50 protein-coding genes (1 of these 50 cut by a window edge) are annotated in these 57,671 nt (G+C 60.4%); 26 read left to right on the top strand and 24 right to left on the bottom strand.

The features are described 5' to 3' along the window. Positions 1-455 carry the beginning of a P1 family peptidase gene (locus tag ACJ8M3_RS22400; protein WP_089197531.1) on the bottom strand. 727 nt of this gene lie to the left of the window's left edge, so only the first 455 of its 1,182 coding nucleotides appear in the window; its start codon is at positions 453-455; its stop codon lies beyond the left edge, outside the window. Then, on the bottom strand, positions 448-963 hold the full coding sequence (locus tag ACJ8M3_RS22395) for a GNAT family N-acetyltransferase (protein WP_033651759.1): 516 nt from the start codon (positions 961-963) through the stop codon (positions 448-450). The genes ACJ8M3_RS22400 and ACJ8M3_RS22395 overlap by 8 nt, the downstream gene beginning before the upstream one ends. Positions 964-1,353: 390 nt before the next feature. On the opposite strand from ACJ8M3_RS22395, the gene ACJ8M3_RS22390 reads away from it, so the two are divergent. The 4 genes from ACJ8M3_RS22390 (at position 1,354) to gntK (ending at position 5,619) form a co-directional block, all read left to right on the top strand. Beyond that, positions 1,354-2,049 (top strand): pirin family protein, encoded by a 696-nt coding sequence (locus ACJ8M3_RS22390; protein WP_004930835.1) that lies wholly within the window; start codon positions 1,354-1,356, stop codon positions 2,047-2,049. Positions 2,050-2,339: 290 nt separating this feature from the next. Next, a complete protein-coding gene (gntR, locus tag ACJ8M3_RS22385) occupies positions 2,340-3,335 on the top strand; it encodes a gluconate operon transcriptional repressor GntR (RefSeq protein ID WP_089197530.1) in 996 nt (331 codons plus the stop codon). A 340-nt stretch (positions 3,336-3,675) separates the two neighbouring features. After that, the gene (gene gntT / locus ACJ8M3_RS22380; protein WP_004930830.1) at positions 3,676-4,992 is read left to right on the top strand and encodes a gluconate transporter; all 1,317 of its coding nucleotides are present in this window, start codon (positions 3,676-3,678) and stop codon (positions 4,990-4,992) included. A 99-nt stretch (positions 4,993-5,091) separates the two neighbouring features. Next, the gene (gene gntK, locus ACJ8M3_RS22375; protein WP_033631893.1) at positions 5,092-5,619 is read left to right on the top strand and encodes a gluconokinase; all 528 of its coding nucleotides are present in this window, start codon (positions 5,092-5,094) and stop codon (positions 5,617-5,619) included. A 30-nt stretch (positions 5,620-5,649) separates the two neighbouring features. Here gntK and ACJ8M3_RS22370 read toward each other — a convergent pair whose 3' ends face one another. Then, on the bottom strand, positions 5,650-6,243 hold the full coding sequence (locus tag ACJ8M3_RS22370) for a YhgN family NAAT transporter (RefSeq protein ID WP_025159894.1): 594 nt from the start codon (positions 6,241-6,243) through the stop codon (positions 5,650-5,652). A 192-nt stretch (positions 6,244-6,435) separates the two neighbouring features. Here ACJ8M3_RS22370 and asd point away from each other — a divergent pair, with 192 nt between their 5' ends. The 8 genes from asd to glgP all read left to right on the top strand — a co-directional run bounded on the left by asd (position 6,436) and on the right by glgP (position 18,913). Beyond that, positions 6,436-7,539 carry an aspartate-semialdehyde dehydrogenase gene (gene asd, locus ACJ8M3_RS22365; RefSeq protein ID WP_016930397.1) on the top strand — a complete coding sequence of 368 codons (1,104 nt, stop codon included), beginning with the start codon at positions 6,436-6,438 and terminating at the stop codon, positions 7,537-7,539. Positions 7,540-7,920: 381 nt separating this feature from the next. Beyond that, the gene (locus tag ACJ8M3_RS22360) at positions 7,921-8,526 is read left to right on the top strand and encodes an RNase A-like domain-containing protein (protein WP_232096335.1); all 606 of its coding nucleotides are present in this window, start codon (positions 7,921-7,923) and stop codon (positions 8,524-8,526) included. Positions 8,527-8,534: 8 nt separating this feature from the next. Then, positions 8,535-8,825, top strand: a complete 291-nt coding sequence (locus ACJ8M3_RS22355) for a contact-dependent growth inhibition system immunity protein (RefSeq protein WP_033645311.1) — start codon at positions 8,535-8,537, stop codon at positions 8,823-8,825. A gap of 475 nt (positions 8,826-9,300) precedes the next feature. Then, complete coding sequence (gene glgB / locus ACJ8M3_RS22350) at positions 9,301-11,487, top strand: 1,4-alpha-glucan branching enzyme (RefSeq protein ID WP_033645310.1); 2,187 nt, start codon at positions 9,301-9,303, stop codon at positions 11,485-11,487. Further along, on the top strand, positions 11,484-13,466 hold the full coding sequence (gene glgX / locus ACJ8M3_RS22345) for a glycogen debranching protein GlgX (protein ID WP_033645309.1): 1,983 nt from the start codon (positions 11,484-11,486) through the stop codon (positions 13,464-13,466). Before glgB ends, glgX begins: the two co-directional genes overlap by 4 nt. A gap of 15 nt (positions 13,467-13,481) precedes the next feature. After that, the gene (glgC, locus tag ACJ8M3_RS22340) at positions 13,482-14,759 is read left to right on the top strand and encodes a glucose-1-phosphate adenylyltransferase (protein WP_004930810.1); all 1,278 of its coding nucleotides are present in this window, start codon (positions 13,482-13,484) and stop codon (positions 14,757-14,759) included. Positions 14,760-14,894: 135 nt separating this feature from the next. Further along, entirely contained in the window at positions 14,895-16,325 is a 1,431-nt protein-coding gene (gene glgA, locus ACJ8M3_RS22335; RefSeq protein WP_033645308.1) for a glycogen synthase GlgA, read from the top strand. Between the two features lie 140 nt (positions 16,326-16,465). After that, positions 16,466-18,913 carry a glycogen phosphorylase gene (gene glgP / locus ACJ8M3_RS22330; RefSeq protein WP_033645307.1) on the top strand — a complete coding sequence of 816 codons (2,448 nt, stop codon included), beginning with the start codon at positions 16,466-16,468 and terminating at the stop codon, positions 18,911-18,913. Between the two features lie 58 nt (positions 18,914-18,971). Here glgP and glpD read toward each other — a convergent pair whose 3' ends face one another. The 6 genes from glpD to ulaG form a co-directional block, all read right to left on the bottom strand. After that, on the bottom strand, positions 18,972-20,480 hold the full coding sequence (gene glpD / locus ACJ8M3_RS22325) for a glycerol-3-phosphate dehydrogenase (protein ID WP_004930801.1): 1,509 nt from the start codon (positions 20,478-20,480) through the stop codon (positions 18,972-18,974). A 245-nt stretch (positions 20,481-20,725) separates the two neighbouring features. Further along, complete coding sequence (locus ACJ8M3_RS22320) at positions 20,726-21,484, bottom strand: DeoR/GlpR family transcriptional regulator (protein ID WP_004930797.1); 759 nt, start codon at positions 21,482-21,484, stop codon at positions 20,726-20,728. Positions 21,485-21,534: 50 nt separating this feature from the next. Continuing rightward, positions 21,535-22,371 (bottom strand): rhomboid family intramembrane serine protease GlpG, encoded by an 837-nt coding sequence (glpG, locus tag ACJ8M3_RS22315; RefSeq protein ID WP_442514744.1) that lies wholly within the window; start codon positions 22,369-22,371, stop codon positions 21,535-21,537. Between the two features lie 171 nt (positions 22,372-22,542). Next, positions 22,543-22,869, bottom strand: a complete 327-nt coding sequence (gene glpE, locus ACJ8M3_RS22310) for a thiosulfate sulfurtransferase GlpE (protein ID WP_004930790.1) — start codon at positions 22,867-22,869, stop codon at positions 22,543-22,545. An 84-nt stretch (positions 22,870-22,953) separates the two neighbouring features. Next, positions 22,954-23,709 (bottom strand): HTH-type transcriptional regulator UlaR, encoded by a 756-nt coding sequence (gene ulaR, locus ACJ8M3_RS22305; RefSeq protein WP_033651753.1) that lies wholly within the window; start codon positions 23,707-23,709, stop codon positions 22,954-22,956. Positions 23,710-23,820: 111 nt separating this feature from the next. Beyond that, on the bottom strand, positions 23,821-24,885 hold the full coding sequence (ulaG, locus tag ACJ8M3_RS22300; protein WP_033645303.1) for an L-ascorbate 6-phosphate lactonase: 1,065 nt from the start codon (positions 24,883-24,885) through the stop codon (positions 23,821-23,823). A 354-nt stretch (positions 24,886-25,239) separates the two neighbouring features. On the opposite strand from ulaG, the gene ulaA reads away from it, so the two are divergent. From ulaA to ACJ8M3_RS22270, 6 genes are read left to right on the top strand one after another with little or no spacing between them, the layout of a single operon-like run. Continuing rightward, complete coding sequence (gene ulaA / locus ACJ8M3_RS22295) at positions 25,240-26,637, top strand: PTS ascorbate transporter subunit IIC (RefSeq protein WP_033645302.1); 1,398 nt, start codon at positions 25,240-25,242, stop codon at positions 26,635-26,637. A gap of 14 nt (positions 26,638-26,651) precedes the next feature. Next, positions 26,652-26,960, top strand: coding sequence for a PTS ascorbate transporter subunit IIB (gene ulaB, locus ACJ8M3_RS22290; RefSeq protein WP_033645301.1), 309 nt, complete (start codon positions 26,652-26,654; stop codon positions 26,958-26,960). 10 nt (positions 26,961-26,970) lie between these two features. Next, on the top strand, positions 26,971-27,441 hold the full coding sequence (gene ulaC / locus ACJ8M3_RS22285) for a PTS ascorbate transporter subunit IIA (protein WP_060660163.1): 471 nt from the start codon (positions 26,971-26,973) through the stop codon (positions 27,439-27,441). 12 nt (positions 27,442-27,453) lie between these two features. After that, complete coding sequence (locus ACJ8M3_RS22280; protein ID WP_033645299.1) at positions 27,454-28,110, top strand: 3-keto-L-gulonate-6-phosphate decarboxylase UlaD; 657 nt, start codon at positions 27,454-27,456, stop codon at positions 28,108-28,110. A 9-nt stretch (positions 28,111-28,119) separates the two neighbouring features. Then, positions 28,120-28,974, top strand: a complete 855-nt coding sequence (locus ACJ8M3_RS22275) for an L-ribulose-5-phosphate 3-epimerase (RefSeq protein WP_033645298.1) — start codon at positions 28,120-28,122, stop codon at positions 28,972-28,974. Positions 28,975-28,978: 4 nt separating this feature from the next. Continuing rightward, entirely contained in the window at positions 28,979-29,665 is a 687-nt protein-coding gene (locus tag ACJ8M3_RS22270; protein WP_033651798.1) for an L-ribulose-5-phosphate 4-epimerase, read from the top strand. A 3-nt stretch (positions 29,666-29,668) separates the two neighbouring features. On the opposite strand, the gene malT is transcribed toward ACJ8M3_RS22270, so the two are convergent. Continuing rightward, on the bottom strand, positions 29,669-32,383 hold the full coding sequence (malT, locus tag ACJ8M3_RS22265) for an HTH-type transcriptional regulator MalT (RefSeq protein WP_089197529.1): 2,715 nt from the start codon (positions 32,381-32,383) through the stop codon (positions 29,669-29,671). A gap of 460 nt (positions 32,384-32,843) precedes the next feature. On the opposite strand from malT, the gene malP reads away from it, so the two are divergent. Continuing rightward, positions 32,844-35,249: a maltodextrin phosphorylase gene (malP, locus tag ACJ8M3_RS22260; RefSeq protein WP_442514743.1), complete on the top strand. Its 2,406-nt coding sequence runs from the start codon at positions 32,844-32,846 to the stop codon at positions 35,247-35,249. Positions 35,250-35,258: 9 nt separating this feature from the next. Continuing rightward, the gene (gene malQ, locus ACJ8M3_RS22255; protein ID WP_147838455.1) at positions 35,259-37,352 is read left to right on the top strand and encodes a 4-alpha-glucanotransferase; all 2,094 of its coding nucleotides are present in this window, start codon (positions 35,259-35,261) and stop codon (positions 37,350-37,352) included. A 184-nt stretch (positions 37,353-37,536) separates the two neighbouring features. Here malQ and nfuA read toward each other — a convergent pair whose 3' ends face one another. Together nfuA and gntX are read right to left on the bottom strand one after the other, a co-directional pair. Beyond that, positions 37,537-38,112, bottom strand: a complete 576-nt coding sequence (gene nfuA, locus ACJ8M3_RS22250) for a Fe-S biogenesis protein NfuA (RefSeq protein ID WP_004930777.1) — start codon at positions 38,110-38,112, stop codon at positions 37,537-37,539. A gap of 58 nt (positions 38,113-38,170) precedes the next feature. Then, the gene (gntX, locus tag ACJ8M3_RS22245; protein ID WP_069100680.1) at positions 38,171-38,854 is read right to left on the bottom strand and encodes a DNA utilization protein GntX; all 684 of its coding nucleotides are present in this window, start codon (positions 38,852-38,854) and stop codon (positions 38,171-38,173) included. A gap of 40 nt (positions 38,855-38,894) precedes the next feature. Between gntX and bioH the strand changes: the two genes are divergently transcribed. Then, complete coding sequence (gene bioH / locus ACJ8M3_RS22240) at positions 38,895-39,665, top strand: pimeloyl-ACP methyl ester esterase BioH (RefSeq protein ID WP_042785508.1); 771 nt, start codon at positions 38,895-38,897, stop codon at positions 39,663-39,665. 270 nt (positions 39,666-39,935) lie between these two features. Then, positions 39,936-40,220, top strand: coding sequence for a YdgH/BhsA/McbA-like domain containing protein (locus ACJ8M3_RS22235; protein ID WP_004930765.1), 285 nt, complete (start codon positions 39,936-39,938; stop codon positions 40,218-40,220). A gap of 43 nt (positions 40,221-40,263) precedes the next feature. Here ACJ8M3_RS22235 and ACJ8M3_RS22230 read toward each other — a convergent pair whose 3' ends face one another. The 5 genes from ACJ8M3_RS22230 to greB form a co-directional block, all read right to left on the bottom strand. After that, entirely contained in the window at positions 40,264-40,503 is a 240-nt protein-coding gene (locus ACJ8M3_RS22230) for a FeoC-like transcriptional regulator (protein WP_004930758.1), read from the bottom strand. After that, positions 40,503-42,818 carry a Fe(2+) transporter permease subunit FeoB gene (feoB, locus tag ACJ8M3_RS22225; RefSeq protein WP_033645292.1) on the bottom strand — a complete coding sequence of 772 codons (2,316 nt, stop codon included), beginning with the start codon at positions 42,816-42,818 and terminating at the stop codon, positions 40,503-40,505. Before feoB ends, ACJ8M3_RS22230 begins: the two co-directional genes overlap by 1 nt. A gap of 72 nt (positions 42,819-42,890) precedes the next feature. After that, positions 42,891-43,115, bottom strand: a complete 225-nt coding sequence (gene feoA / locus ACJ8M3_RS22220) for a ferrous iron transporter A (protein ID WP_033645291.1) — start codon at positions 43,113-43,115, stop codon at positions 42,891-42,893. A 604-nt stretch (positions 43,116-43,719) separates the two neighbouring features. After that, positions 43,720-46,050, bottom strand: a complete 2,331-nt coding sequence (locus tag ACJ8M3_RS22215) for a Tex family protein (RefSeq protein ID WP_042785504.1) — start codon at positions 46,048-46,050, stop codon at positions 43,720-43,722. Between the two features lie 157 nt (positions 46,051-46,207). After that, positions 46,208-46,681 carry a transcription elongation factor GreB gene (greB, locus tag ACJ8M3_RS22210; RefSeq protein WP_033645289.1) on the bottom strand — a complete coding sequence of 158 codons (474 nt, stop codon included), beginning with the start codon at positions 46,679-46,681 and terminating at the stop codon, positions 46,208-46,210. Between the two features lie 230 nt (positions 46,682-46,911). Here greB and cbpA point away from each other — a divergent pair, with 230 nt between their 5' ends. The 4 genes from cbpA to envZ all read left to right on the top strand — a co-directional run bounded on the left by cbpA (position 46,912) and on the right by envZ (position 50,528). Next, positions 46,912-47,874 (top strand): curved DNA-binding protein, encoded by a 963-nt coding sequence (gene cbpA, locus ACJ8M3_RS22205; RefSeq protein WP_033645288.1) that lies wholly within the window; start codon positions 46,912-46,914, stop codon positions 47,872-47,874. Between the two features lie 5 nt (positions 47,875-47,879). Next, positions 47,880-48,185, top strand: a complete 306-nt coding sequence (locus tag ACJ8M3_RS22200; RefSeq protein WP_004930739.1) for a chaperone modulator CbpM — start codon at positions 47,880-47,882, stop codon at positions 48,183-48,185. Between the two features lie 256 nt (positions 48,186-48,441). Then, on the top strand, positions 48,442-49,161 hold the full coding sequence (gene ompR / locus ACJ8M3_RS22195) for an osmolarity response regulator transcription factor OmpR (protein WP_004709363.1): 720 nt from the start codon (positions 48,442-48,444) through the stop codon (positions 49,159-49,161). After that, entirely contained in the window at positions 49,158-50,528 is a 1,371-nt protein-coding gene (gene envZ / locus ACJ8M3_RS22190; protein WP_033645286.1) for a two-component system sensor histidine kinase EnvZ, read from the top strand. Before ompR ends, envZ begins: the two co-directional genes overlap by 4 nt. A gap of 32 nt (positions 50,529-50,560) precedes the next feature. On the opposite strand, the gene ACJ8M3_RS22185 is transcribed toward envZ, so the two are convergent. The 7 genes from ACJ8M3_RS22185 to ACJ8M3_RS22155 form a co-directional block, all read right to left on the bottom strand. Next, positions 50,561-51,040: a type II toxin-antitoxin system VapC family toxin gene (locus ACJ8M3_RS22185; protein ID WP_170853419.1), complete on the bottom strand. Its 480-nt coding sequence runs from the start codon at positions 51,038-51,040 to the stop codon at positions 50,561-50,563. Continuing rightward, positions 51,037-51,300: a FitA-like ribbon-helix-helix domain-containing protein gene (locus ACJ8M3_RS22180; protein WP_004930730.1), complete on the bottom strand. Its 264-nt coding sequence runs from the start codon at positions 51,298-51,300 to the stop codon at positions 51,037-51,039. Before ACJ8M3_RS22180 ends, ACJ8M3_RS22185 begins: the two co-directional genes overlap by 4 nt. Positions 51,301-51,426: 126 nt before the next feature. Further along, positions 51,427-53,046 carry a phosphoenolpyruvate carboxykinase (ATP) gene (pckA, locus tag ACJ8M3_RS22175; protein WP_015379308.1) on the bottom strand — a complete coding sequence of 540 codons (1,620 nt, stop codon included), beginning with the start codon at positions 53,044-53,046 and terminating at the stop codon, positions 51,427-51,429. A gap of 194 nt (positions 53,047-53,240) precedes the next feature. Continuing rightward, positions 53,241-54,119, bottom strand: a complete 879-nt coding sequence (gene hslO / locus ACJ8M3_RS22170) for an Hsp33 family molecular chaperone HslO (RefSeq protein ID WP_033645284.1) — start codon at positions 54,117-54,119, stop codon at positions 53,241-53,243. Positions 54,120-54,144: 25 nt separating this feature from the next. Further along, a complete protein-coding gene (gene hslR, locus ACJ8M3_RS22165; RefSeq protein ID WP_033645283.1) occupies positions 54,145-54,552 on the bottom strand; it encodes a ribosome-associated heat shock protein Hsp15 in 408 nt (135 codons plus the stop codon). Continuing rightward, positions 54,549-55,229 carry a GMP/IMP nucleotidase gene (gene yrfG / locus ACJ8M3_RS22160; RefSeq protein ID WP_025304546.1) on the bottom strand — a complete coding sequence of 227 codons (681 nt, stop codon included), beginning with the start codon at positions 55,227-55,229 and terminating at the stop codon, positions 54,549-54,551. Before yrfG ends, hslR begins: the two co-directional genes overlap by 4 nt. A gap of 98 nt (positions 55,230-55,327) precedes the next feature. After that, positions 55,328-57,463 (bottom strand): intracellular growth attenuator family protein, encoded by a 2,136-nt coding sequence (locus tag ACJ8M3_RS22155; protein ID WP_033651741.1) that lies wholly within the window; start codon positions 57,461-57,463, stop codon positions 55,328-55,330. Positions 57,464-57,671: the final 208 nt, after the last annotated feature.

Genomic DNA, 57,671 nt, shown 5'->3' with positions numbered 1-57,671 from the left:
GCTGGGCGCAGCGCGTAGCCTCGGCCCTGTTGCCCCAGCCAGGCCGCGACGCCGTCCGCCGCCGCCAGGCCGTAAACTGAACCGCCGCTGAACGTCAGCGCATCGATGGTTTGCACCAGATTGTCTTCGCCCAAGGCGTCGGTTTCCCGGGTGGCGGGGCCGCCGCCGCGCACGTCCACGGCGGCCATCGCCGGGCTGTCCGGCAGGATCACCGTCGCGCCGGTGCGCACCCGGCTGTCTTGCGCCACGCCGACCTTCAGGCCCGGCACATCGGTAATCAGGTTGCGGGCGCCAGGGCGCCCGGTGGCGGAAGTTGGCATAGCGGCACCTAATGGGGTGAGGGGAGAGAACATGCCGGCGGCGGCCGTCAAGCCGGCCAGCGCTTGTAAAAAGGTTCGGCGGTTGATGTTAAGGGGCCGGCGCAGCGGCCCCTGCGGGGGGATGAGATCACGCATCTGCGCGTGGCTGCCCGGAGCGCAGACGCGCCATATGGTAGGCATCGACCAGCACGCCGTCGCGCATGGCATAGGCGCGGCTGGTGCCCTCTATCTCAAAGCCGAATTTGCGGTACAGCGCGATGGCCGCCGGGTTATCGGTGAACACCGTCAGTTCGATGCGCTCGATGGCCGCCCAGTTGTCGCACAGATCGAGCATCGCCTGCATCAGGCGGCTGCCGACGCCTTTACCGTGGTAGCGCGGATCGACGCCGATGCCGAAGGTGGCGACGTGGCGGCGGCGAACGCGCTGATTCAGCATCACAACCAACTGGCCGGCAAGCTGCCCGTCGATGATGGCGGCCAGGTTATGCGTGCCCGGTTCGGGATTGGCGAGGCGCTTCTGCCAGGACTCGACGGACGGTAGCGGGAGCTGCAGCGTATCGCGGTAGACGGGCGTCTGAGAATAAAGATGATGCAGGGCCTGCGCATCCGTTGTTTCCACGTGGCGTATCACGATCTCGCTCATTTCGCTGCTCCTGTCGCTTACCGGTTGAATAACCTCTGAATTTATCCGTTTACTGCCTTGAGTCAATATTATTTAAACGGGTCAAAAAAAACGCTTTACAGGTGCGAATGATAATGATTATTATTGCGATGCGTTCCGGGGAGGGCATCAACCCTTGATACTCTCGCTGCGAAGGCACGACATTGCTCACATTGCTTCCAGTGTTTACTTAGCCAGCTCGGGTGCTGGCTTTTTTTTTTGCCATTTTTCAGCCGCTTCCGCCTTCAACAAATCCGCTGCCCATCCGCCGTTTCATTTCATCGAAATTTTTGAACAGAGGCATGAGTTTTTTACGCTTTCTTATTCTGCTGGCAGGACTAGACTGTAAAAAAACATTGAGGAGAGTTGAATATGATTTATGTACGTAAAGCGGAAGACCGCGGCCACGCCAATCATGGCTGGCTGGATAGCTGGCACACCTTCTCATTTGCCGATTACTACGATCCGAACTTTATGGGGTTCTCGGCGCTGCGGGTGATCAACGAAGATGTGATCGACGCAGGGCAGGGGTTCGGTACTCACCCGCATAAAGACATGGAAATCCTGACCTACGTGCTGAGCGGCACGGTGGAACACCAGGACAGCATGGGCAACAAGGAGCAGATCCAGGCCGGTGAATTCCAGATCATGAGTGCGGGCACCGGCGTGCGTCACTCCGAGTACAACGCCAATCAGGATCGTCCGTTGCACCTGTACCAGATTTGGATCATCCCGGATCAGGTCGGGCTGGAGCCGCGCTACGAACAGCGCATGTTCGACGCGCCGCAGGGCCGTCAGCTGGTGCTGTCGCCGGATGCGCGTGACGGCTCGCTGAAGGTGTTCCAGGATATGACGCTGTCGCGTTGGGCGCTGAATAAAGGCGAGCAGGGGGAATGCCCGATCGCCGCCGGCCGTCGCGTTTGGATCCAGGTGGTGCGCGGTAAGGTCTCGGTCAACGGCCAGACCGCCGGCATCAGCGACGCGTTCGCGGTGTGGGATGAATCTGCGTTGACGATTCAGGCCGACGAAGAGAGCGAAATCCTGCTGTTCGATCTGCCGCCGGTGTGATTAAGCGGTAAATATCAAGGGCTCACGGTGTGAGCCCTTGAGGTTAACGACAAGCCTGATGACGTTGCCCGACTGAAAGCCGGCAGCATATAAAAACAAGGAAAATCAATTTATTGATTTTCGGCTGACAATCACAAAGGGGAAAAACCACGCTTTTTCCCCTTTGTCTGCGTATGAAGGGCTCACGGTGTGAGACCTTTTTGCGTTGGCCGTCGCATAACCGACAATATCGGCCCGCCGTTTTTTTTGCTAAAATGACTGCCCATTCACGGTTAGTCAGTTCATTGATAATGAAGAAAAAACGGCCGGTACTCCAGGATGTGGCGGACAAGGTGGGCGTGACCAAGATGACGGTGAGCCGTTATCTGCGCAATCCCGACCAGGTTTCCGCCGCCCTGCAGCAAAAAATCGCCGTCGCGCTGGATGAGCTGGGCTACATCCCCAACCGCGCGCCGGACATCCTCTCCAACGCCACCAGCCGGGCGATTGGCGTGCTGTTGCCGTCGTTGACCAACCAGGTGTTCGCCGAAGTGCTGCGCGGCATCGAAAGCGTGACCGACGCGCACAACTACCAGACCATGCTGGCGCACTATGGCTACCTGCCGGAGCGTGAAGAAGAGCGTCTGACCTCGCTGCTGTCTTACAATATCGACGGCCTGATCCTGTCTGAGCGCCATCACACGCCGCGCACCCTGAAAATGATCGAGGTGGCGGGCATTCCGGTGGTAGAGCTGATGGACTGCGTCTCGCCGTGCATCGATCTGGCGGTGGGCTTCAACAACTTCGAGGCGGCGCGCCAGATGACCCAGCAGATCATCGCGCACGGCCACCGTCACGTGGTCTATTTCGGCGCCCGCCAGGATGAACGTACCCTCATCAAGCAGCAGGGGTATGAGCAGGCGATGCGTGAATCCGGTCTGGAGCCGCACAGCATCATGACCGCGCGATCTTCCTCCTATTCCGCCGGCGGTGAACTGCTGCGCGTGGCGCAGCGCGACTATCCGCAGATCGACAGTATCTTCTGCACCAACGATGACCTGGCGATCGGCGCGGCCTTCGAGTGCCAGCGGCAGGGGCTGTCGATCCCGCAGGATATGGCGATCGCCGGCTTCCACGGCCATGACATCGGCCAGGTGATGGTGCCGAAGCTGGCCAGCGTGCTGACGCCGCGTGAACGCATGGGGCAGATCGGCGCCGAGCGCTTGCTGGCCCGGCTGCGCGGCGAAACGGTGTGCCCGCGCATGGTGGACGTCGGTTTCACCGTGATCCCCGGCGGCAGTATCTGAGCCATTTTAACGTTCTGTTTTAACACCCTTTCTTTTTGCAGCGCGCCCTGAGGCGCGCGGGTTATCCCGCCTGTAAGCCCGCCGCTCGTTGCCGACATAAGTTTGATCTCTGTCCCAGAACGCGAATTTTAGCCGCTTACCCGGTTCCGAGGCTTATGTTGTTACCGGTATCATGATACCGGTAACAACGAGTGGGCGGTCATCTTGCTGCAAGACTGAACCTCTGAATCAACAACACCTACAGCTCTTCTTAAACACCGGGAAAGAGCCTAAAAATAAAACAACCGCACGCTTTACGCCTATCGTAAAGAGAGTCGCGATAAAAGGTTGGAGAAAAACTATGCCATTAGTGATTGTTGCAGGCGGCGTAGCGCTGCTGCTGCTGCTGATGATCCGCTTCAAGCTGAACGGCTTTATCTCTCTGGTTCTGGTTGCTCTGGCGGTCGGGATTGCACAGGGGATGCCGGTCGATAAGGTCATCGGCTCCATCAAGGCCGGCGTGGGCGGCACGCTGGGCAGCCTGGCGCTGATCATGGGCTTCGGCGCCATGCTCGGCAAGCTGCTGGCGGACTGCGGCGGCGCACAGCGCATCGCCACCACGCTGATCGACAAGTTCGGCAGAAAACACATTCAATGGGCGGTGGTGCTGACCGGTTTCACCGTCGGCTTCGCGCTGTTCTACGAAGTGGGCTTCGTGCTGTTGCTGCCGCTGGTGTTCACCATCGCCGCCTCCGCGCGCATTCCGCTGCTGTACGTCGGCGTGCCGATGGCCGCTGCGCTGTCGGTGACTCACGGCTTCCTGCCGCCGCACCCGGGCCCGACCGCTATCGCCACCATCTTCCATGCCGACATGGGTAAAACCCTGTTGTACGGCACGCTGCTGGCGATCCCGACGGTGATCCTGGCCGGCCCGGTCTATGCCCGCTTCCTGAAAGGCATCGACAAGCCGGTGCCGGAAGGCCTGTACAACCCGAAAACCTTTACCGACGCGGAGATGCCGAGCTTTGGCGTCAGCGTCGCCACGTCGCTGGTGCCGGTGATCCTGATGGCGCTGCGCGCGGTCGCTGAAATGGTGCTGCCGAAGGGCCACAGCCTGCTGCGCTTCGCCGAGTTCTTCGGCGACCCGGTGATGGCGACCCTGATCGCCGTGCTGATCGCTATCTTCACCTTCGGCCTGAACCGCGGCCGCACCATGGATGAAGTGATGGGCACCATCACCGATTCGATTAAAATCATCGCCATGATGCTGTTGATCATCGGCGGCGGCGGCGCCTTCAAGCAGGTGCTGGTGGACAGCGGCGTCGAGAAGTACATCGCCGGTCTGATGGAAGGCAGCAACGTTTCGCCGATCCTGATGGCCTGGTCGATCGCCGCCGCGCTGCGTCTGGCGCTGGGGTCCGCCACCGTGGCGGCAATCACCGCCGGCGGCATCGTGGCGCCGCTGATCGCCACCACCGGCGTCAGCCCTGAGCTGATGGTGATTGCGGTCGGTTCCGGCAGCGTTATCTTCTCGCACGTTAACGATCCGGGCTTCTGGCTGTTCAAGGAGTATTTCAACCTGAGCATCATGGAAACCATCAAATCCTGGTCGGTGCTGGAAACCATCATCTCGGTGTGCGGCCTGGTGGGCTGCCTGCTGCTGGCGACGGTTGTATAATCGTTATCCGACGCCCTGCGGGGCGTCGGCGTTCCAGAATATCTTTATCAGTTGGGACGCATTTGGCGCTCGCGCCAGTTCCCATAAGGGCATGACACAATGAGTAATCCGCAGAATCACGTATTTATCCTGATGGGCGTATCCGGCAGCGGCAAATCCGCCGTGGCCAGCGCCGTCGCCCACGAGGCCGAGGCTGCCATGCTGGACGGCGATTACCTGCATCCGCGCGCCAACATCAACAAAATGGCTGCCGGGCACGCGCTGGACGACAACGATCGCGCCCCGTGGCTGGCGGCCTTGAATGACGCCATCTTCGCCATGCAACGCACCAATCCCGTGTCGCTGCTGGTCTGCTCGGCGCTGAAAAAAAGCTATCGCGACCGCCTGCGCGAAGGGAATAGCAACCTGCATTTCCTCTACCTGAAAGGCGACAAAGCGGTGATCGAGGAGCGCCTGAAGCAGCGCAAAGGTCATTTCTTCAAACCGCAGATGCTGGTTTCGCAGTTCGCCACGCTGGAAGAGCCGGGCGAGCAGGAGCCGGATGTGCAAGCGATCGACATCAACCAGCCGCTGGACGGCGTGGTCGCCGATACGCTCGCCTATATTCGCCGCGTTACCGCCCGCTGAGCGCGGGCCGTTGTCGGCGCCGCCAGGCGCCTACAGCTTCATGTAAGCCCGCACGCCGTCCAGGAACATCTGGGTCGACAGCATCACCAGAATCAGCCCCATCAACCGCTCCAGCGCGCTGACGCCTTTGCTGCCCAGCAGGCGCAGGAACAGGTTCGACATCAGCAAAATGGCCGCAGAGAGGCCCCAGGCGATCAACAGCGCCGCCACCAGATGGGGCAGCTGATGTGGATACTGGTGCGACAGCAGCATCAATGCAGCCAGAATCGACGGCCCGGCCACCAGCGGGATCGCCAGCGGCACCAGGAACGGCTCCTCGCCGGCGGACAGCCCGGAGCTGTTTCCTTCCTGCGAGGGGAAAATCATCTTGATGGCGATCAGAAACAGGATGATGCCGCCGGAAATGGAGACGGTTTCGGTGCGCAGGTTGAGGAACGCCAGAATTTTCTCGCCGGCGAACAGGAAGATCAGCATCAGCAGCAGGGCGATCAGCAGCTCGCGAATCAACACCACGCGGCGGCGGCGCGGTTCCAGGTGCTTGAGCACCGACATGAAAATCGGCAGGTTGCCCAGCGGATCCATAATTAAAAACAGCAATACCGTAGCGGAAATCATCTCTGTCATGGTGACCTCGTGATCGGGAAAACGCCTCGGCCTTTTCGGCCGCGTCCTTGCCTATAAGAAGGATTGCTGAGAAATCCCCAGCCATCGAATAAATTCACTTTGCGCCCGCGCCGACATTTTGTAAGGTGAGGAGATATTGCACACAACTCGTTATCACCTAATAAGCCCTTATCCGGGCGGGACACAGATATCATGAAAAACGTTGGTTTCATCGGTTGGCGCGGAATGGTCGGCTCAGTTCTCATGCAACGCATGACGGAAGAGCGCGATTTCGACGCCATTCGCCCGGTCTTTTTCTCCACCTCGCAGCACGGTTCTGCCGCGCCGGCCTTCGGCGGCCAGCAGGGCACGCTGCAGGATGCCTATGACATCGACGCCCTGAGCGCGCTCGATATCATTATTACCTGTCAGGGCGGCGATTATACCAACGAAGTGTATCCTAAGCTGCGCGCCAGCGGTTGGCAGGGTTACTGGATCGACGCGGCCTCGTCGCTGCGCATGCAGGATGACGCCATCATCATACTGGATCCGGTCAACCACGCGGTGATTCAGCAGGGCCTGGACAAAGGCATCAAAACCTTCGTCGGCGGCAACTGCACCGTCAGCCTGATGCTGATGTCCCTCGGCGGCCTGTTCGCCAACGATCTGGTTGAGTGGGCGTCGGTTGCCACCTACCAGGCGGCCTCCGGCGGCGGCGCTCGCCACATGCGCGAACTGCTGACCCAAATGGGCATGCTGCACGCCGATGTGGCGAAAGAGCTGCAGGATCCGGCCTCCGCCATTCTGGATATCGAACGCAAGGTGACCGAAGCCACGCGTAGCGGCAAACTGCCGACCGACAACTTCGGCGTGCCGCTGGCCGGCAGCCTGATCCCGTGGATCGACAAGCAGCTCGACAACGGCCAGAGCCGCGAAGAGTGGAAAGGCCAGGCGGAGACCAACAAGATCCTCAACACCGGCAGCGTGATCCCGGTCGATGGCCTGTGCGTGCGCGTGGGCGCGCTGCGCTGCCACAGCCAGGCGTTCACCCTGAAGCTGAAAAAAGACGTGTCGCTGCCGGAAATCGAGCAGATGCTGGCGACGCACAACGACTGGGTGCGCGTGATCCCGAACGACCGCGAGCTGACCATGCGCGAACTGACGCCTGCGGCGGTGACCGGCACGCTGAATACGCCGGTCGGCCGTCTGCGCAAGCTGAATATGGGGCCGGAGTACCTGTCGGCGTTCACCGTGGGCGACCAACTGCTGTGGGGCGCGGCCGAGCCGCTGCGCCGCATGCTGCGCATCCTGCTGTAAACCCGCTCGCCAGTTCATCTGTTGTATTTCAAAGCCCGCTTATTGCGGGCTTTTTCATATGAGCGGAGTCATGTCGGTATGGTCTGAATGTGGTTACAAGTTAATCTTCCCTGTGATATTTATAAGCGCATTGGCAACATAGCGCAGGTATAGGGATATGATTTCCAACGAAGGATTGCAGGTCGCGCTTTCACCCGTGCAGCTAGCGGCCGTGATGTCGGATAGCACGGTCACAGAAGGGGAAACCTGGGGTAATCGGCTCATGGGGGGCTGGGTTTAGCGGGGGGAGTCGTCGAACTTCTTGGGGCTGGGGTGATGTGCTATGCGCCTGACCCAACATTGTTAACCAAAGTGGGATGCGTGGTCGTTGGCACTCATAGCATGGATAGCATAAAAACCGCATCAAATCAGATCATTACCGGCCGATCATTGACTACAGACACTTATAAGTCGGCGGTTTTGCTGGCTCAGAGTCTGGGGGCCGACGAAGATATGGCTTACAACGTCGGTTTAACGGTAGATATTGCCGTTCCTTTGGTGTTTGCAACCGCTTTAGGCGCTGTACGCGTGGCTTCCGTTCGGGTGGGGCAATTAAAATTGCTTGAACACGAGTCTATAGCCGGTGCAAAAGGAGGTGGGCACACTATTGCTAAGCATGTTGCTAAAAGTTCAGAAGAGCTGCTGGAGCGCTTGGCAAAGAGTCCTGGTTTACAGTCAGCCTCGACATTTACAGATTTACGTACTGCTGAAGACGCGATTAGTCGGGCGTTGAAAGTGAATAACGCGCTTATTAAGCGCTGGGCGCAACAGCCTACTTCGGCCAACGTGCTTGAACTCACGCATAAGGTGGGTAAAGCGGTTGGTTTTGGCTACAGGCAAGGAAGCACAATTCAATTAACGTCCAACAGCGTGCGGGTTGTCTTGCTAAAGAAAATTTACAACGGTAAGCCGTATTACATTTTAACCGCTTACCCCATTATCAGATAAGGGACCCTATGGGCTTTTCAGTCGCTAATCTCGGTACACTTGTGCGTGTTTTTTTTGGGCAAGATTATGATTTATTTGGAGAGTCTGTAGAAGAGATCCTGGCCTCTTATCGGGAGACGGAAAATACCGCGACAGTGAGAAAAACCGTCGATGAAGCACGAGCGTTGCTGGCGCAATATCCTGAGGAACAACAGCTTGAACTTGCTGTTGCTGAACTTGCTGATGGGGAGTTTGCACCAGCGCCATGGGGATACACGGCGCGATCGTTTCTTGAGAAGGTGATCTCTGCTTTGGAATAGGCGATACCTGCTGCTTCTGTACTTTGTTGTAAACCCGCACTTCCTGGGGGCTGAGCGCTTTCAGCCCCCTAACGCCTTATTTTCCGCTTTTTTGTTCGCTGCGCGCCGCGTCGGGCAGCGTTATCGCAAGTCTCGTTTCATTGGGCTGTACCCCGCATCTCTTCTCGTCGGCCGCCACATGCAGATGCCGTCAGGCTGGCAGTTTTCTTAATGAAGAATTTTCCTCACCAATGCCGAGCAGTTTTTAACAGACATTGGCTATGCTTAACGCAGGGGTGAACACTTTTTCACCATGACTGAAATATTTCAAAAAATAAGCATAAAGAGCGAAATTCAGGTCGGCAGAGTAAAGATTGGTCAATAACCGACCGCAATCACGCTTTAGAGTCCGAATGCATTGCATGATGACCAAAACGGCCAAGGAATAACCAACAAGCCGTGCTTAGATCATGCTGTTAATCTAAGGAAGAAGACTATGCCTGTACTTCCCGATCGTGACGTGATTGATCAGATCATCTCCGGCCATTACGCCGATCCCTTTGCTCTGCTTGGCATGCATGCGACCGATAACGGTCTGCAAGTGCGCGCGCTGCTGCCGGACGCCGGCGCAGTCTGGCTGGTGGAACAGCAAACCGGCCGGCGACTGGTGCAGCTGAACTGCGACGATCCGCGCGGTTTCTTCAGCGCCGTGGTGCCGCGGCGAAAAAATCCTTTCCGCTATCAGCTGCAGGTCAGCTGGCGCGATCATCAACAGATCGTCGACGATCCCTACCGGTTCGGCCCGCTGCTGCAGGATATCGACAGTTGGTTATTGGCCGAAGGCACGCATCTGCGCCCCTATGAACGGCTGGGCGCTCACCTCGTCACGCTGGATGGCGTCGACGGCGTCAGCTTTGCGGTCTGGGCGCCCAACGCGCAGCGCGTCTCGGTGGTGGGGGAATTCAACTTCTGGGACGGCCGCCGCCACCCGATGCGTCTGCGGCGTGAGAACGGCATCTGGGAGCTGTTCTTGCCCGGCGTGCGGGCCGGGCAGCTGTACAAATATGAAATCGTCGATTGCTATGGCAATACCCAACTGAAAGCCGATCCTTACGCCTTTGAGGCGCAGATGCGCCCGGATACCGCCTCGCTGGTGGCGCCGCTGCCGGAGGTGGTGCCGTCGACGCCGGCGCGCCGCCGCGCCAACGATTTTGACCAGCCGATCGCCATTTACGAGGTGCATCTCGGCTCATGGCGCCGCCACACCGATAACCACTTTTGGCTCAGCTACGGTGAACTGGCGGTGCAGCTGATCGACTATGTGAAGGACATGGGATTCACCCATATCGAGCTGCTGCCGGTCAACGAGCACCCGTTCGACGGCAGCTGGGGCTACCAGCCGCTGGGGCTGTATGCGCCGACCCGGCGCTTCGGCACGCCGGCCGACTTCAGGGCGTTTGTGGCGGCGGCGCATGAGGCGGGCATCAACGTGATCCTCGACTGGGTGCCGGGGCACTTCCCCAGCGACGCCTACGGCCTGGCGAATTTCGATGGCACTGCGCTGTACGAATACGCCGATCCGCGCGAGGGCTACCATCAGGACTGGAATACGCTGATTTACAACTACGGTCGCCACGAGGTGCGCAACTACCTGGCGGGCAACGCGCTGTATTGGCTGGAGCGCTTCGGCATCGACGCGCTGCGGGTGGATGCGGTGGCGTCGATGATCTATCGCGACTACAGCCGCGCCGACGGCGAGTGGGTGCCGAATTACTACGGCGGCAACGAGAATCTGGAGGCCATCGCCTTCCTGCGTTATACCAACCAGACTATCGGCCAGGCGCAGCCGGGCGCGGTGACGCTGGCGGAGGAATCCACCGACTATCCCGGCGTCACCCTGCCGCCGGACGCCAACGGCCTTGGGTTCCACTACAAATGGAACCTCGGCTGGATGCACGACACGCTCAATTACATGAAGTGCGATCCGGTGCACCGCAAGTATCACCACAACCAGATGACCTTCGGCATGCTGTACGCCTATACCGAGAACTTCGTGTTGCCTATCTCGCACGATGAAGTGGTGCACGGCAAAAAATCGGTCCTCGACCGTATGCCGGGCGACGCCTGGCAGAAATTCGCCAACCTGCGCGCCTATTACGGCTTTATGTGGGCGCATCCGGGCAAGAAGCTGCTGTTTATGGGCTGCGAATTCGCACAGGGGCGCGAGTGGAATTTCGATACCAGCCTCGACTGGCATTTATTGGAAGGGTTGGATAACTGGCATAACGGCGTGCAGCGGCTGGTGCGCGATCTGAACCACTGCTACCGGCAGCAGGCGCCGCTGTACGAGCGCGACTACCGGCCTGACGGCTTCGAGTGGCTGGTGGTCGACGATCACGACAACTCGGTGTTCGCGTTCGCGCGCTACGATTCGCAGGGCAATGAGCTGATCGCCATCAGCAACTTTACCCCGGTGCCGCGCTACCGCTACCGCATCGGCCTCTCGCGCGCCGGTGACTACCGCGAGATCCTCAATACCGATTCGCACCACTATCACGGCAGCAACGCCGGCAATCAGGGGCGGGTCTCTTCCGAAGCGGTCGGCAGCCACGGCCGCGACTTCTCCATCTGCGTAACGCTGCCGCCGCTGGCGACCATTTATCTGCTGCGGGAGGCGCCATGACGGAGCTGACGGCCGGCCTCGCCGCGCCGCTGGGCGCGCATTACGACGGCGAAGGCATCAACTTTACCCTGTACTCGGCGCACGCCGAGCGGGTGGAGCTGTGCCTGTTCGACGGCCAGCAGCGCGAAGTGCGCCTGCCGCTGCCGGCGCGCAGCGGCGATATCTGGCATGGCTACTTACCGGGCGGCAGGCCGGGGCAACGTTACGGTTACCGGGTCTACGGCCCGTTTGACCCGGCGAACGGACAGCGTTTCAACCCCAACAAACTGGCGCTCGATCCGGCCGCGCGCGCGGTGGAAGGGCCGGTGGCGGATCACCCGCACCTGCACGGCGGTTACGAGCAGCCGGACCCGCACGACAGCGCGGAGCTGATGCCGAAGTGCGTGGTGGTGGACGAACAGTATGACTGGCAGGACGATCGCCCGCCTGCCACGCCCTGGGGACAGACGGTGATTTACGAAGCGCACGTGCGCGGCCTGACGCTGCTGCACCCGCAGATCCCGCCGGCGCTGCGCGGCAGCTTCGCCGCATTGGGGCACCCGGCGATGATCGCCCACTTCAAACGCCTCGGCATCACCGCGCTGGAACTGCTGCCGGTGCAGCAACATACCTCCGAACCGCGCCTGCAGCGGCTGGGGCTGATCAACTATTGGGGCTATAACGTGCTGGCGCCCTATGCGCCGGACAACCGCTACGCCAGCCTGAGCACCGATGCCACGCCGCTGAACGAATTCCGCGATGCGGTCAAGGCGCTGCACAAAGCCGGCATCGAGGTGATCCTCGACGTGGTGTTCAACCACAGCGCCGAGCTGGATATGGACGGGCCGATGCTGTCGCTGAGCGGCATCGATAACCTGAGCTACTACTGGCTGACGCCCGAAGGGGACTATGTCAACGACACCGGCTGCGGCAACACGCTGCGGTTGGATCAGCCGCAGGGCGTGGCCTGGGTGATGGATTGCCTGCGTTTTTGGGTGCGGGAGTGCCACGTCGACGGCTTCCGTTTCGATCTGGGCAGCGTGCTCGGCCGCACGCCGGGGTTCGATCGCGATGCGCCGCTGTTCCAGGCGATGCTGGCGGACGATGTGCTGTCGCGCTGCAAGCTGATCGCCGAACCCTGGGACATTGGCCCCGGCGGCTATCAGGTAGGGGCGTTTCCTGGCCGCTTCGCCGAATGGAACGATCATTACCGCGATGACATGCGTCGTTTCTGGCTGCAGAGCGGCGTATCGCTCGGCCAGTTCGCCCGGCGTTTTGCCGCTTCCAGCGATCTGTATAACCAGCGCGGGCGAGCGCCTTACGCCACCGTCAATATGCTGACCGCCCATGACGGTTTTACCCTGCAGGACGTGGTCAGCTTCAATGAGAAACACAATCAGCCCAACGGCGAGGGCAACCGCGACGGCAGCGATCGCAATTTCAGCAACAACCACGGCGTCGAAGGCCTGGTCGCCGACGACGCCATTGTGCAACGCCGCAGGGCCAGCCAACGGGCGATGCTCGCCACGCTGTTGCTGTCCCAGGGAACGCCGATGCTGCTGGCCGGCGATGAACAGGGACACAGCCAGCAGGGAAACAACAATGCCTATTGTCAGGACAACGCCACCACCTGGCTCGATTGGGCCACGGCGGACGACGCGCTGACCGATTACGTCGCGGCGCTGATCGCGCTGCGACGCCAGATCCCCGCGCTGCAGCAGGACCGCTGGTGGCAGCAGGACGACGGCAGCGTGCAGTGGCTGAACGCGCAAGGGCAGGCGCTCGACGCGCAGCAGTGGGAGCAGGGCGAGCCGCTCATGCAGATCCTGCTGTCGCAGCGCTGGCTGCTGCTGATCAACGCCACGCCGCAAACGACGGAGATGAGGTTGCCGGAAGGCGATTGGCAGGTTGTCGCCCCGTTCACTCAGGAAGACTCACGGGCGGTATTGCCCGCCTGGCACCAGGCCGCGCGCTCGCTTTGCGTACTGGTACGGAAATAATAAAAGGAGTCCGCTATGGTTAGGTTTGAAAATAAAGACCCCCTGATGTTGGCGCGCCAGCTGCCGATTAAATCCGTAGCGCTGATCCTGGCCGGCGGCCGCGGTTCACGTCTGAAAGATTTGACCTCCACCCGCGCCAAGCCCGCCGTCCACTTTGGCGGCAAATTCCGCATCATCGACTTCGCCTTGTCGAACTGCCTGAACTCCGGCATCCGCCGCATCGGCGTGATCACCCAATACCAGTCGCACACGCTGGTGCAGCACATTCAGCGCGGCTGGTCGTTCCTCAACGAGGAGATGAATGAGTTCGTCGATCTGCTACCAGCCCAGCAGCGCCTCAGCACCGAGCATTGGTACAAGGGTACCGCCGACGCGGTGTACCAGAACCTGGATATCATCCGCCGCTACGAGGCCGAATACGTGGTGATCCTGGCGGGCGATCACATCTACAAGATGGATTATTCGCGCATGCTGATCGACCACGTCGAGAAGGGCGCTCAGTGCACCGTGGCTTGCCTGCCGGTGCCGCGCAGCGAAGCCGGCGAATTCGGCGTGATGAAGGTGGATGAAAGCGACCGCATCATCGAGTTTCTGGAAAAGCCCGCCGATCCGCCGGCGATGCCGGGCAACCCGGATATGTCGCTGGCCAGCATGGGCATCTATATTTTTAATGCCGCCTACCTGTTCCAACTGCTGGAAGAGGATATGTCGACCCCCGGCTCCAGCCACGATTTCGGCAAGGATCTGATCCCGAAAATCACCGCGCAGCAGGCGGCGTGGGCGCATCCGTTTACCTTGTCCTGCGTGACGTCCAACCCCGACTTGCCGCCTTACTGGCGCGACGTGGGCACGCTGGACGCTTACTGGCGCGCCAATCTCGATCTGGCGTCGGTGACGCCGGAGCTGGACATGTACGACCGCGCCTGGCCGATCCGCACCCACATGGAACCGCTGCCGCCGGCCAAGTTCGTGCAGGATCGCTCCGGTAGTCATGGCATGACCATGAATTCGCTGGTGTCCGGCGGTTGCATCGTCTCGGGCTCGGTGGTGGTGCATTCGGTGCTGTTCCCGCGCGTGCGAGTGAACTCGTTTTGCACCATCGACTCTACCGTATTGTTGCCGGACGTGAACGTCGGCCGTTCCTGCCGCCTGCGGCGCTGCATCATCGACCGCGCCTGCCATATTCCGGAGGGCATGGTGATCGGGGAAAACGCCGATGAGGACAGCAAGCGTTTCTATCGCTCGGAAGGCGGCATCGTGCTGGTGACGCGCGAAATGTTGTCAAAATTGTGAGTTAACGTGGGGGGCAGAACGATAGCCTGCCGCCCGATGAACGGTTCGATGGCTTGCGCAACGCGGCACACATAACAGCGGCAAGCCTGCTTTATTTCTTATCCAGAGGCCTTCGGCCGACTTTCAGGAGTGATAATGCAGGTCTTACACGTATGTTCTGAAATGTTCCCCCTGCTGAAAACGGGCGGACTCGCAGACGTGGTTGGCGCGCTGCCGGCGGCGCAAATCGCCGAAGGCGCCGATGTTCGGGTACTATTGCCCGCTTTCCCTGACGTACGCAACGGCATACCCGACACCGTGCTGGTGGCGGAGATAGACTCGTTCGCCGGCCGTGTCGGCCTGCGTTACGGCACCTACCATGGCGTGGGCATTTACCTGATCGATGCGCCCTGGCTGTATGACCGGCCGGGCAGCCCATACCACGATCAGTCCATGTACGCCTACCCCGACAACCACCGGCGCTTTGCGCTGCTGGGCTGGATGGCCTGCGAGCTGGCCAAGGGGCTGGATCGCTACTGGCGCCCGCAGCTGGTGCATGCCCACGACTGGCATGCCGGCCTGAGCTGCGCCTATCTGGCCGCCAACGGTCACCCGGCGCGTTCGGTGTTCACCGTGCACAACCTGGCCTATCAGGGCCTGTTCTCCGCCCATCACGTGACCGAGCTGTGGCTGCCGGCGTCGTTTTACGATGTCTATGGCCTGGAGTTCTACGGCCAGATGTCGTTCCTCAAGGCCGGGCTGTTTTATGCCGACCACGTGACCGCCGTCAGCCCGACCTATGCGCGCGAGATCACCCGGCCGGAGTTTGGCTACGGCATGGAGGGGCTGCTGCAGGAGCGGCAGCGGCAAGGCAGGTTGAGCGGCATCCTCAACGGCGTGGACGACAAGATTTGGGATCCGGCCCACGACCCGCGGCTGAGCGCCCGCTACGACGCCGACGATCTGAAAAGCAAGGTCAAAAACAAGCTGCATCTGCAAAAGGCCATGGGGCTGAAGGTGGACGAATCGCTGCCGGTGTTCGCGGTGGTGAGCCGATTGACCAGCCAGAAAGGCCTCGATCTGGTGCTGCAGGCGCTGCCCGAATTGCTGGCGCAGGGCGGGCAGTTGGCGCTGCTGGGCGCCGGCGACGCGGTGCTGCAGCAGGCGTTTCTGGCCGCCGCCGCCGACTACCCTGAGCAGGTCGGCGTGCAGATTGGTTATCACGAATCCTTCTCCCACCGCATCATCGGCGGCGCCGACGTCATTCTGGTGCCGAGCCGCTTCGAGCCCTGCGGCCTGACGCAGCTCTACGGCCTGAAATACGGCACGCTGCCGCTGGTGCGCCGCACCGGCGGACTGGCGGACACGGTCGTGGACTGCGCGCTGGAGAACCTGGCCGACGGCACCGCCAGCGGATTCGTGTTCGACGATTGCGACGCTGTCGCGCTGGGCAACGCCATCCGCCGCGCCATGGTGCTGTGGAGCCGGCCGAAACACTGGCGCCACGTTCAGCGCCACGCCATGAGCGTGGACTTCGGCTGGCCGGTGGCGGCGAAAGAGTATTTATCGCTTTATCAACGCTTGTAGCCCGCGATTCGCGTCGCGGGTTGACGCGCGGCGGGCAACCGTAAGGGTAGATTGTCGGGGCGCAGCGTACCGCGCCCATGTTCAGCGGGGCCAGCTATTCCGCGGCGGATGGCTGGGCTCCCCATTAGGGATTAAAAGCCATGACTTCACCGTTTAGTTACACCTCACCTACGGTCAGTGTGGAAGCGCTGAAACATTCCATTGCCTATAAGCTGATGTTTATCGTCGGCAAGGATCCGGCGATCGCCAACCGCCACGACTGGCTCAACGCCGTCCTGTTCGCGGTGCGCGATCGCATGGTGGAGCGCTGGCTGCGCTCCAACCGCGCCCAGCTGTCTCAAGACGTGCGGCAGGTGTATTACCTGTCGATGGAGTTTCTGATCGGCCGCACGTTGTCGAACGCGCTGCTGTCGATGGGCATTTATCAGGACATCGACAACGCGTTGAACGAGATGGGGCTGAACCTGGCGGAGCTGCTGGAGGAAGAGAACGACCCCGGGCTCGGCAACGGCGGTCTGGGCCGGCTGGCGGCCTGCTTCCTCGACTCGCTGGCGACGCTGGCGCTGCCGGGGCGCGGCTACGGCATTCGCTATGAGTACGGCATGTTCAAGCAGAACATCGTCAACGGCCAACAGATGGAATCGCCGGACTACTGGCTGGAGTACGGCAATCCGTGGGAGTTTCCGCGCCATAACACCCGCTACAAGGTGCGCTTCGGCGGCCGCGTGCAGCAGGAGGGGGCCAAGGCCCGCTGGCTGGAGACCGAAGAAATCGTGGCCATCGCCTACGATCAGGTGATCCCCGGTTTCGACACCGACGCCACCAACACGCTGCGGTTGTGGGGCGCGCAGGCCAGTAACGAGATCAACCTCGGCAAGTTCAATCAGGGCGATTACTTCGCGGCGGTGGAAGATAAAAACCATTCTGAGAACGTGTCGCGCGTGCTCTATCCGGACGATTCGACCTCCTCCGGGCGTGAATTGCGCTTGCGACAAGAGTATTTCCTGGTGTCGGCCACGGTACAGGATATTCTCAATCGCCATTGGCTGATGCACAAAACCTTCGACAACCTGGCGGACAAGATCGCCATTCACCTCAACGACACTCACCCGGTGTTGTCGATTCCGGAGCTGATGCACCGGCTGATCGACGAGCACAAGTTCAAGTGGCTCGACGCCTGGGAAGTGGTGGAGCAGGTATTCTCCTACACTAACCACACGCTGATGAGTGAGGCGCTGGAGACCTGGCCGGTGGACATGCTCGGCCGCATCCTGCCGCGCCATCTGCAGCTGATTTTCGAGATCAACGATCACTTCCTCAAAATGGTGCAGGAGGTGGCGCCGGGCGACAACGATCTGCTGGCGCGGGTCTCGATCATCGACGAAACCAACGGCCGTCGGGTGCGCATGGCGTGGCTGGCGGTGGTGGCCAGCCACAAGGTCAACGGCGTTTCCGCTCTGCATTCCGAACTAATGGTGCAGTCGCTGTTCGCCGACTTCGCCCGGCTGTTCCCGACTCGTTTCTGCAACAAAACCAACGGGGTGACGCCGCGTCGTTGGCTGGCGCTGGCCAACCCGCCGTTGGCGGCGGTGTTGGACGACTGCATCGGCCAAACCTGGCGCACCGATCTCAGCCAGCTGAGCGAGATCAAGGCCAACATCGATTACCCGAGCTTCCTGCAGGCGGTGCAGCGCGCCAAGCGGCAGAACAAGGAGCGGCTGGCGCTGTACATCGCCAAAACGCTCAACGTGGTGGTTAACCCGGATGCGCTGTTCGACGTGCAGATCAAACGCATTCACGAGTACAAACGGCAGTTGCTCAACGTGTTGCACGTCATCACGCTGTATAACCGTTTACTGGCCGACCCTGATATCGAGCGCGTGCCGCGGGTGGTGATCTTCGCCGGCAAGGCGGCCTCGGCCTACTATGCCGCCAAGCAGATCATCCGCCTGATCAACGACGTGGCCAAAGTGATCAACAACGATCCGCGCGTGCATACCCAGTTGAAGGTGGTGTTCATTCCGAACTACGGCGTCAGCCTGGCGCAGATCATCATCCCGGCGGCGGATCTGTCGGAACAGATCTCGCTGGCGGGCACCGAAGCCTCGGGTACCAGCAATATGAAGTTCGCGCTGAACGGCGCGCTGACCATCGGCACGTTGGACGGCGCCAACGTCGAGATGCGCGAGCACGTGGGGGAGGAGAACATCTTTATCTTCGGCAATACCGCCGAGCAGGTCGAGGAACTGCGCCGCAACGGTTACAACCCGCGACAGTACTACGAGCAAGACCCAGAGCTGCATCAGGCGCTGACGCAGATCGCCACCGGCATGTTCAGCCCTGAGGAGCCGAAGCGCTATGGCAATTTGTTCGACTCGCTGGTGAACCTCGGCGACCACTATCAGCTGTTGGCGGATTACCGCAGCTATGTGGACACGCAGGACAAGGTGGACGAGGTGTATCTCAATCAGGACGAGTGGACGCGGCGCGCGGTGCTGAATATCGCCAATATGGGTTACTTCTCATCCGATCGCACCATTCAGGAATATGCGGATGAAATTTGGCACATTAAGCCGGTGAAGCTGTAAAGCGGACAGAAAAAAAGCAAAGGGCCGGATAACCGGCCCTTTTTCGTTACGCTGCGGCTCAGGAAGCCAGCGACAGCGCTTTCGTTTTCGCGTGTTCCGCCAGCCAGGCTTTCACGCGCGCCTGCTGCGCTTCGTCCAGCCACATGCCCAGCTTGGTGCGGCGCCAGATAGCGTCGTCCAGCTCCACGACCCACTCTTTCTCGGTCAGGTAGCGCAGTTCGGCTTCATACAGACCGTGGCCGAAATCTTCGCCCAGATCGGCGAGGCCGTTGGCGCCGGCCAGGATCAGCTCGCTCTGGCTGCCGTAGGTGCGGGCATAGCGGCGCGCCAGGGCTTCCGGCAGCCAGCCGTGCGCACGGCGCAGTTTGGCCGCGTAACCGTCGCGGTCGCCGTCGATGTCACCGCCCGGCAGCGTGGCGTTTTTGGTCCACGCCGGGCCGCAGCCTGGGTAGTAGTGGGCCAGTTTTTCCATCGCATGTTCGGCCAGCTTGCGGTAGGTGGTCAGCTTGCCGCCGAAGACCGACAGCAGCGGCGCCTTGCCTTGCTCGTCGTGCACGTCCAGCGTGTAATCGCGGGTGATCGCCTGCGGTGAATCGGATTCGTCGTCGCACAGCGGACGCACGCCGGAGTAAGTCCAGACGATGTCGTCGCGGCCCAGCTGCTTCTTGAAGTGATCGTTGTACACTTTCAGCAGATAAGCGATTTCGTTCTCGTCGATCTTCACGTCTTTCGGATCGCCTTTGTACTCCACGTCGGTGGTGCCGATGATGGAGAACTCGTCATTCCACGGGATCACGAACACGATGCGGTGGTCTTCGTTCTGCAGAATGTAAGACTGCGGCTGATCGTGCACGCGCGGCACCACGATGTGGCTGCCTTTGATCAGACGGATGCCGTAAGGCGATTTCAGCTTCAGGCCGTCGTCGAAGAAGTTTTTCACCCACGGGCCGGTGGCGTTCACCAGGCCTTTGGCGCGCCAGGTGAAGGTTTTGCCGCTGTCGATATCGACCGCTTCCACCATCCACAGGCCGTTTTCGCGCCATGCGCGGGTCACTTTGGTGCGGGTGCGCACTTCGCCGCCGCGTTTTTCCACTTCCTGCGCGTTCAGCACCACCAGGCGAGCATCGTCGACCCAGCAGTCGGAATATTCGAAACCGCGCTTCAGTTCAGGCTTCAGCACCGATTCTGGTCCAAAGCGCAACCCCTTGCTGCCCGGCAGGCTGGTGCGTTTGCCCAGGTGATCGTACAGGAACAGGCCGATACGGATCATCCAGGCCGGACGCAGGTGCGGCTGGTGCGGCAGGCGGAAACGCATCGGGAACGCGATGTGCGGCGCCAGTTTCAGCAGCACTTCACGTTCGGCCAGCGCTTCGCTCACCAGACGGAATTCGTAGTGTTCCAGGTAGCGCAGGCCACCGTGGATCAGTTTGGAACTGGCGGAAGACGTAGCACAGGCCAAGTCTTGCGCTTCCAGTAGCAGTACCGACAGCCCGCGCCCGGCAGCATCCGCCGCGATGCCGGCACCGTTGATGCCGCCACCGATAACGATCAAGTCTTTGGTTTCCACGTCATCTTCCTCCAGATGTTCGAAATAGCTCTTTCATGTTCGTTTTCGCTCATGATTGTAATCAAAAACCAACAAGCAAGCCAAGACTTAACCAAACAAAAACATTTAGGCGTGATAGAGGTAACAGTTTGGTGATGATAGTCACACAAGTAGCATGGATATGGCGCGGGCGCGCAAACGGCTGTCGGTGAGGGGATTAAAGGGATGAAACGGGGCGGCGGCGCGCCCCGCAGGTTAAGGCCGAATCAGCACAGCTCCAGCTGCACGTCGTACTGTTCGATGATTTTCATCACGCTCGGCGGCGGCAGCTGGTCGGTAAACAGGTAGTCGATCAGGTTCATGTTGCCCAGGTTGACCATGGCGTTGCGGCCGAATTTGGAGTGGTCGGTTACCAGCATCACGCAGCGGGAATTTTCGATAATCGCGCGTTTGGTGCGCACTTCGTGATAGTCGAATTCGAGCAGCGAGCCGTCCATATCGATGCCGCTGATGCCGAGAATGCCGTAATCGAGACGGAATTGGGAGATGAAGTCCAGGGTGGCTTCGCCCATGATGCCGCCGTCGCGGGTGCGCACTTCGCCGCCGGCCAGGATCAGGCGGAAGTCTTCTTTGGCGGTCAGCAGGGTGGCGACGTTAAGGTTGTTGGTGACCACGCGCAGGTTCTTGTGGTTCATCAGCGCATGGGCCACCGCCTCCGGCGTGGTGCCGATATCGATGAACAGCGTGGCGCCGTCCGGGATCTGGCTGGCGACGCGCTGCGCGATGCGGGCTTTCTCTTCCGACCACATCACCTTGCGATCGTTATAGGCAGCGTTGACCGAGCTGGAAGGCAGCGCCGCGCCGCCGTGGTGACGCTGGATCTTGTTCTGGTCGGCCAGGTCATTCAAATCGCGGCGAATCGTTTGCGGGCTGACGTCAAAATGCTCGACCAGCTCTTCCGTGCTGACGTAACCCTGCAGGCGCACCAGCTCGATAATTGCGTCATGACGCTGTGTTTGCTTCACGATAATCCCCTAAAACGCCCGCTATGCCCGCTGGGCATAGCTCCCGGCTGTTATTGTTCGTTGTGTGCGCGATGACGCGTATCCCAAAATGCCATCAATAACCCTAACACTAAACCGGCTACGTGTGCCGCGTTGGCGATCGACATTCCTAAAATATCGAAATATCCGGCCACCAGCCACAGCACCGAGAACACCATCAGGCCGCGCGGCAGCATCAGGCCGCGCTCCGGCGCCCGTTCGCCCGACAGCCAGACATAGCCCATCAGCGCATAGACCACGCCTGACAGCCCGCCGAACAGCGCGCCGCTGAACAGCGATTGCGCCCAGCCGCTGAAGAACGCCGACACCACCGCCAGCACGAACAGCTTGCCGGCGCCGAGGCGTTTTTCCATCTGGCCGCCGAGATACCACCACCACATCAGGTTAAACAGGATATGCAGCAGGGAGAAATGCAGGAACGCATGGCTGATCCAGCGCCACAGCTGGGTGTATTGGCTGCTGTCCTGCGGCCAGGAGAGCCAGTACATCACGGTATCGTCACCGAGCGCCTGCATCAGAATATAGACTGCGATGCACAGCACCATCACGCCGAGCGTCAGCGGCCCGGCTTTGCTGCGCAGGGTGTGCAGGTAGGACTCGCTCTGATAGTGCAGGCCGGCGTCGGTATGGCCGGTCTGCCAGCTGGCGGCCTGATAACGGCGGTTGAGCGGATCGACCAGAAACTGCTGCAGCTCGTGTTGCACCTGCTCGAGATGACCTTCGTCGGCCAGCCAGATTTCCGCCGCCTCGCCGCTGTTGCGCAGCTCAAGCCGGATGCCCTGGGTCGCCATATAGTCGACAAAGGCCAGCGCCAGGCGCGGGTTGGATACGGCGATTACTTTAACCATTGCTCTTCCGTCGTAAGTGAATGATTTTGGCCGCCGCTTGCGCGCCGGCGACCCTGACGGCCGATTATAACGTCGAAATCCTGAGCGCTGGCAAACGGATCTGCGAAAAACCCGCGAAAACGCGCATAAAAACGAAGGGGAAGCCCGCCGACGCACGGCGGGCGGCGGGGATCAGGCAGAGGTTTCCACGTCTTGCGGATACTGACGGGCCCAGGCCTCGAAGCCGCCGTCGATGCTGTAGACCGCGTCGAACCCCTGGTGCAGCAGGTATTGCGCCGCGCTGCGGCTGCTGTTGCCGTGGTAGCACATCACCATCACCGGCCGCTCGAAGTCGTTTTGTTGCATAAAGGCCGACAGGGTGGCGTTGGTGAGGTGAAAGGCGCCCGGCGTATGCCCGGCTTCAAAACTTTGCGGATCGCGGATGTCGACCAGGGCGGCGCTGCCCTCTTTCCAGCGGGTGTAAGCCTGTTCAACGTTGATCGCTTCGAACTGTTCCATACTGCTGACTGCCTCATTATTGGGGGACGCCGCTATTGTAACCAACTCTGCGGCGTTTAAGACCAGAGCAAGGTTGTGGTTTTCTCACACCAGCAGCACTTCCACCCCTTGTTGACGCAGTTGCTCAACGATCGCCGAATCGGCGGCGCGGCCGGTGATCACCATGGCGATTTGCTCGGTGCGGCTGAACAGCATGCCGGCGCGTTGGCCGACTTTGCTGCTGTCGACCAGCACCACCAGTTTACCGACGTAGTTGAGCATCTTCTGTTCCGCCATCGCGGTCAGCATATCGGTTTTATACAGGCCGTCAGCGGTGAGGCCGATACCGCTGGTGAACATCCAGTGCCCGGCGTACAGGGTGGCGTCGCCGTCCTGGGGCGCCAGAGTAATCGACTGGGTTTTGTTGTACTGGCCTCCCATGATCACCACGCTGTCGTGTTCCTGCTCGATCAGGTAATTGGCCAGTGGCAGATAATTGGTGATCACCTGAACCGGCTTGCCGCAAATTTCACGGCCCAACAGAAATGCGGTGGAGCCGCAATTGATCACCACGCTTTCACCCGGCTGACAGAGCTGTGCCGCAGCCGCCGCAATACGCATTTTTTCGTCCAGATGCTGGGTTTGGTGGATATTGAGCGGCGTCCAGGCCGGGCGCGGAGTTTGTGTGGCTTCGGCGCCGTTGCGCACTTTGCGCAATTTGCCGATTTCATTCAGTTTGTTGATGTCCCGGCGCGCTGTAGCCGGAGAGATATCAAACGCCGCGATGACGTCCGCCACGGAGATTTGCCCCTTGCGCTGCAAGAGATCGAGAATGGCGTTGTGGCGTTGGGACTCTGTCATGCGGGCTCCGTCGGAGAGAGAAAACGTCGTTGCCTATGATTATATGCGCGCCGTTTGACGATTTGAATCATTCCCGTTCAAAAGCGCGCATCCGTATGCAACACCGGTTGATTACAAGAAAGACTTGAAGGGCAGATCGGGTTCGAGGGTGAAGCAATCATCGAAACCGCGCGGGTAGTGGTACTCCAGATTGTCTTTATCCTGCGGCCAGATGAACTTGCCGCCAACCTGCCAGATAAACGGTTTAAAACCGTATTTGAGCCGGTCTTTCTTCATTTCCCACAGCACGCGAATTTCCTGCGGATCCGCCTGGAAATTCGACCATATGTCATGGTGGAAGGGGATAACGACCTTGGCGTTCAGCGATTCCGCCATGCGCAAGATGTCGGCGCTGGTCATCTTGTCGGTAATGCCGCGCGGGTTCTCGCCGTAGGAACCGAGGGCGACATCGATCTGATGATCGTTGCCGTGCTTGGCGTAATAGTTGGAGTAGTGGGAATCGCCGCTGTGATAAAGGTTGCCGCCCGGCGTTTTGAACAGGTAGTTGACCGCCCGCAGGTCCATGCCGTCCGGCAGAACGCCCGCTGCTTTTTGTTCCACCGGCAGTGTGATGAGCGCCGTGCGATCGAAGGCGTCCAGCGCATGAATTTCAATGTCTTTGATTTTTATCACGTCGCCAGGTTTGACGGTGATGCAGCGCTCAGGCGGCACACCCCAACCAATCCAGATATCCACGCAGCTTTGCGGCCCGATAAACGGAACGGTGGCGGCGCAATTTTGCAACACCGCCGCGGCGACGTTCACATCGATGTGATCGTTGTGGTCGTGCGTGGCCAAGACGGCGTCGAGCTGGGTAATCGCGAAGGGATCCAGTACGAATGGGGTCGTGCGCAGGTTAGGCTGTAGCTTGCGCACCCCCGCCATTCGCTGCATTTGGTGGCCGGTTTTCATCAGTGGGTTGCCGTGGCTTTGCTTGCCGGTACCGCACCAAAAGTCGACGCACAGATTGGCGCTTTCTTCGGATTTGAGCCAGATACCGGTACAGCCCAGCCACCACATGGCGAAGGTGCCGGGCGCAACTTTCTCCTGCTCTATCTCTTCGTTCAGCCAGGTGCCCCATTCGGGAAAGGTGTTCAATATCCAGGATTCGCGGGTGATGTCGTTGACTTTACTCATGGGTCGTTCCTCGTTGGCGGTGATAATGCAATCACAAATAATCATTTAAAGGTTTTATGTGATTTGTTTTGATCGAATCTAGCACCGTTTTTTTCAACTGACAACGATCGAAATACACGTTAACACCGCCGGATTTACGTGCTGCGCCGTCCTTTTATCTCCTTTTTGTTTGATTAACTGCTATTAAATTCAATGAGTAATAAAATGTAAGCCGTCTAATTCATTGAATGTTAGTGGAATTGATTTTTAACTTGCGAGGTTGTTCACAAATAATCATTTATGATCTTTTTGTGATTTCTTGTGATTGGTATGGTGAAGGCGTTACCTGCATGCCAACCTTTTCGGGAGAGCCGTATGGAAACTCTTTACACCATCTTCACCGTCTTTTTTAACCAGGTGATGACCAATGCGCCGCTGCTGTTGGGGCTGGTTACGCTGCTGGGTTACACGTTGCTGCGCAAAAGCGCGGCGGTCATTATCAAAGGCACGATCAAAACCATTATCGGTTTCATGTTGCTGCAAGCCGGTTCCGGCATCCTGACCGGCACGTTCAAACCGGTGGTGGCGAAGTTGTCCGAGGTGTACGGCATCAACGGGGCGATTTCAGATACCTATGCCTCGATGATGGCCACCATCGATCGGATGGGGGAGGCCTATAGCTGGGTCGGCTACGCGGTCTTGCTGGCGCTGGCGCTGAACATACTCTACGTGTTGTTGAGGCGCATTACCGGCATCCGTACCATCATGCTTACCGGCCATATCATGTTTCAGCAGGTGGGGTTGATCGCGGTATTTTTCTACATTCTGGGCTACGGCATGTGGACAACGGTATTGTGCAGCGCGCTGTTGGCTTCACTGTATTGGGGCATCACGTCCAACATGATGTTCAAACCGACGCAGGCGGTGACGGAAAACAGCGGTTTCTCCATTGGGCACCAACAGCAGTTCGCTTCGTGGCTGGCGTATAAGGCAGCGCCGTATCTCGGTAAAAAAGAGGACAGCGTGGAAGATCTGAAGCTGCCTGGGTGGCTGAACATTTTCCATGACAACATCGTTTCCACCGCCATCGTGATGACGCTGTTCTTCGGCATCATTCTTTGCTCGTTCGGCTTGGATACCCTGCAGGCGATGGCCGGTAAAACCCACTGGAGCATCTATATCCTGCAAACCGGGCTGATGTTCGCGGTGGCGATTTTCATCATCGTGCAGGGCGTGCGCATGTTCGTCGCCGAATTGACCGAGGCCTTCAATGGGATTTCCCAACGCCTGATCCCCGGTGCGGTACTGGCCATCGACTGCGCCGCCATCTATAGCTTCGCGCCCAACGCCGTGGTGTGGGGCTTTATGTGGGGCACCATCGGCCAATTGATCGCCGTCGGCATCCTCCTGGCGTGCGGCGCTTCCATCATGATCATCCCCGGTTTCATTCCCATGTTCTTCTCTAACGCCACCATCGGCGTGTTCGCTAACCACTTTGGCGGCTGGCGCGCGGCGATGAAGATCTGCCTGGTGATGGGGATGATAGAGATCTTGGGCTGCGTGTGGGCCATCAAGCTGACCGGGCTGAGCGCCTGGATGGGAATGGCGGACTGGTCGATTCTGGCGCCGCCGCTGATGCAAGGGCTGAGCTTCGGCCTGTGGTTTATGGGCGTGGTGATCGCCATCGCGCTGCTGTACATGTTCTTCGCCGGGCGCACCCTGCGCGCGGAGGAAGATGCTGAAAAACAATCGGTTGAACCAGCGTCACGTTAATAGGAGTGCAGATTATGACGGTACGAATCCTGGCGGTGTGCGGTTGCGGACAAGGCAGTTCCATGATCATGAAAATGAAAGTCGACCAATTTTTAACGCAGCAAGGCGTGGATCATTCGGTCAACAGCTGTGCGGTGGGGGAATACAAATCCGAGTTGAGCGGGGCTGACATCATCATCGCTTCCACCCATGTCGCGGATGAGATCGTCGTCAGCGGCAACAAATACGTGGTCGGGGTGCGCAATATGCTCTCGGCGGCCGACTTTGGTCCGAAGCTGATGGAAGTCATCGGCGCGCATTTTCCGCAAGATTTGAAGCAGTGAGGAGCGAGTCATGAAGCTGAGCGATTCGTTGGCGCAGAACAACGCTATTCACCTGCAGGCGGAGGCTGCCGACTGGCGTCAGGCGGTGCGGCTGGGGGTCGATCTGCTGGTGGCCGCCGGCGTGGTGGAGCCTCGCTATTTCGACGCCATTCTGGCCGGCGTCGAACGGCACGGCCCTTACTTCGTGTTGGCGCCCGGCCTGGCGATGCCGCATGGTCGGCCGGAGGAAGGGGTGCTGAAAACCGGCTTCGCCTTGGTCACCTTGAAAACGCCGGTGTGCTTCGGCGATGAGGACAACGATCCGATAGATATCTTGATCACCATGGCGGCGGTGGACGCCAAAACGCATCAGGAGGTGGGCATCATGCAAGTGGTTAACCTGTTCGAAGATGAGGCGAACTTCGATCGCTTGCGGGCCTGTCGCCGGGCGGACGAGGTACTGGCGTTAATCGACAAAACGTCCGCGGCGGCGGCGAATTGAAGGAGACATGCAATGAAAACGCATTTACCGATGCTGCAAGTGGCGCTGGATAACCTGTCCATGGCCGCGGCTTACAATACGACGCGCCTGATCGCGGCCGAAGTCGACATCATTGAGGTCGGCACTATTTTGTGCGTGGCGGAAGGCGTACGGGCCGTGCGCGATCTGAAAGCGCTGTATCCGGATCGCATCGTGTTGGCGGACGCGAAAATCGCCGATGCGGGGCAAATTTTGGCGCGGATGTGCTTCGAGGCGCACGCCGACTGGATCACGGTGATCTGCTGCGCTGACATCAATACGGCCAAGGGCGCGCTGCAGGTGGCGCATGAGTTCGGTGGCGACGTGCAGATCGAACTGACGGGATTTTGGACCTGGGAACAGGCGCAGGCGTGGCGTGAGGCGGGTATTGGTCAGGTGGTGTATCACCGCAGCCGTGACGCGCAGGCGGCGGGCGTCGCCTGGAGCGATGACGATATCCGCGCGGTTCATCGCCTGAGCGAGATGGGTTTCAAGGTGACGGTTACCGGCGGATTGTCATTGGCGGATTTGCCTCTGTTCCGGGGCATTCCCATCCATGTTTTTATCGCCGGGCGCAGCATTCGCGATGCCGCCGATCCGGTCGCGGCGGCGCGGGAATTTAAACGCGTCATCGCCCAACTGTGGGGCTGAGGAGCGGTTATGTTGCAAAAATCCGTACCGTTGGGCATCTACGAGAAGGCGTTGCCGCCGGGCGAGGATTGGCTGACGCGCTTGCAACTGGCGGGGGAGTTGGGATTCGATTTCGTTGAAATGTCGATCGATGAAAGCGACGGCCGTCTGGCGCGGCTGGATTGGAACAGCGAGCAGCGACTGGCGCTGATCGGCGCCGTTGCGGCCAGCGGTGTGCGCGTCCCTTCTTTGTGCCTTAGCGCCCATCGGCGTTTTCCGTTGGGCAGTGAAGACGACAGGACGCGCGAGCGGGGGCTGGAGATCATGCGCAAGGCCATCCGGCTGGCGCAGGATACCGGCATACGGGTGATCCAACTGGCCGGATATGACGTTTATTACCAACAGGCTACTGCGCAGACCCGCGCCCGGTTCCGCGCCGGCTTGGCGCAGGCGGTGGAGATGGCCAGCCGCGCGCAGGTCATGCTGGCGATGGAAATCATGGATTATGCGCTGATGAATTCGATCAGCAAGGCGCTGGGTTATGTCCACTACCTGAATAACCCATGGTTTCAGCTGTACCCGGACATCGGCAATTTGTCTGCCTGGGACAACGATGTGCAGATGGAGCTCGTAGCCGGACGCGGGCATATCGTAGCGGTGCACGTTAAGGATACGCGGCCGGGAGAGTTTAAGAACGTGCCGTTCGGCGAGGGCGTGGTCGATTTCACCCGCTGCTTCGAAACGCTGCTTGCGAGCGGCTATCGCGGCCCCTATCTGCTCGAAATGTGGAGCGAGAAGGCGCCCGACCCGCTGCAGGCGGTGCGGGAGGCGCGTGCCTGGGTGGTTGAACGCATGGCAGAGGCCGGGTTGGAAATAGGGAGCTAACATGCTGGAACAACTGAAATGGCAGGTCTACAAAGCCAATATGGCGCTGCCTGAGCACGGGCTGGTGACCTATACCTGGGGCAATGTCAGCGGCATCGATCGGGCCAGCGATCTGATGGTGATAAAACCCAGCGGCGTGCCTTATGAAACGATGCGGGCGGAAGATATGGTGGTGGTGAATGCGCGAGGGGAGGTTGTTGAGGGGCAACTGCGGCCTTCATCCGATACGCCGACGCATCTGGCGCTGTACCGGGCATTCCCACAACTCGGCGGCGTCGTGCATACGCACTCCACTCACGCCACCGCCTGGGCCCAGGCGGGTGAGGCGATACCGGCGTTTGGCACCACCCATGCCGACTATTTTTCCGGCGACATTCCTTGCACCCGCGCGCTGACGGCGGAAGAGGTGGCGGGGGAATATGAATTGAACACCGGGCAGGTGATTATCGAAACCCTGTGCGGGCGCGAGCCGTTGCACATTCCCGGCATTCTGGCGTATCAGCATGGCCCGTTTAGTTGGGGCTGCTCGCCGGATGAGGCGGTGCATAACGCGGTGGTGCTCGAGGAGGTGGCTAAGATGGCGTGGATCAGCCGGGGCATTAACCCCGGCCTGCGCCGGATCGATGAACACCTGTCGGCGAAACATTTCAGCCGCAAACATGGCGCCGGCGCTTATTACGGCCAGCGCTGACTATCAGGCGCCGTACCCCATCATCTTCAGCAGCTGCTGCGCTTGCTGCACCGCTTCCTGGCGATGGGCCACGCCCAGCTTCTGGTATAGATTGCGGATATGGGTCTTGATGGTGGTGGCCGCTACATCCAACTCACCGGCGATCTGGTCGTTGCTGTAACCGGAATAGATCAGCCCCAGCACCTGCCATTCGCGTTGGGTCAACGGACTGGTGCGGATCAGTTCCGGCACCTGCGGATGGGTCAGCAGCTTATCGACGAAGTTCTCGTCGAAATGCGCGAATTTGTGCCGATGATGCTGGTTGATGTCGCGCAGGATGCGCTGGGCGCGATGCTGTTCCAGCTCCGGCAGCGTGTTGAGCTGGATCAGCTGGCGCAGCTGCTGCGCCATCGCTTCGCCTTCGATGACGAAGTGGCTGATAAAGCCGGTGCGGTTGGCCAGCGACAGCGCTTCGATCAGCGCCTGCTGCGCTTCGCCCTTGCGCTCTTGCAGCCAGTAGAGCTGGTTGCTGAGCAGCAGATTGCGGTTGAGATCGCTCACCAGCCGCAGGCGACGGGCGTTTTCGTTCAGTTCATCCAGCACCACGCCGGCCTCTTCATACTGGCCGAGCAGGATCTGCACTCGCGCGATGTTGCGCCATTGGCCCTGCGTGAAGTGGTTGTCCGCCATGCCGGGCTTTTCGGTGTGGCGCAGCCACTGGGTGGCGGCGGCGGTATCGCCGGTCATCTGCCAGTGGATCACCCGCGACTTGTCGGTGTTGGTCAGCCAGTCGCGATGATAGTGGGCGCCGTGCAGCAGGGTTTCGCAGCGCTGCAGATGGGTATTGGCGTTGTCCAGATCGCCGCGCGCCAGCGAGCATTTGGCCAACATGGCGATGCACTGCAGCTGCTGTTGCGGTTGGTAGTTCGCCAGGATTTTCAGCCCGGTGCGCGCCGCGTCTTCCGCTTCGTCCAGACGCGACCACGACCACAGGATCTGCGCGCGAATGCGCAGCAGGAATTCGTGCATCGGCAGCTGTTCCAGGTGCTGCTCGCGGATCAGTTCGAACGCCTTATCCTGGGTTTCGTAAGCGGCCTGCAGGAAGCCCTGGGCGATGAGGATTTCGCTCTGCTGCAGCAGCGCCCAGAGCGCGTAATGGTTGGCCTGATGACGACGCGCCATCTGTTCGGTTTGCTGCATCATCGGCAGCGCGCGCGCCAGCTCGCCCTTGCAGTGGTGGACTTCGCCGGTCACCGAGGTGGCGACGATGCGGCTGTAATAGCTGGACAGCGGCAGGAATTTCAACGCTTCGGTCGCCAGCCGCTCGGCTTCTTCCGGTTTGCCGGCGTTGATCGCCACCTGGGCGCGCAGGGCGTCGAACTCGGCGTGCAGCGTTTGGTCTATCTCGATTTTCTGTTCGCGCATGGTGCGCTCGGCGCGCTCCAGCAGGGTGTTGACCTCGCTGTAGCGGTGCTGGCTCTGCGCCAGCCAGGCCTGCAGCAGCGCCAGTTTGGGGTTCTGAATCAGGCGCTCATACGGCAGCGCGTTGAGGCACTCCTCCAGCAGGGCCAGTTCGCTGTGGTGGAACAGTGACCAGGCGTGTTGCAGCAGGATATCGCGCAGCATGCTGACGTCGCTGGCCGCCAGCGCATGGTGAATAGCCTCCGCCGGATACCCCAGCGCCAGCCAGCCCTCGGCGGCGGCGCGGTGCAACCCCGGCAGCTCCAGCGCCAGTTCCCACTGGCAACGCTGGCGCAGGAAAGAGGCGAACAGCGGGTGGAAGTTGAACCATTCGCCGGTGTCGTCCATGCGGTGGATAAACAGCCCCTGGCGTTCCAGCTCCTCCAGCCGCTGCTGGCCGTTGTCTTCGCCGGTCAGCCGCACGATCAGCGCATCGTTCATTGAGCGCAGCACCGAACAGCGCAGCAGGAAGGCGCGCGCATCGGCATCGACGTGATCCAGCACTTCGTCCACCAGATAGTCGGACAGGTGACTGGCGTTCAGCCCCGCCAGCCGCTTGGCCGACAGTTGGGCCGAGGAGGTGGATTGGCGGGCCGACAGCGCGATCAGCTGCAGCGCGGTGGCCCAGCCTTCGACTTCGTCGCACAGGCGGCTGCTGTCCTGCTGTTCCATCGGCGCCGCCAGGCGGCAATCGAAGAACTGTTTGGCTTCCTGATGGGTGAACGCCAGCTGCTGCGTGCCCATTTCCAGCAGCTGATCGCGCACCCGCAGGTTGGCGATGCCGAGCGGCGGCAGGGTGCGCGAGAGCAGGATCAGCGTCAGGTTTTCCGGCTGATGGCGCAGGAAAAAGCGCATGGCTTCGTGAATGGCGTCGTTGGTGATCAGGTGATAGTCGTCGATCACCAGGTACAGCGGCTGATGCCAGTCGGCCAGCTCGATAAACAGCTGGGCGAACAGCGCCGACAGGCTGGCGTACTGGTGCTTCTGGCTCAGCGCTTCGCTCTTGACGCAGCGGCCGCCGCTGGCCTGCTGCAGCGCCGCGATCAGGTAGCTGGCGAAACGCTCCGGCTGGTTGTCGCTCTCATCCAGGGAATACCAGCCCAGATCGGCCTTGCCGGCCGCCCATTGGGCGATCAGCGTGGTTTTCCCGTATCCCGCCGGGCAATTGACCAGTGTCAGACGATAGTTGCCCGCGCTGGCCAGTTTGGCCAGCAGGCGATCGCGGATCACGGTATTTTGCAGCCGTACCGGGCGGCTCAGTTTTGATGGGATCAGCATAGTATTCCAGGATATAAATCGCGGTTCCCGCCGGGATTGGAGTGGCGCTAATTATTTTATGGTTCGTAATTAATAGCTCCCCCTAACTTCTGCCAACCCTAAACGTATTGCAACAAGCTTCCGCATCGGCTTGGAGTTAAGTTGCTATCGATCACACTTTTTTACGTTTGGTGTCGGAGTACGGCGATGCGGTTGCGGATCGCATTTCCGGCCATGGACAAAACTTCAGCAGCGCGAATACTTGTGCTAACGTCATGGTTAACGTTCTCAGTGCTCGCCGCACGCGTTGGCGGGCTTTTTTGCATCGTTGCAAGGGAGTCAAAAAGTGCCTGAGATCACAATTCCAGCTACGCCCCAATCCTCCTCCCCAGCTAATCCCCAGGCGGGATGATGCCGTCAGGCTTTCTCACCGGCACGATAGCGGCAATTTGACCCACTTACTGGATAGAGAGTTTTCCTTATGTCACAGCCTACGCTCAAGAAGGATGCTTTTCTGGCGGCGCTCGCCCGTCAGTGGCAACGGTTCGGCCTCAGTTCCGCGCAGCAAATGACGCAACATCAATGGTGGGAAGCCGTCAGTGCGGCGCTGGCCGAGCAACTGGCCGCACAGCCGGCGCCGCGCAAAAGCGCCAAACCGCTGCGTCACGTGAACTACATCTCGATGGAGTTTTTGATTGGCCGGTTGACGGCGAACAACCTGATCAACCTGGGCTGGTATGACACCGTCGAGCAGGCGCTGGCCGAGCAGAACGTCAAGCTGGCGGATCTGCTCGAGCAGGAAACCGATCCGGCGTTGGGCAACGGCGGGCTGGGGCGTTTGGCGGCCTGTTTCCTCGACTCGATGGCGACGGTGGAACAACCGGCCACCGGCTATGGGCTGAACTACCAGTACGGGCTGTTCCGCCAGTCGTTCCAGGGTGGGCAACAGCAAGAGGCGCCGGATAACTGGCAACGCGAGAGCTATCCGTGGTTCCGCCACAACGCCGCGCTGGCGGTGGACGTGGGCATCGGCGGCAAGCTGGAAAAGCAGGCCGACGGCCGCGAACTGTGGCGCCCGGCCTTCACCCTGCGCGGCGAAGCCTGGGATCTGCCGGTGCTGGGCTATCGCAACGGCGTGGCGCAGCCGCTGCGCCTGTGGCAGGCGACCCATCAGCATCCGTTCAACCTGAGCGATTTCAACGACGGCAAATTTCTGCAGGCGGAGAAGCAGGGTGTAGAAGCCGACAAGCTGACCAAGGTGCTGTACCCGAACGACAACCATCAGGCCGGCAAGCGCCTGCGCCTGATGCAGCAGTATTTCCAGTGCGCCTGCTCGGTGGCGGATATTTTGCGCAAGCACCATCAGGCCGGCCGCAAGATTGAAGAGCTGCCGAAGTACGAAGTGATCCAGCTGAACGACACCCACCCGACCATCGCCATTCCGGAAATGCTGCGCATTCTGCTGGACGAGCATCAGCTGGAGTGGGAGGCGGCCTGGGCGATCACCAGCAACACCTTCGCCTACACCAACCACACTTTGATGCCGGAAGCGCTGGAGCGCTGGGATGAAAAATTGGTGCGCAGCCTGCTGCCGCGCCATTTCTCCATCATCAAACAGATCAACGCCAGGTTTAAAAAATTGGTGGATAAGCACTGGCCGGGCGACGAGGCGGTGTGGGCCAAGCTGGCGGTGCACCACGACAAGCAGGTGCGCATGGCCAACCTGTGCGTGGTCAGCGGCTTTGCGGTTAACGGCGTGGCGCAGCTGCATTCGGATCTGGTGGTGAAGGATCTGTTCCCTGAATATCACCAGCTGTGGCCGAACAAATTCCATAACGTCACCAACGGCATCACGCCGCGCCGCTGGCTGAAACAGTGCAACCCGGCGCTGTCAGGCCTGATCGACGAGACGCTGAAGGTGGAGTGGGCGGGCGATCTCGACGCGCTGCGCGGGCTGGAGAAATTCGCCGACGACGCGGCGTTCCGCCAGCGTTATCAGCAGATCAAACGCGACAACAAGGTGGCGCTGGCTCATTACGTGCACGGTGTGATGGGGCTGACGCTCGATCCGGACGCGATCTTCGACGTGCAGATCAAACGCCTGCACGAGTACAAACGCCAGCACCTGAACCTGCTGCACATCCTGTCGCTGTATCGCCAGCTGCGCGACAACCCGAACCTGGACATCGTGCCGCGCGTCTTCCTGTTCGGCGCCAAGGCGGCGCCGGGCTACTACCTGGCGAAGAACATCATCTACGCCATCAATCAGGCAGCCGAGAAAATCAATAACGATCCGTTGGTGAAAGATCGCCTGAAAGTGGCGTTCATCCCGGACTACCGCGTGTCGGTGGCCGAACTGATGATCCCGGCGGCGGATATCTCCGAGCAGATCTCCACCGCCGGCAAAGAGGCCTCCGGCACCGGCAACATGAAACTGGCGCTGAACGGCGCGCTGACGGTCGGCACGCTGGACGGCGCCAACGTCGAAATCGCCGAGCAGGTGGGCGAAGACAACATCTTTATCTTCGGCAATACCGTGGAGCAGGTGAAGGCGATAGTGGCGAAGGGCTACGATCCGCTCAGCTACCGCAAGAAGGACAAGCACCTGAAGGCGATTTTGGATGAACTGGCGAGCGGCGCTTTCAGCCATGGCGACAAGCACGCGTTCGACATGATGCTGCACAGCCTGCTGGAAGGCGGCGATCCCTATCTGGTGCTGGCGGACTTTGCCTCGTACTGCCAGGCGCAGCGCCGGGTCGATGAGCTGTATCGCGATCGGGACGAGTGGACGCGGCGGACTATCCTTAACACCGCGCGCGTCGGCATGTTCAGCTCGGATCGCTCGATCCGCGATTACCAGCAGCGCATCTGGCAAGCCAAACGTTAAGGAGAGCGAATGGATCGCAAGCGTATCGATCAGGCGGCAGCGCAGGCGGGGATCGCTGCCGATTTCATCAATGCTCACGGCAAACGGCAGGCGATTGAGCCGCAGACCAAGCGCAAGCTGCTGGCGGCCATGAAGTGGGCCGATGATGCGGTGCAGGATACCGCGCCGCCGCCGTTACCGGCGGTCAAGGTGTTCTATCAGGGTGCGCCGTTGGCGCTGACGCCGACGGGCGAAGGCGAATACCTGTGGGCGCTGCAGCGTGAAGACGGCGAATGCCTGCAGGGGCGCGTCGGCGCGCGCAAGACCCTGACGCTGCCCGGCGAGCTGCCGGCGGGTTACCACCAATTGACGTTGAGCCAGGGCGCACGGCAGTGGTCATGCCGAGTGATCGTCGCACCGAGGCGCTGCTTCGAGCCGGACGCCTTGTTGACCGGCAAAAAGCTGTGGGGCGCCTGCGTTCAGCTGTACACGCTGCGTTCCGATCGCAACTGGGGCATCGGCGATTTCGGCGATCTGCGCCTGATGGTGGAAGAGGTGGGGGAACGCGGCGGCGCTTTCGTCGGCCTCAACCCGATCCATGCGCTGTACCCCGCCAACCCGGAGAGCGCCAGCCCTTACAGCCCCTCGTCGCGCCGCTGGCTGAACCTGGCGTATATCGACGTCAACGCGGTGGAGGATTTCCAGCGCAGCGACGCGGCGCAGCGCTGGTGGCAGAAGCCGGCGACGCAGAAGCAGCTGGCCAAGGCGCGCGCTGCGGAGTGGGTGGATTACACCGCCGTGATGCAGCTGAAACTGGCGGCGCTGAAGCTGGCGTTTCCGGTATTTCAGGCGCGCAAGCCAAACGACGCGCAGCGTCAGGCGTTCGAGCAATTCGTGACGGACGGCGGCGACAGCCTGTACCGGCAGGCGGCCTTCGACGCGCTGCATGCCCATTTGGCGGCGGATGACATCAGCCAGTGGGGCTGGCCGGCCTGGCCCGAACGTTATCGGCAGGGGGATAGCGAAGCGGTGCGGCAGTTCTGCACTGAACACCAGGAAACGGTTCGTTTTTACCTGTGGCTGCAGTGGCTGGCGGCCACCCAGTTCGCGCAGTGTTTTGACCAGAGCAGGCAGCAGCAGATGCCGATCGGCCTGTATCGCGATCTGGCGGTCGGGGTGGCGGAAGGCGGGGCGGAAACCTGGTGTGACCGCGAGCTGTACTGCCTGAAAGCGTCGGTCGGGGCGCCGCCGGATATTCTGGGCCCGCTGGGGCAAAACTGGGGCCTGCCGCCGATGGATCCGCACGTGATGGCGGCGCGCGGGTATCAGCCGTTCATCGATCTTTTGCGCGCCAACATGACCAGCTGTGGCGCGCTGCGTATCGATCACGTCATGGCGCTGCTGCGGCTGTGGTGGATCCCGTATGGTGAAACCGCCGATCGCGGCGCCTACGTCAAATACCCGGTGGACGATCTGCTGGCGGTGCTGGCGCTGGAAAGCCAGCGCCACCGCTGCATGGTGATCGGCGAGGATCTCGGCACGGTGCCGGTGGAAATCGTCGGCAAGCTGCGCGACAGCGGCGTCTACTCCTACAAAGTGCTCTATTTCGAAAGCGACGGCGAACACCATTTCCGCGCGCCGCAGGCCTATCCGGTACAGGCGATGGCGACCATCACCACCCACGATCTGCCGACGCTGCGCGGCTACTGGCAAAGCGACGATCTGACGCTCGGCAACCGGCTGGGTCTCTACCCGGACGCGGAAATCCTGCGGGCGCTGTTCGCCGATCGAGAACGCGCCAAGCAGGGGCTGCTGGATGGATTGCATCGTTATGGCTGCGTGCCGCAGAAGGTGGGCAAGAAGGCGGCGCTACTCGGCATGAGCCCGCTGCTCAACCGCGGCCTGCAGCGTTATGTCGCCGACAGCGCCAGCGCCTTGCTTGGCCTGCAGCCGGAAGACTGGCTGGACATGGCCGAGCCGGTCAACATCCCCGGCACCAGCGATCAGTACCCTAACTGGCGGCGCAAGCTGACCCGGACGTTGGAGGAGATGTTCGCCGACCCGCGGATAAACCGGCTGCTGAAGGATTTGGACAAGCGCCGACGCAAGGTGTCGGTGGGGTGACGATGAGGTGTCGTTGTATTAGGTCAAAGGACGAGAACTTTAGTCCCATCCAAATGACGGATACCCGAATTAATTGGCGTTGCAGCTAGGCGGCAAGTGCGTAAAACCCCAGGAGCTTACTTAAGTAAGTGACTGGGGTGCGCGCATGCGGCCAACAACGCTGCAACTTCAAGTAAGAAGGGTATCAGTAGTAGGAGTGCTCGCCGCGCTGGTGCTCGGTCAAATCACGCACGCCCTTCAGCTCCGGGAACTTCTGCAGCAGCTCTTTCTCGATGCCTTCTTTCAGCGTGACGTCGACCATCGAACAGCCGTTGCAACCGCCGCCGAACTGCAGAATAGCCATGTTGTCGTCGGTGATCTCCATCAGCGTTACGCGGCCGCCGTGGCCCGCCAGCTGTGGGTTGATCTGCGACTGCAGCACGTATTCCACGCGTTCCATCAGCGGCGCGTCGTCATCGACCTTGCGCATCTTGGCGTTCGGCGCCTTCAGCGTCAGCTGGGAACCCAGCTGGTCGGTCACGAAGTCGATTTCGGCGTCTTCCAGATACGGCGCGCTCAGTTCATCGACATAGGCGGACAGTTTGTCGAACTTCAGTTCGGTATCCGTCGCTTCTACCGCGTCCGGCGGGCAATAAGAGACACCGCATTCGGCCGTCGGCGTGCCCGGGTTGATCACGAATACGCGGATTTGGGTGCCTTCTTCTTGATTTGCCAGCAGTTTGGCAAAGTGTTCCTGTGCAGCATCTGTTATACGGATCATAGCATTAGCTCAATAGTTGACTTCTATAGTCGGTTATAATACGCCCATTGCCGTGGCACTACAACGTGCGGCAAACGCACCATATCTGCACCGAGGCGGCGCCTTGCCGCCGCAGCAGCGCCGCGATCTCCGAGACGGTGCTGCCGGTGGTCACCACGTCATCCACCAGGGCGATATGCCGGCCGGCGACCGGCACGGTACAGGCGAACGCGCGCTGCAGATTGCGTCTGCGGGCAGAGGCGCTCAGCCGCTGTTGCAGAGCGGTTTTGCGCACCCGGCGCAAGGCGGCGGGCCGGTAGGCGCAGCCCAGCCAGCGCGCCAGCGGCCGGGCCAGCAGATCGCTCTGGTTATAGCCACGGCGCCAGCAGCGTGTTGCATGCAAGGGTACCGCCAAAATCAGGTCGGGTCTGTTCAGATACTGCTCTCTGCGCGCCTGCTGCCAGCGCAACAGCATCAGGCGCGCCAGCGCCGGCGCCAGCTCGGGCGCGCGGTGGAACTTGAACCTTTTTACCAAGCCGCTGAGCGGCGTCACGTAGTCGCCGACGAACACCAGCCGTTGCCAGGGCGGTGGCCGTTGCAGGCAGCGGCCGCAGGGCGTGCGCGTCTCCCCGGCGGGCAGCCCGCAGCGCGGGCAACACGGCGGTCTGGCCGGCAGGTGACGCAGGCAGCAGCTGCAGAGGCCATGACGCATCAGGCTCAATGGCTGTCGGCATAGCCAACAGCGGCTGCGGATTGATAGCATAGTGTCTCCGAGACGGGTAAGCATGAAAGGACAATAACCAATGACAGCGCTGTACTGGCAAACAATAGGTGAAGGTGAACGCGATCTTGTGCTGCTGCACGGCTGGGGATTGAACGCCGAAGTGTGGAGTTGCATTCAGGCGCGGCTGACGCCGCATTTTCGCCTGCACCTGGTCGATCTGCCGGGGTACGGCCGCAGCCAGGGGTTCGGCGCCCTGTCGCTGGCGCAGATGACGGAAATCGTGCTGGCGGCTGCCCCGCCGCAGGCCTGGTGGCTCGGCTGGTCGCTCGGCGGGCTGGTGGCCAGCCAGGCGGCGCTGATGCAGCCGCAGCGGGTCAGCGGGCTTATCACCGTGGCCTCCTCGCCGTGCTTTGCCGCCCGCGATGAGTGGCCGGGGATCCGTCCGGACGTGCTGAGCGGTTTCCAGCACCAGCTAAGCCTGGATTTCCAGCGCACCGTCGAGCGTTTTCTGGCGCTGCAGACGCTGGGCACCGAGAGCGCGCGTCAGGATGCGCGCCAGCTGAAAGCGGTGGTGCTCAACCAACCGACGCCGAGCGTCGAAGTGTTGAACGGCGGGTTGGAGATCCTGCGCACCGCCGATCTGCGCGCGCCGCTGGCGGAGTTGAATCTGCCGCTGCTGCGGATCTACGGCTATCTGGACGGGCTGGTGCCGCGCAAGGTCGCCGAGCTGCTCGACGCCGCCTGGCCGAACTCCACGTCGCAGATCGTGGCTAAAGCCGCCCATGCGCCGTTTATCTCTCATCCCGATGAATTTGTGACGATGATCGAAGCGTTTATTGCAGCACATTGAATGCAGCGTGAAAACGCACGATAGAGCGCGAAAAAAAACGCTGCCGGGTGGATAAAAGACAAAGCTGTTCAATACTTAGTGAGTCAATGCGTTGGCTGCAAAATGAAAAGACCGCGTGCGGCGATTTTCATTTTGGCGTTTCGTCTCTGGGAAACAGGCCCCGTCAGGGAAAGCAACGAGGCCTGAGGATGTCGCGGCAGCCTGCAGTACTACGCATGGATCCTGGACGGCTTTCATAACAGATAAATTATCCATTGAGAGGTTAGTGTCATGAAATCATTGAAGATGATTATTGCAGCGGCAGTGCTGGGTTCGGTGTCTTTCGGCTCCATGGCGGCAACCCTGCTGACCAAGGAAGATCTGGATAAGAATCCGGGTAAATACGAGAAGATCGGCACCGTGACCACCACGGCGGAAACCACGTCGCCGATGGATGCCAAGGAAGAGCTGTCCAAACTGGCGGACGAAAAGGGCGGTCAATACTACGTGATCCTGGCGGGCCGCGAACACGGTAAATTCAGCGCCATCGCCGAAGTTTACAAAGACAAGCAATAAGCCTTGAACGGCAAGGGGGCGCCCGCAGCGGCGCCCCTGAACGTCAGGCCTTCAGCCGGTAGAACACCGTGCTGCACCCCTGGCCCTGCGGGCAGCTTTTGCAGCCGCCGCTCAGACAGGCGCCGTCATCCTGTTCGATGCGTTCCACTTTCCCCATCGCCGTCAAACGGTCCAGCATCGCCTGCACCAGCGGCAGCGGCGTCGCCAGCGATTGGCTGAGCTGCTGCGCCTGAGCGCTGCCGCGCAGCGCCAACGCATCGCGCACCTGCAGCAGCCCGGCCATCAGTGGCAGCTCCCTTTGGCGCCCTGACAGCAGGCCGCCGGCGTGGCGTTGCCCAGGCGAACCGTGACGCGGCTGCGCGCCCGGCGCAGGCCGAACAGCACCAGCAGGTTTACCAGCACCACCGCCAGGATCGCCGTCAGGCTGTACTGCGGATGTTGGTTGAAGGTGGCCGCCTGATAGAACAGCGTCGCCAGCGAGTAGGCGACGTTCAGCCCCCACAGGATTGAGAAGGTCATCCAGCCGCGGCTCGATTCACGGGCGATGGCGCCCATCACCGAGACGCAAGGCACGTACAGCAACACGAAGATCAGGTAGCTGTAGGCGGAAATGCCGGAGCCGAATTTGCTGCTCATCACGCCCATCGAGCCGACGCCCATCTCGCCGTCGCCCTTGCTGGCTTCGATCGGGTTGGAGAGCACGCTCAGGCTGAAGGTGTTTTTCAGCCCGTCCCAGGTTTCCTGCAGCGCCCCGCCCAGTTCATCGAGCAAGTTGAAGTTGGCGGCGTCGAACGCCTCTTTGTTGATGTGCTCGGCGGTATACAGCGTGTTCAGCGTGCCGACCACCACTTCTTTCGCCATCGCGCCGGTCACCAGCCCGACGGTGGCCTGCCAGTTATCGCTGTGGACGCCCATCGGCTGCAGCAGCGGCGTCAGCACCTTGGAGACCGAGGCCAGCGCGGAGTCGTTGATGTTGTCGACCGTCTTGCCGCTGAACGAGAAGCTGTTCAGGCCGCCGATGAACATGCTGGCGACCACGATCACCTTGCCGGCGCGCAACACGAAGCCTTTCAGCCGCTGCCAGGTTTGCAGCAGCAGGCTTTTCAGGTGCGGCACGTGGTAAACCGGCAGCTCCATCACGAACGGCGAGGCTTCGCCGCGCATGAGGGTGTATTTCAGCACCAGGCCGGTCAGGATCGCCACCGCGATGCCGAGCATATACAGCGAGAACACCACCCCAGCGCCGTCCTGGCCGAAGAAGGCGGCGGCGAACACCGCGAAGATCGCCAGACGGGCGCCGCAGGACATGAACGGCGCCATCATGATGGTGATCAGGCGCTCGCGCTGGGCGTCCAGCGTACGGGCGCCCATGATGGACGGCACGTTACAGCCGAAGCCGACGATCAGCGGCACGAAGGATTTGCCCGGCAGCCCGAGCGCCTGCATCAGGCGATCCATCACGAACGCCGCGCGCGCCATGTAGCCGGAGTCTTCCAGGAACGACAGGAACAGGTACATCATGCCGATCTGCGGCACCAGCGGTAGCACGGTGTTGATGCCGCCGCCGACGCCCTGCGCCAGGAAGACGGTCAGCCAGTCGGGGAAGTGCAGGGTGTAACCGAGCCACTGAATGCCCTGAATGAAGATCGCCGCCGAGCCGATATCGAAGATCGGCTGCAGCGCGCCGCCGATATTGATCGCCAGCAGGAACATCAGGTACATCACCAGCAGGAAGATCGGTACGCCCAGCCAGCGGTTGAGGATCACTTTATCCAGCATGTCGGTCAGGCGGTTGGGCATCGCTTGCTGCGAGTTGCTGACCGCGTCGCACAGGGCGGCGATGGACTGGTAGCGCGCGTCGGCGATCACCAGCGCCGGGTCCTCCTGCTGCTGCTGTTGCAGCGCCTGAATGGCCGCTGGCAGCCGCGCCACGGCGGGGCCGGCCAGACGATGGCTGTAGATGTCGCCCTCCAGCATCTGCAACGCCAGCCAGCGGCGCTGCGCCGCCGGCAGGGTTTGCGGCATGGCGTCGCTCAGCGTGGCGACCTCTTTCAGCAGCAGCGGCGGGTAGTTCACCAGCGCCTGCTGTTCGTTGATGCGATGATTGTCGATCATTTGTTTCAGCACGCCGATGCCATCGGCGCGGGTGGAGACCATCGGCACTACCGGGCAACCGAGGCGCGCCGACAGCGCGGCGACGTCGATATCGATATGCTGGCTTTTGGCGATGTCGAGCATGTTGAGCGCCACGATGCAGGGAATGCCCAGCTCCAGCAGCTGCAGCGTCAGGTAGAGGTTGCGTTCCAGGTTGGAGGCATCCACCACGTTGATCAGCAGATCGGCGTCGCCGCTCAAAATGTAGTGGCAGGCGATCTGCTCATCGAGCGACGTCTGCTCCGAAATGGTGGTCAGGGAGTAGGTGCCGGGCAAATCGACCAGCCGCACGTCGGACTGCGGGGTGGTGAAATGGCCTTCCTTGCGTTCGACCGTCACGCCCGCCCAGTTGCCGACCCGCTGGCGCGCGCCGGTCAGTTGGTTGAACAGCGTGGTTTTGCCGGAGTTCGGGTTGCCGATTAAGCCGATGGTGAGTTTTTTCATAGTTCTGCGTGTCGTCTTCAAGGAGAACAGCGCCGGCGCAAAGGCGCACCGGCAAACGGAGGGCGCGCCGGCTCAGGGCTGGCCGTCGAGCTGCAGCAGCGCCAAATCCTTCCTGCGCAGCACCAGGCTGACGCGGCGGGTTTTAATTTCTATCGGGTCGCCCAGCGGCGCGACGCGCACCACGTCGAACGAAGAGCCGGGCAGCATGCCGAGCGATAACAATTTTTGGCGGTAGGCCGGCGCAATCTCGCTGGAAAAGCCGACAATCTTATATGTGCGTTTAGGTTGAAGCTGCATGTCATTAACCTTCCGGGTGCCGATGAGCATCGGGCTGATGATAATTGGACGTTGCCGGCGAAAATGCCACGCCGTCGGCGGTATTCATCCATAAGGTCATGCAATAAAGTGAGCGAAAATAATAGTAATTATCATTATCGCGTTCAATACAAAAAGTAAGGGTATTGTAACCAATTATTATGGTGACGGCAGTTTTTAATGGCGTTGTCTTGATTAACGATGTTTTATCACTGCTTGCACTTGGGAAAAAATGAGAATGGCGAGTTAAATCAGTTACGTATTTGTAGCCAGGTTATCTCGTTTGCAAATGGCGATGGCGTTTTTTCCTTTTTTATTTCTGGTGAAAGGCAATTCAATAACATTATTCCGCCGTAATGCGAGCGGTAACCATTTGTGTTTCGCTCACAATTCGCAAAATGAAAAATACGTGTTAACGGAGTTGTTAATAAACGGCTGCAGAAGGGATTTTTGCTGGCTGAATAATGGGAGGACGGTCACACAAGAACGGGAAATAAAAAGATGATGGTTTATTGAGGCGGGTCAAAAATGCCGCAAGTTTTCTTCATTGGAAAGGGCGGAGCAGGCTCCGCCCTGTTGGTCTGACTTAGCGTTTCTTGCCGAAAGCCGCCGCCAGCGCGTCGCCCATGGCGCTGTTGCCGGCCGGCGCCGCATTGCGCGGTTTAGCCTTGTTGGCGGGCGCCGAACGGTTGGCGTTGTCGCGCTGTGCCGGCGCGTTGCCGCCGCGGCGCGGCGAGCCTTCGCCCGGTTGCTCATCCAGACGCATGCTCAGCGCGATGCGTTTGCGTTGCAGATCGACTTCCATCACCTTCACTTTGACGATGTCGCCGGCCTTCACCACGGTGTGCGGATCTTCGACGAACTTGTCCGCCAGCGAGGAGATGTGCACCAGGCCATCCTGATGCACGCCGATATCCACGAAGGCGCCGAAGTTGGTGACGTTGGTCACCGACCCTTCCAGGATCATGCCCGGCTGCAGATCGTTGAGGGTTTCTACGCCTTCGGCAAAGGTGGCGGTTTTGAACTCAGGACGCGGGTCGCGGCCCGGCTTCTCCAGCTCTTTCAGGATGTCGGTGACCGTCGGCACGCCGAACTTGTCGTCGGTGAAATCGACCGCTTTCAGGCTGCGTACCGCCGAGGCGTTGCCCATCAGATCCTGCAGCGCCTGCTCGGTGGCGGCCAGAATGCGCTGCACCACCGGGTAGGCTTCCGGGTGGACGGTAGAGGCATCCAGCGGGTTGTCGCCGTGGTTGATGCGCAGGAAGCCGGCGCACTGTTCGAACGCTTTCGGCCCCAGACGGCTGACTTTCAGCAGCTGTTCACGGTTGCTGAAGCGGCCGTTCTCGTCGCGCCAGTTGACGATATTCTGCGCCATCATGCGCGTCAGGCCGGCCACGCGGGTCAGCAACGGCACCGAAGCGGTGTTCAGATCGACGCCGACGGCGTTCACGCAGTCTTCCACCACCGAGTCCAGCTTTTTCGCCAGCTGGCTCTGGCTGACGTCGTGCTGATACTGGCCGACGCCGATGGATTTCGGGTCGATCTTCACCAGCTCCGCCAGCGGATCCTGCAGACGACGGGCGATGGACACCGCGCCGCGCAGCGACACGTCGAGATCCGGGAACTCCTGCGCCGCCAGTTCGGACGCGGAATACACCGACGCGCCCGCTTCGCTGACGATCACTTTTTGCGCCCGGACGTCGCTGAACTGCTTTTGCAGGTCGAGATAGAAACGCTCGGTTTCACGCGAAGCGGTGCCGTTGCCGATCGCCACCAGCTCCACGTTGTGTTTGATGCACAGCGCCGCGACGATGGCGGCGGCTTTGGCCGCTTGCCCGGTGTGCGGATAGACGGTGTCGGTGGCCACCAGTTTGCCGGTCGCGTCGACCACGGCGACTTTCACCCCGGTGCGCAGGCCCGGATCGAGGCCCATGGTGGCGCGCATGCCGGCCGGCGCGGCCATCAACAGATCATGCATGTTGCGGGCGAAGACGTTGATCGCTTCATCCTCCGCGCGTTCGCGCACCGTGCCCATCAGTTCGGTTTCCAGGTGCAGCAACACCTTGATGCGCCAGGTCCAGTTGACCACCGCCTTGCGCCAGGCGTCGGCCGGAGCGTTGTTCAGGCGCAGATTGAGGTGATTGATGATGATCAGCTCCGCCTGGCTTTCGCGCGGCGCTTCCTCAAACTGCGGATCGGCGTTCAGCGCCAGCTGCAGCACGCCTTCGTTGCGGCCGCGGAACATCGCCAGCGCGCGGTGCGAAGGCACCTGGGAAATCGGTTCGTGGTGATCGAAATAGTCGCGGAACTTGGCGCCTTCGTCTTCCTTGCCCTCGACCACTTTGGACACCAGATGGGCGTTTTTCCACAGGTAGTCGCGCACCTTGGCCAGCAGCGCGGCGTCTTCGGCGAAGCGCTCCATCAGGATATAGCGCGCGCCGTCGAGGGCGGCTTTCACGTCCGCCACGCCCTTCTCGGCGTCGACGTAGCGTTCAGCCAGCTGTTCCGGCTGCTGTTGCGGATCCTGCCACAGCGTGTCCGCCAGCGGTTCCAGACCGGCTTCGATGGCGATCTGGCCACGGGTGCGGCGCTTGGGTTTGTACGGCAGGTAGAGGTCTTCGAGTTCGGTCTTGCTCAGCGTGGCGTTGATCGCCCCCGCCAGTTGTTCGGTCAGTTTGCCCTGTTCATCGATCGACTTCAGGATGGTCTGACGACGATCTTCCAGTTCACGCAGATAACCCAGGCGGGTTTCCAGCTGGCGCAGTTGGGTGTCGTCCAGGCCCCCGGTGACTTCCTTACGATAGCGTGCAATAAAGGGCACGGTATTACCTTCATCCAGCAGACGGATGGCGGAGTCGACTTGCTCCGGCCGGGCCTGCAGTTCTGTTGCAATAATGCGGCTCAGTGGGTCATTCATAGGTCTGGTATCTGTATTGAGAACGGTGAATAAACAGGGGACAGTTATACGGATTGATCGCGGAAAATGCCAGCGGAGCGGGCCGCCGCCGCGCGGCCGCGGCGTGGAGAACAGCTCAGGCGGCGGCGTTGGCGGCGGTTCGGAAAAAGCTGAAAGCTTACTTCGGGTAGTTTATCTCGTTAACGTACCACTGCGCTTCGCCCAGCGGGGTATTGACGGTGGCGACGTCCCCGACCTCTTTTTTCAGCAGGGCGCGCGCCATCGGCGCATCGATGGAGATGTAATCCTTGCGGCCGAAAATCTCGTCGTAGCCGACGATGCGAAAACGTTTGATCTCGCCGTCGTCATTCTCCACCTCCACCCAGGCCCCGAAGAACACTTTGCCTTCCTGCTGAGGGGAGTAATCGACGATCTTCAACTGCTCCAGGCATTTGGTCAGATAGCGGACGCGGCGATCGATCTCGCGCAGCCGCTTCTTGTTGTATTGGTAATCGGCGTTTTCGCTTCTGTCGCCCAGGCTGGCGGCCCAGGTCACTTTCTTGGTCACCTCGGGGCGTTCTTCGCGCCAGAGGTAATCCAGCTCTTGTTTGAGCTTGTCATACCCTTCACGGGTTATCAGTTGAGTTCTCATCGTGATTTATCTTTATGGGGCCACCGCCACAGTGTACGTGAATGCGGAGGGCTTTAAAAATGGCGCGCGGGCCTGCGCCTTGTCGCACGGTTTTTATTCAGTTTGCGCAGCTTTTAACAATCGGGAGTATGCTTAGCGATAGCGGAAAAAGAATGTGACGAAAGGAGGATATCTGGCGAGAGAGACAAGGAATTTTGGCGCACAACCCAACACATTGAAGGTATTACCGCATGGAATTTAAAGATTACTACGCCACGATGGGCGTTGAGCCCAACGCCGATCTGAAAACCATCAAAACGGCCTACCGCCGGCTGGCGCGTAAATATCACCCTGACGTGAGCACCGAAGACGACGCCGAGAGCAAGTTCAAGGAACTGGCCGAAGCCTATGAGGTACTGAAGGACGACGAGCGCCGCGCCGAGTACGATCAGATCCGGCTGCATCGCAACGATCCGAACTTTGGCCGCCAGGCGCGCGGCGATCACGGCGGCTATCAGCAGAGCGCCTCATGGCACGGCGGCGGCGCCGACGCGCAAGACTTCTCCGACTTCTTCGAGAGCATGTTCGGCGGGCGGGCGGCGGGCGGGCACCGTTCCGCTTCGCACTCGCACGGCGGGCATGGCTTCCGCGGCCAGGATCTGGAGATGGAGGTGCCGCTGTTCCTCGAGGAAACGCTGCATGGTCAAAGCCGCGAGATTTCCTACAAGCTGCCGGTGTACGACGAACTGGGGCGGCAGGTAAGCGAAGCCAGCAAGACGCTGAACGTGAAAATTCCGGCCGGCGTGGGCGACGGCGAGCGCATTCGCCTCAAGGGGCAGGGCGTTGCCGGCGTGGGCGGCGGCCAGAACGGCGACCTGTATCTGGTTATCCGCCTCGCGCCGCACCCGTTGTTTGAGATAGACGGCCACAACCTGAGCATCGTGGCGCCGCTCGCTCCGTGGGAAGCGGCGCTCGGCGCCAGCATTGAGGTGCCGACGCTGACCGGCAAAATCGCGCTGACCGTGCCGGCCGGCAGCCAGAGCGGCAAACGGCTGCGGGTCAAAGGCAAAGGGCTGGCGGGCAAGAAAGAGCCCGGTGACCTGTACGTTATTCTCAAGGTGGTGATGCCGCCGAAGCCGAACGAGAAGGCCAGCGCCCTGTGGCGGGAACTGGCTGAACAGGCGGCATTCAACCCGCGCGCGGAATGGGAGTAAAGCAGATGATGAAAAAAGAGATCACTTTCACCGTGGTGGAATTGTGTCAGAGGGTGGAGATTTCAGAGGACGAGCTGGTCGAGATCGTCGGCCTGGGCGTTATCGTGCCGCTGGAGCCGGCGCAGCCGCGCTGGGAGTTTGATTATCCGGCGCTGAGCCATCTGCAGCGCGCACGCAGGCTGCGGGCGGAGCTGGATCTGGACTGGCCGGGGATCGCCATGGCGCTGACGCTGCTCGACCGGGTTGATGCGCTACAGCAAGAGAACCGGCAGCTGCGCAGGCAGCTGGCGCGTTTCCTGCAAACTTCCTGACCCGAGAGCTGAACGCCACCGGGCGCTTCCCGGTGGCGAAATTGCACAAAATTGGGCCGTCGCCCCACATTGCGCCGATAAAGGGCGAAATTTTGACGAACCCCCGTCGACATTCACTGAAAATTGTTGATAAATGGGGAAAAGAATAAGCTTTGTAACAATTTCGTCTAGAATACATACCATTAAACGCTGTCTCAAATGGCAAGGTTTTCTAACAATATTCGAGTCAGGCAATAAAGCCTTTGGGAGTAATACCATGCAAGAGAATCATAAGATCCTGGTTGTCGATGATGACATGCGCCTGCGCGCGCTTTTAGAACGTTATTTAACCGAGCAGGGCTTCCAGGTTCGCAGCGTTGCCAACGCTGAGCAAATGGATCGCTTGCTGACTCGTGAATCCTTCCATTTGATGGTGCTCGATCTGATGTTGCCGGGCGAAGACGGCCTGTCCATCTGCCGCCGCCTGCGCAGCCAGAGCAACCCGATGCCGATCATTATGGTCACCGCGAAAGGCGAAGAGGTCGATCGCATCGTGGGCCTGGAAATCGGCGCCGATGACTACATTCCTAAACCGTTCAACCCGCGTGAGCTGTTGGCTCGTATCCGCGCGGTGCTGCGCCGTCAGGCGAACGAACTGCCGGGCGCGCCTTCGCAGGAAGAAGCGGTGATCGCTTTCGGCAAATTCAAACTGAACCTCGGCACCCGCGAGATGTTCCGCGAAGACGAGCCGATGCCGTTGACCAGCGGCGAGTTCGCGGTACTGAAGGCGCTGGTCAGCCACCCGCGTGAACCGCTGTCGCGCGATAAGCTGATGAACCTGGCGCGTGGCCGCGAATACAGCGCCATGGAACGCTCCATCGACGTGCAGATCTCTCGTCTGCGCCGTATGGTTGAAGAAGATCCGGCGCATCCGCGTTATATCCAGACCGTGTGGGGTCTCGGCTACGTCTTCGTCCCGGACGGCAGTAAGGCATGAGGCGATTGCGCTTTTCACCGCGTAGCTCGTTTGCCCGAACCCTGTTGTTGATCGTCACCTTGCTGTTCGTCAGCCTGGTGACGACCTATCTGGTGGTGCTGAACTTCGCCATCCTGCCCAGCCTGCAGCAGTTCAACAAGGTATTGGCCTACGAAGTGCGTATGCTGATGACCGATCGGCTGCAGCTGGAGGACGGCACGCTGCTGGAGGTGCCGCCGGCGTTCCGCCGTGAGATCTACCGCGAACTGGGCATCTCTCTCTACACCAACTCGGCGGCGGAGGAGAGCGGCCTGCGCTGGGCGCAGCACTACCAGTTCCTCAGCCAGCAGATGGCGCAGCAGCTCGGCGGGCCGACCGATGTGCGGGTGGAGGTGAACAAGAACTCCCCGGTGGTGTGGCTGAAAACCTGGCTGCAGCCCGATATCTGGGTGCGCGTGCCGCTGACGGAAATCCACCAGGGCGATTTCTCGCCGCTGTTCCGCTATACGCTGGCGATTATGCTGCTCGCGATCGGCGGCGCCTGGCTGTTTATTCGTATTCAAAACCGCCCGCTGGTGGAGCTGGAACATGCGGCGCTGCAGGTGGGCAAGGGCATTATTCCGCCGCCGCTGCGCGAGTATGGCGCTTCCGAAGTGCGGTCGGTGACTCGCGCATTCAATCAGATGGCGTCGGGCGTCAAACAGCTGGCGGATGACCGCACTTTGCTGATGGCCGGAGTCAGCCACGACCTGCGCACGCCGTTGACGCGCATCCGCCTGGCGACGGAGATGATGAGCGCCGAAGACGGCTATCTGGCCGAGTCGATCAATAAAGACATCGAAGAGTGCAACGCCATCATTGAGCAGTTCATCGATTATCTGCGCACCGGGCAGGAAATGCCGACCGAAAGCAGCGATCTGAACGCCATTTTAGGCGAAGTGGTCGCGGCCGAGAGCGGCTATGAGCGGGTGATTGAAACCGCGCTGTCGCCGGGCGAGCTGATGATGAACGTGCATCCGCTGTCGATTAAACGGGCGGCGGTGAATATGGTGGTGAACGCGGCGCGTTACGGCAACGGCTGGATCAAGGTCAGCAGCGGCCGTGAGCTGCAGCGCGGCTGGTTCCAGGTGGAAGATGACGGCCCGGGCATCAAGCCGGACGAGTTGAAGCACCTGCTGCAGCCGTTCGTGCGCGGTGACAGCGCGCGCAGCACCAGCGGCACAGGCCTGGGGCTGGCGATCGTGCAGCGTATTATCGACGCGCATGATGGCGAACTGGATATCGGCACCAGCGAGCGCGGCGGGCTATTGATCCGCGCTTATATTCCGTTGCCGATGGAGAAAAAAGAGTCGACCAACGGCCATCAAACGGCCAGGGAAACCGCCTGACCTCTGATGTGGGCCGCGCCGCTGCGGCCCCGTCAGGACTTTCTGCTCATCACGTAGTATTCCGCCGCATCCTCATGCAACCGGCGGCCGGTCGGCGCCTGCCACGGATCGATTAATTCGATGCCGCAGTGGAGGAAGTCTTTGGTATTGCGGGTGGCCAGCGCGGCGCCGTAATGCAGGCAGGTGGCGGCGATTTGGGTATCGGGCACGCTCATCGCTTTACCCAACAGCCGATTCCTTGCCGTCAATTCCGCGTATTGCATCGCGCACAGCCCATCAAACGGCAATATCTGCCCCTCGAACTTCAATTCAATGGCGTCCGCCAATTTCAGCTTGAGATCCCGCTGGCGTTTGCCGTCAGGCATGCAGGCCACGCCGCTGAACAGTTCGGTGAGGACAATGGCGCTGAGATAGAGCTCGTCATTGTCCTTTTCATTTAACCAGTTAATGACGTTGTAGTACGGGCTGGGACGCAGCGTTTCTGAAATGACGTCGGTGTCGATAATGATCATGCGTTGTCATCTTCATCATCAAAGGTGACGATGCGTGGCGGCACGGCGTCACGCGGTGGGATCTCCAGCTCAACGCCGCCGAATTCGGCGAAGTGCTGATGCATCCAGGTACCCAATCCATAGCGCGGCGGCTTTTTCACCAGCGCCTGTTTCAGGATCATGCGCGCTTCCTCTTCCATGGAATGGCCGTTTTTCGCCGCTGAGATACGCAGCAGCTCTTTGATTTCGTCGTCCAGATTTCTGACGGTGATAGTAGCCATTGAAACCTCCTTTGCTATCAATGATTGCATTGACTTATTCTCTCGTCTCACCGATTAAAAAGCAATCAATTGAAATAAAAAAAGGCGCGGGATCCGCGCCTTAGCTGAAGAGGTAACGCTACCGAATTACAGCTTCGGGCCGGCGCTGACCAGCGCGGCGCCCGCAGGCGTGTCGGTGTATTTGTCGAAGTTGGTGATGAAGCGCTCGGCCAGATCCTGCGCTTTTTCCTGCCACTGCTCGAGGCTGGCGTAGGTGTTGCGTGGATCGAGGATCTCCGGGTTCACGCCAGGCAGCGCGGTCGGCATCGCCAGATCGAAGATAGGCAGGGTAACGGTTTCCGCCTTGTCGATTTCACCGCTCAGGATGGCGTCGATGATGCCGCGCGTATCTTTGATCGAGATGCGTTTGCCGGTGCCGTTCCAGCCGGTGTTGACCAGGTAAGCCTGGGCGCCGGCGGCCTGCATGCGTTTCACCAGCACTTCGGCGTACTGCGTCGGGTGCAGCGACAGGAATGCGGCGCCGAAGCAGGCGGAGAAGGTTGGCGTCGGCTCGGTCACGCCGCGCTCGGTGCCGGCCAGCTTGGCGGTGAAGCCGGACAGGAAGTGGTACTGAGTCTGATTGGCGGTCAGGCGCGATACCGGCGGCAGCACGCCGAAGGCGTCGGCGGTCAGGAAGATCACCTTGGTGGCGTGACCCGCCTTGGACACCGGCTTGACGATGTTCTGGATATGGTAGATCGGGTAAGAAACGCGGGTATTCTCGGTTTTCGAACCGTCGTTGAAGTCGATGCTGCCGTCGGCCAACACGGTGACGTTTTCCAGCAGCGCATCGCGTTTGATGGCGTGGTAGATGTCCGGCTCGGCTTCTTCAGACAGCTTGATGGTCTTGGCGTAGCAGCCGCCTTCGAAGTTGAACACGCCGTCGTCGTCCCAGCCGTGCTCGTCATCGCCGATCAGCTGACGCTTAGGATCGGTGGAGAGGGTGGTCTTGCCGGTGCCGGACAGGCCGAAGAACACCGCCACGTCGCCTTTCTCGCCCACGTTGGCCGAGCAGTGCATCGAGGCGATGCCTTTCAGCGGCAGCAGGTAGTTCATCATCGAGAACATGCCTTTCTTCATTTCGCCGCCATACCAGGTGCCGCCGATCAGCTGCATGCGCTCGGTCAGGTTGAAGGCGACGAAGTTCTCCGAGTTCAGGCCTTGCTGCTGCCAGTTCGGGTTGGTGCATTTGGCGCCGTTCATCACCACGAAGTCCGGCTCGAAGTCTGCCAGCTCTTCGTCGCTCGGGCGGATGAACATGTTTTTCACGAAGTGCGCCTGCCAGGCCACCTCGGTGATGAAACGCACTTTCAGGCGCGAGTCGGCGTTGGCGCCGCAGAAGGTATCCACCACGAACAGGCGCTTGCCGGACAGTTGCTCGGTGACCAGGTGTTTCAGATCGGCCCAGACTTCCGGGCTGAGAGGTTTGTTGTCGTTTTTGCCTTTGCCCTGATCGGCCCACCACACGGTATCGCGGGTGATGTCGTCACGGACGATGTATTTGTCTTTCGGCGAACGGCCGGTGAAGATGCCGGTATCGACGGAGACGGCACCCAGCTTGGTGACTACCCCACGCTCAAAACCTTCCAGAGATGGGTCTGTTTCTTCCTTAAACAGCAGTTCATAGCTCGGGTTGTGAACGATTTCGCTGACGTCGTGAATGCCGTAAGCGGCCAGATCCTGAGGGGTTATACCTTTAACGCGCATGTTACTACTCCTTGGTCACAGAATTTCTGGCGGCAATTGTAGGGATCTAACGGTGCGTAACCGCGATGGGTATCAAATATTTAACGTTTTAGGCGGTATTTCGTTACGATCTGAGAGATAGCACACGGAAAAAAGCAAACGTGCAAACGACGGGGCTTGGCGGGCGCCGGGCGCGCCCGCCGAGAGGGTGTGACTTAGTGCAACCGATCGCTTTCGCCGGCGTTGCCCGCATACAACGCGGCAACATCAACCGGGTCAAAGACATAGTGGCTGCCGCAGTAGTCGCAGTGCATGTCGATATTGCCGTCCTGCTCCAGCATGTCCGCCACTTCGTCGGTCGGCAGCGTCAGCAGCGCGTCGGCGCAACGCTGGCGTGAACAGGTACAACGGAATTGCACGTCCTGCGGTTCATACAGGGTGACTTCTTCCTGATGATACAGACGGTACAGCACCTCGTTGGCCGGCAGGCCGAACAGCTCTTCGCTTTTGACCGTGTTGGTCAGTTGCACCAGGTGATCGAAATCATCGAGGTTGCCGTCTTGCGCCGGCAGCACCTGCAGCAGCATGCCGGCCGCCGCGGCATTGCCTTCCGCTTCGCCGGTGCGGATGAACAGGCGGGTCGGCAACTGTTCAGACTGGCGGAAGTAGGCTTCCAGGCATTCGGCCAGCGTTTCCCCTTCCAGACCGACCACGCCCTGATAGCGTTCGCCTTCCGTTGGGGAAATGGTGATGACCATGACGCCGTTGCCGATCATCTGATGCAGGGTGCTGTCGTCAGCGATAGGCGCCTGGGTGCGCGCAACGCCGCGCATCTCCTGGCGGTTGTTGCCGTTGATCACCGCCAGCTTCAGCGGGCCGTCGCCTTGCAGCTGAACGGTGATGTCGCCGTCGAACTTCAGGGTTGCGGTCAGCAGACTGGTGGCGACCAGCAGCTCGCCCAGCAGTTTTTGCACCGGTGCCGGGTAGTCGTGGTTGTTCAGGATCTGCTGATAGGTTTCGCTGACGGTAACCAGCTCGCCGCGCACCGCGTAGTTTTCAAACAGGTAACGGTGCAATTGGTCATGGTTGGACATAATCTTCTCTCATTGCGGTGAGGGGTTATTCCTGCTCACCAAATTTAAATTTCATCAGGTCGCGCCGCTCCTTTTTGTCCGGACGTCGGTCCGGATGCGGCATGGTCAACGCGTTCATCTTGCGCGCCAGCGCCATTTTTTCGCGGTTGGCGATGCTGGCTTCGGTTTCCTGATACATTTGCTGCGCCTCGTTGGCGCCGCGGCGTTGGCTGGTCAGCGCCAGCACGATCACCGTACGTTCTTCGTTGCCCTGCCGCAGTTTTAGCTCCGCGTTGAGCTCGACAATCTTGCTCGGCTTGCCGCGCTGGCCGTTGTAATGCACTTTGCCGCCGTCGATCATTTCGCGCGCCAGCGCGCGGGTCTTGTAGAAGCGTGCGGCCCACAGCCACTTATCCAGTCGGACCGCGTCGTCGCGCGTCGCTTTTTCCTTCATGCTTCCCCCTTGGCCAGCGCCGGTATCAGCAGGCGGTAGTCGCGCATCGACGGATGGCGCTGGAAGCTTTTCTCCGCCGTGCTGGAGTCCGGGTTTTGCACGCCCAGGCAGTAACGAATGCCGAAAGTGCGCGCCGCGTCGAGGATCGGCTCGCCGTCGTCGACAAACAGCGTGCGCTGCGGGTTGAATCCGGTGTGCTGTTGCACTGCCTGCCACAGACGCTGATCTTCTTTCGGATAACCAAATGTGTGGGTGGAAAACAATAAATCAAGGTGCCGATCGAGGCCGGTATGCTCGATTTTCACCGCCAGGCTGTGCGGATGGGCGTTGGTCAGCAAAATGGTTTGCAGGCCGGCGTCGCGCAGCGCCCGTAAAAAAGGCTCGGTGTCTTCGCGCAGCCGGGCGCGGCTGCCCACTTCGCTGGTCATGCGGTAAATGTCCAGATCCAGCCGCTCGCTCCAGTAATCGAAGCAATACCAGTTCATGGTGTGCTGCACCGCCTGATATTCCCGCTCGATGATGTGGCGGGCTTCGTCGAACGGAATGGCGCGCCTTTCGCTCAGCGCCTGCGGCACCAGGCTGAGCCAAAAGTGGCTGTCAAACTCCAGATCCAGCAATGTGCCGTCCATGTCCAGCAGCACGGTATCGATCTGCGGCCAATCAAACTCGGGAACCATAAAAACTCCACGGGCGGACCGACGGGCAGTCCGCAGATGAGAATAATAGCGTTAGCGTAGCATAAGCGGATGACAGGGCCGAAGCCCCGGCGTCAGGTTCAGGCCATCGGCCGCATCGACATCGGATTGAGCTGCGGATTGAAGCAGCTGTCGTAGTAACGCTGGATATCGGCGACGCGGTGCTGATTGATGCGCCGACGCTGCACCAGCCGCCAGGCGTTATAACCCAGGCTGACCACTACGGCCAGCAACAACAGGCTGGTGCCGAGATAGCGCCACAGGGTGATCATGTCCGGTTCGCTGTGCAACGCCACGTGGCGAGTGCCATTGGCGTCAACGCTGAGGCTGGTGATCACGCCCTGCGCCTGGAATGGGGTATGCAGCAGCAGGTTGGACTGGCGCTGCAGCTCATTCCACTGGTCGAGCGCGTTGTATTCGCTTTGCGGCGTCTGCGGCTGGGGGTGACTGACCCACTGGCGGCCTTCGTCGCTGCGGATCAGGAAACCGCCTGGCGGCGGGCTGTTGAGCGCAGCGGCGGCCAGTCGCGTCTCATTGAAGATGAACGACGAGGTGGCCACTTTGGTCAGGCTTTCCAGCGATTCGGCGCTGACCGGACGAAGCAGGACGTTGACGCCTTGCAGCGCGCCGGATTTGGCGCGTTTCACCAGGCTGCTCCAGTTTTTCGCGTTGCCCAGGTTAACCAGCGCGTTTTTCAGCCGTACGCAGTCGTTTTCCGTCTGGCACAGATCCTGCGTTTTCAGCACGATATCGGAGAAATCGTCCAGCAGGATCATGCCGGATTTCTCGATGGCGCTGGCCAGCTGCGGGTTGACCTTCTGATCGGCGCCGCTCGGATGCAGCTGACCGCTGACCGTCGCCAGCAGGGCTGTCGCTTTGTCTATGACTTCCGATTCCGGCTGCGGCAGCGGGGCGGCGGTGTTCCAATAGATGCCGGAGCAGTCGAACGGCGCAAAATTGACGGCGCCGCCGCCGTTGGCCGGCGGCGGGACATAGCACATGCCGCTGCCGCGCACTTTCAGCGTGTCGCCGATGCGCAGCGGCGTGGCCTCCAGCGCCTGTACGCTGGTCACTTCCACTTTTTGCGCGCCTTGCAGCCAGGCCATGCTGAGGGTCAACGGCAGGTTGAGCGGGATATAGATCAGCAGCAGCAGCAGAACCAGCGCCGAGCTGGCGACCAGCACCGCATTGCGGCCCCACTGCTGCAACGGGAAATTCTTCACTTCGTCATGCAGCGACAGGAAACGCCCCTGCCGCACCACCTGACGGTTGAGATAGACGTCCACATCGGTGGTTTTGCCCAGATCCTGCGTCAGGTACGGTTGCCAGTGCGGCGGATAGATCAGATCGATAATGCCGAGCGAAATATTGCTGATCTGCCCCTGGCCGGATTCGCCGAACAGGCCCCAGCGCTTTGGCGTGCCGCGCAGGCAGTGGATCTCTTTCAACTCGCGCGACGCCGGGCGGCGGAACAGGTTCCACCCTCCCCAGGCGATCATCAGCACCGCCACGAAAATCATCCAGGGGATCACCAGCACCGGGCTGATCAGGCTGAAGAACAGCAGCAGCAGCGCGGCGGAGATGATGACGGCTTCACGGATGCCGTTCGGCCGGTTCAGCGCATGCTCTTCCGGCGTTTCCTTGCGAATGTTCACCAGCTCGACATGCTCGCTCTCTTCCTTGCGGATGGAGGCGTTTTTGGTCGGCGCGGCGGTCACGACCGGCGGCTGCGGCCGGTCGTGGATATGATCTTTCAGCGAGTGCCCATTGAGCGAAATCACCAGCGGCAGCGTCTGGGTTTTGATCACTTCCACATGGTTGTCGGCGGTGATGTAGGGTTCCCAAAACGGGGGGAGGTGCACCTCTTCAGCGTCGAGGTAATAGCGCCATTTATTGGGATCGTCGCTGGCCAGCCCGTAACGGGTGATGGCGTGCGTCACGGGATAAACGTTATCGCTTTGCGGGGTGAGCGCCAGTTTGGCTGCGGGCAGCGTAGCGCCGCCGCCGGGCAACAGTTTGTTGCTCAGCTTGTTTTGTTGATTGAGGTAGAACTCGACCGCCGCGCGTTCTTCGTCGGTCAGCTTGCGGTGGGCGGGTTTGATAAACGGCAGCGTGCGCGCCAGCGCCGTCGGGTGGCGGGCCTTGAACCACAGGTACAGGCCGGCGGCAATCAGGCAGACAAGCACTAAGGCCAATATCAACACTATTGTGCTCATGCAATCCCCATCTCACACCCGTGAATTTCGCCAACCTGATGAAAAGCTGAATATTATACGGAGTAAACCGCCAGGAGGCACCCAGAACTAATGAGGGAACAAACAGATTTTCGCTTTGGATCTCATTCCTTCATGAAGCAAGGTCATTTTATCACTGATTCTTGCCTGCGTGATACTAGCAACCGGCCCCTGCCGTCGATATCGGCAT

The organism is Serratia sp. CY55921, from assembly GCF_052167655.1.
In the GTDB taxonomy this organism is placed as follows: Bacteria; Pseudomonadota; Gammaproteobacteria; order Enterobacterales; family Enterobacteriaceae; genus Serratia; species Serratia ureilytica.
Note: the sequence above shows the minus strand (reverse complement) of the source record. Positions and strands in the feature narration are given on the sequence as shown.

Bases quoted from the DNA above. Each gene is read 5' to 3' on its own strand.
- ACJ8M3_RS22395 (WP_033651759.1), bottom strand. From the start codon at position 963: ATGAGCGAGATCGTGATACGCCACGTGGAAACAACGGATGCGCAGGCC.
- ACJ8M3_RS22390 (WP_004930835.1), top strand. From the start codon at position 1,354: ATGATTTATGTACGTAAAGCGGAAGACCGCGGCCACGCCAATCATGGC.
- gntR (WP_089197530.1), top strand. From the start codon at position 2,340: ATGAAGAAAAAACGGCCGGTACTCCAGGATGTGGCGGACAAGGTGGGC.
- gntT (WP_004930830.1), top strand. From the start codon at position 3,676: ATGCCATTAGTGATTGTTGCAGGCGGCGTAGCGCTGCTGCTGCTGCTG.
- gntK (WP_033631893.1), top strand. From the start codon at position 5,092: ATGAGTAATCCGCAGAATCACGTATTTATCCTGATGGGCGTATCCGGC.
- ACJ8M3_RS22370 (WP_025159894.1), bottom strand. From the start codon at position 6,243: ATGACAGAGATGATTTCCGCTACGGTATTGCTGTTTTTAATTATGGAT.
- asd (WP_016930397.1), top strand. From the start codon at position 6,436: ATGAAAAACGTTGGTTTCATCGGTTGGCGCGGAATGGTCGGCTCAGTT.
- ACJ8M3_RS22360 (WP_232096335.1), top strand. From the start codon at position 7,921: ATGGATAGCATAAAAACCGCATCAAATCAGATCATTACCGGCCGATCA.
- ACJ8M3_RS22355 (WP_033645311.1), top strand. From the start codon at position 8,535: ATGGGCTTTTCAGTCGCTAATCTCGGTACACTTGTGCGTGTTTTTTTT.
- glgB (WP_033645310.1), top strand. From the start codon at position 9,301: ATGCCTGTACTTCCCGATCGTGACGTGATTGATCAGATCATCTCCGGC.
- glgX (WP_033645309.1), top strand. From the start codon at position 11,484: ATGACGGAGCTGACGGCCGGCCTCGCCGCGCCGCTGGGCGCGCATTAC.
- glgC (WP_004930810.1), top strand. From the start codon at position 13,482: ATGGTTAGGTTTGAAAATAAAGACCCCCTGATGTTGGCGCGCCAGCTG.
- glgA (WP_033645308.1), top strand. From the start codon at position 14,895: ATGCAGGTCTTACACGTATGTTCTGAAATGTTCCCCCTGCTGAAAACG.
- glgP (WP_033645307.1), top strand. From the start codon at position 16,466: ATGACTTCACCGTTTAGTTACACCTCACCTACGGTCAGTGTGGAAGCG.
- glpG (WP_442514744.1), bottom strand. From the start codon at position 22,371: ATGGTTAAAGTAATCGCCGTATCCAACCCGCGCCTGGCGCTGGCCTTT.
- glpE (WP_004930790.1), bottom strand. From the start codon at position 22,869: ATGGAACAGTTCGAAGCGATCAACGTTGAACAGGCTTACACCCGCTGG.
- ulaR (WP_033651753.1), bottom strand. From the start codon at position 23,709: ATGACAGAGTCCCAACGCCACAACGCCATTCTCGATCTCTTGCAGCGC.
- ulaG (WP_033645303.1), bottom strand. From the start codon at position 24,885: ATGAGTAAAGTCAACGACATCACCCGCGAATCCTGGATATTGAACACC.
- ulaA (WP_033645302.1), top strand. From the start codon at position 25,240: ATGGAAACTCTTTACACCATCTTCACCGTCTTTTTTAACCAGGTGATG.
- ulaB (WP_033645301.1), top strand. From the start codon at position 26,652: ATGACGGTACGAATCCTGGCGGTGTGCGGTTGCGGACAAGGCAGTTCC.
- ulaC (WP_060660163.1), top strand. From the start codon at position 26,971: ATGAAGCTGAGCGATTCGTTGGCGCAGAACAACGCTATTCACCTGCAG.
- ACJ8M3_RS22280 (WP_033645299.1), top strand. From the start codon at position 27,454: ATGAAAACGCATTTACCGATGCTGCAAGTGGCGCTGGATAACCTGTCC.
- ACJ8M3_RS22275 (WP_033645298.1), top strand. From the start codon at position 28,120: ATGTTGCAAAAATCCGTACCGTTGGGCATCTACGAGAAGGCGTTGCCG.
- malT (WP_089197529.1), bottom strand. From the start codon at position 32,383: ATGCTGATCCCATCAAAACTGAGCCGCCCGGTACGGCTGCAAAATACC.
- malP (WP_442514743.1), top strand. From the start codon at position 32,844: ATGTCACAGCCTACGCTCAAGAAGGATGCTTTTCTGGCGGCGCTCGCC.
- malQ (WP_147838455.1), top strand. From the start codon at position 35,259: ATGGATCGCAAGCGTATCGATCAGGCGGCAGCGCAGGCGGGGATCGCT.
- nfuA (WP_004930777.1), bottom strand. From the start codon at position 38,112: ATGATCCGTATAACAGATGCTGCACAGGAACACTTTGCCAAACTGCTG.
- gntX (WP_069100680.1), bottom strand. From the start codon at position 38,854: ATGCTATCAATCCGCAGCCGCTGTTGGCTATGCCGACAGCCATTGAGC.
- bioH (WP_042785508.1), top strand. From the start codon at position 38,895: ATGACAGCGCTGTACTGGCAAACAATAGGTGAAGGTGAACGCGATCTT.
- ACJ8M3_RS22235 (WP_004930765.1), top strand. From the start codon at position 39,936: ATGAAATCATTGAAGATGATTATTGCAGCGGCAGTGCTGGGTTCGGTG.
- ACJ8M3_RS22230 (WP_004930758.1), bottom strand. From the start codon at position 40,503: ATGGCCGGGCTGCTGCAGGTGCGCGATGCGTTGGCGCTGCGCGGCAGC.
- feoB (WP_033645292.1), bottom strand. From the start codon at position 42,818: ATGAAAAAACTCACCATCGGCTTAATCGGCAACCCGAACTCCGGCAAA.
- feoA (WP_033645291.1), bottom strand. From the start codon at position 43,115: ATGCAGCTTCAACCTAAACGCACATATAAGATTGTCGGCTTTTCCAGC.
- ACJ8M3_RS22215 (WP_042785504.1), bottom strand. From the start codon at position 46,050: ATGAATGACCCACTGAGCCGCATTATTGCAACAGAACTGCAGGCCCGG.
- greB (WP_033645289.1), bottom strand. From the start codon at position 46,681: ATGAGAACTCAACTGATAACCCGTGAAGGGTATGACAAGCTCAAACAA.
- cbpA (WP_033645288.1), top strand. From the start codon at position 46,912: ATGGAATTTAAAGATTACTACGCCACGATGGGCGTTGAGCCCAACGCC.
- ACJ8M3_RS22200 (WP_004930739.1), top strand. From the start codon at position 47,880: ATGATGAAAAAAGAGATCACTTTCACCGTGGTGGAATTGTGTCAGAGG.
- ompR (WP_004709363.1), top strand. From the start codon at position 48,442: ATGCAAGAGAATCATAAGATCCTGGTTGTCGATGATGACATGCGCCTG.
- envZ (WP_033645286.1), top strand. From the start codon at position 49,158: ATGAGGCGATTGCGCTTTTCACCGCGTAGCTCGTTTGCCCGAACCCTG.
- ACJ8M3_RS22185 (WP_170853419.1), bottom strand. From the start codon at position 51,040: ATGATCATTATCGACACCGACGTCATTTCAGAAACGCTGCGTCCCAGC.
- ACJ8M3_RS22180 (WP_004930730.1), bottom strand. From the start codon at position 51,300: ATGGCTACTATCACCGTCAGAAATCTGGACGACGAAATCAAAGAGCTG.
- pckA (WP_015379308.1), bottom strand. From the start codon at position 53,046: ATGCGCGTTAAAGGTATAACCCCTCAGGATCTGGCCGCTTACGGCATT.
- hslO (WP_033645284.1), bottom strand. From the start codon at position 54,119: ATGTCCAACCATGACCAATTGCACCGTTACCTGTTTGAAAACTACGCG.
- hslR (WP_033645283.1), bottom strand. From the start codon at position 54,552: ATGAAGGAAAAAGCGACGCGCGACGACGCGGTCCGACTGGATAAGTGG.
- yrfG (WP_025304546.1), bottom strand. From the start codon at position 55,229: ATGGTTCCCGAGTTTGATTGGCCGCAGATCGATACCGTGCTGCTGGAC.
- ACJ8M3_RS22155 (WP_033651741.1), bottom strand. From the start codon at position 57,463: ATGAGCACAATAGTGTTGATATTGGCCTTAGTGCTTGTCTGCCTGATT.